Below are 57,671 nucleotides of genomic sequence, written 5' to 3' on the forward strand. Positions count from 1 at the left end.
TTTTTCATCAAGCAGATACGTTATGGAAAGAGTATTTAGCAAAACAGACGGTGGCCGATTTATTATTCCAAACTCTCGGTCGTGAAGCAACACCAATTCTGAACTGGAATGATTTAAGCCAACCTCACGAACGTTTATTTAAAAAAATATTGAAATCAAAATAACACAACACTTAAAAAACAATGTAATGAAGTCCATTACGTTGTTTTTTTTGATTCTTACTAAAAAAAAGAAAACGTTGACATTTAATGATTGATTTTGACCGTTTTTGATGTTAAACTACTTTTGAAGGAGGGATACAATGTTAACAGAAGAAAGACATGCCCTAATTTTAAAGCGCTTAGTTGATCATGGCGTCATCAAATCTCAAGATTTAATGACTGAACTAAGCTGTTCGGAGTCAACGATTCGACGTGACTTAGCGTTATTAGAAGAAACTGGAGAACTCATTCGTATCCACGGTGGCGCTAAACGAAATTTTCATTTAGATGAAGAACAAGACATGAACGAAAAAACGTTCAAAAACGTTCAAGAGAAAAATTTAATTGCTCAATTAGCGGCGAGTCTTGTCAAAGAAAAAGACACCATCTACATTGATGCTGGTTCCACTACTTTAGCCATGATTCCCTTTTTAACACAAAAAGGAATTACTGTTGTTACAAATGGTGTTCAACATGCCTCCCTTCTTGCCGATCATAAAATCAACACCATTCTAATTGGCGGAAATCTAAAAAACTCCACTAAAGCGATTGTCGGTTCAACAAGCTTAGCAGAAATTGAACGCTATCAATTTAGTAAAACATTCTTAGGAATGAATGGAGTTCATCCAGATTTTGGCTTTACTACTCCTGATCCAGAGGAAGCTGCGTTGAAAGCAGCAGCATTAAAAAAAGGGTTTGATATTTATGTATTACTTGATGAAACCAAATTTGATAAAGTCAATTTTACAAAGGTTGCTGAGATTGATCAAGCAACTATCGTGACGCAAAAACTGGATCAGCAGAAATACCCAACTTATTTTGAAAAAACAACTATTTTAGAGGTGAGAATATGATTTATACAGTAACACTTAATCCATCCATCGATTACATCGTTCACTTAAAAAATATTCAGTTAGGTGAACTGAACCGAATGGACAGTGATTTAAAATTACCCGGTGGAAAAGGCATCAATGTTAGTCGTGTTTTAAAACAGTTAGACTATCCTTCTACGACGCTAGGATTTTTAGGCGGTTTTACAGGAAATTTTATTAGCGAATGGTTAAACAAAGAAGGCGTTATGACTGATTTTACAAATGTAAATGATGATACTCGTATTAATATTAAATTAAAATCCGTTTCAGAAACTGAAGTAAATGGTTTAGGTCCAGCAATCACAACTTCAGAAGCAGAAGAATTATTAACAAAATTGCAGGCTTTAACATCTGATGATGTTGTTATTTTATCAGGAAGCAAACCACCAAGTTTGCCTCATTATTATTATCAAACAATGATTGATTTGATTACTAAATCAGGCGCCGAATTTGTTATTGACACGACTGGTTCTGATTTAATGGATGCACTTAAGCATCGTCCACTACTAGTCAAACCAAATCATCATGAATTAGCCGATTTATTCGATGTTTCCTTTGATTCAATCGAAGCTATGTTGCCTTACGGACAAAAATTATTAGACATGGGCGCAAAACATGCGTTAATTTCAATGGCTGGTGATGGTGCTCTTTTCTTTACTGGTGATCACATTTACACAAGTAATGTCCCTGTTGGAACGGTTAAAAATTCAGTTGGTGCTGGTGACTCCATGATTGCAGGCTTCATCGGAACCTACCAAGCAACAAAAGACCCTCTTTTAGCTTTCCAAATGGGTGTTGCTACTGGAAGTGCAACGGCGTTTTCAGATGACTTAGCAACCAAAGAAGCAATTCTTGCTTTAGTTGATGATGTTCACGTTAAACAAACAAAATAAAACATAAAAATGGAGGAAATAGTATGAAAATCAACGACTTATTAGTCAAAGATGTCATGATTATGGATTTAAAAGCAACCACAAAAGAAGCTGCAATTGATGAAATGATCCAAAGTTTAAGCGAACATGGGCGAATTAATGATCCTGTAGTCTTTAAAGAAGGCATTATGAAGCGTGAAGCGCAAACGTCCACTGGTCTTGGAGATGGCATCGCTATGCCACACGCAAAAAATAAAGCCGTAAATGAAGCAACGGTACTTTTTGCAAAAAGTACTACCGGAGTTGACTATGCCTCACTAGACGGACAACCGGCTTTCCTATTCTTTATGATCGCTGCTCCTGAAGGCGCAAATGATACTCACTTACAAGCACTTGCTGGTCTTTCACGTTTATTAATTAATCCTGATTTTGTCGCTTCTTTAAAACAAGCAACCACTCCAGAGGAAGTTCAACAACTCTTTGCTGCTGCTGAAAAAGAACATGAAGATGCTGAAGCTAAAGAAGAAGCTGCACGTAATGAAGCGCCTGTTCAAAGTGACAAGCCTTTCGTCGTAGCAGTAACTGCTTGTCCTACAGGAATTGCTCACACTTATATGGCAGAAGACGCATTAAAGAAAAAGGCAGCTGAAATGGGTGTTGACATTCGCGTTGAAACTAATGGCTCTGAAGGCGTTAAAAATCGCTTAACTGATGAAGAAATCGCACGTGCAAGTGGCGTTATTGTCGCTGCGGATAAAAATGTCGAAATGAATCGTTTTGATGGCAAGCATGTATTGGAGCGTCCTGTTAGCGATGGAATTCGTAAAACAGAAGAATTGATTACGAAAGCCATACACAGCGAAGCGCCAATTTTCCATGCAAGTGGTGAAAAATCTGATGCTTCAGAAAATGAAAAATCAGGTTCGGTTTGGAGCAAAATCTATAAAGACTTAATGAATGGTGTTTCTCACATGTTGCCATTCGTGGTTGGTGGCGGAATTCTAATGGCCATCTCCTTCTTAGTTGAAAATACAATGGGCGATAAAAGTGAAGCTTTCTTATTCTTAAATTCAATTGGTGGAAATGCTTTTAACTTCTTGATTCCAATCTTAGCCGGATTTATTGCTATGAGTATTGGGGATCGACCTGGATTAATGCCTGGTATGGTCGGTGGTTTAATGGCAGTCAATAGTGGCGCTGGTTTCCTAGGCGGTTTAGCAGCTGGTTTTATCGCAGGTTATATTATTGTTGGTTTGAAAAAATTATTCAGTAAATTGCCTAAAACGCTTGAAGGAATTAAACCCATTTTACTTTATCCAGTGATTGGTTTACTTTTAATCGGAATCGTAATGTACTTTATTATTGACCCAATTTTTGGTTCAATTAACAAAGCAATGCTTGATTTCTTAGAAAATTTAGGTACTGGTAACGCTGTTTTACTTGGTGCTTTACTTGGTGGTATGATGGCATTTGATATGGGTGGTCCCTTTAACAAAGCTGCCTATACCTTCTCAATCGGTGTCTTCACTGATACAGGAGATGGAAAATTAATGGCGGCTGTTATGGCTGGTGGGATGGTTCCTCCTCTTGCAATCGCTCTTGCTTCAACTATTTTCAAAAATAAATTTACTGCAGATGAAAGAAAATCTGGTTTAACCAATTATATTTTAGGGTTATCCTTTATCACAGAAGGTGCGATTCCATTTGCTGCTGCAGATCCATTACGTGTCATTGGTTCTTCTGTTGTCGGCGCTGTGATTGCCGGTGGATTAACGCAATTCTGGGGTATTAGCATTCCTGCTCCCCATGGTGGTATTTTCGTCATCACCTTAGCAAATCATGCCCTACTCTTCTTATTCGCTCTTGCAATAGGAACTGTCATTTCAGCAATGATTTTAGGGGTTTGGAGAAAACCTGTTATCGAAAAATAAAAAAAGGGCCAACAAGAATTTAATCTTGTTGGCTCTTTTTTTATCCTTTAAAATCTTTTTTTTCATAAAAGAAATAACTTAAACCACTAAATGCAATAATCCCTATCACACAAATGAGCAGATGAATGCCCTTCATATTTTCATTTAAAGTTGTTGAGGGGACGGCATAGTGAAGTGGCGATACATCCTTCAGCCACTCTACTTTGCTATTAATTTCAGAAAGAACCCCTAAGATATAGGTACCAAAAACAAATCCTAAAGCCACTCCAGTTGTTTGTTTACTAGACTTTAAGATTGGTAAAAAACAGAAACCAATTGCTAATAAAAGAAGCAACACTAGGCCTTCATTTAAAAAAACGCGATTGATTTGTGAAAAAATCGTTGACCAATTGGATCCTTTTTCTTTAAAAACATAAATGATTCCAAATGAAAAAAGCCAGGTAAGCAGCCAAAATAATGCCAACAACAACGTATTTGCAATTTGCTTATAAAAAACGATGTCTCTTCTCGAGAGAGGTTGTGCGTATAAAAAATCAATCGTGCCATCTGTTTCTTCTTTGACTAACGCAGTTGCCCCTAATAGAACTGCATATATTCCTGCTGCCAAAAAGAGATATTGGAAAACATAGGCAAAGTAACCTGTCACTTCTAATAAACTTGTTCCACCTTGTAAATTAAACATCTTCAAAAGTTCACTAGGCATCGCGTCTAACTTCGTATTGACAATATCCTTCATCCCAGAACTTTGCATAGTTGGAAAGACTGCCATAAATAGTCCTAAAATCACCATCACCGCAGCTGACCATAAGATTAAGCTCTTTATTCCATTACGCCATTCAATTTTAATTAAGGTCATTGCAATGCCCCCTTTTCGTACATTGTCATAAATTTATCTTCCAGTTCTTGATTTTTAATTAAAACATCTTTAATTTCAGAATTTATCAATAATGGCAAAAGTATTTGCATGTCGCCGTTGTAAAAGAATTTCAACTGTCTATCAGACTGCTGGATTAACTTCGCTCCAATTGCAATGAATTTTTCTTTTGGCAAATTATTCCCAACTAACTCCACCACTTTTCCAGCTATTCGATCAGCTGTAATGTCTTCAATCGATATGATTTTCCCCTCTTTAATAAATGCAGCCTTCGAACAATAACGCTGTACTTCAGTTAAATCATGACTAGATAAAAAAAGGGTCATTCCTTTTTGATTTTTTTCTTTTAGTACCTCAAATAAACGATGCTGCATTAAGGGATCAAGACCATTTGTTGGTTCATCCAAAATCATCATTCGAGGATTGGCGATTAATCCTGAAACAACCGCCACTTTCTTTTTATTTCCAAGAGACATCTCTCCTAACTTTTTCTTTGGATCAATTTCAAAATAATCAAAATAATGGTTAATAATGGGTTTAGCATTTTTCAGATTGTGAAAATCAGCGACATATTTCATAATTTGCATGGCATTCATTGCTGGGTAAAAGCGGACGTCACTGGATACATAACTCACTTGTTTCTTAATGGATTGTGACTCTTTGACGCAATCCAATCCTAAGATTGAAGCTGAACCACTTGTTGGATAAATAAAGTTCAATAGCGTTTTAATTGTTGTCGACTTCCCCGCTCCATTGGGGCCAATAAAACCATAAATCTCCCCTTCTTCAACAATTAAGTCAATGTGATCAACTGCTGCTTTTTTATGATACATTTTGGTTAATCCCAGTGCTTCAATCGCTTTCATAGTGATTCCCCCTTTTTCTTTAATCAAATGTAGCGTACTCTTTCAACTAATGAATTGTCAACTTTAATGAACCTAATTTTAACGCTTGACCTGATACGCGTTTCATAAATTATACTAATTCTATCAAACTGTGAAAGGATGATTTTTATGTATGGCATCATCTCCGTAACTGATTTATTAGGCTTAGAATATCACTATGTTAAGGTTACCTTTAAAGAAAATCAATTGATTTTTGAAAGACATTTTTTACTAAATCAACCCACGCTCACTTCTATACCCGTTAACGAATTTAACAATCTTTCTTTTAAAAAAAATAAAGAAGGTTTAAAAATTTTGTTTAGCTATCAAAACCACCACTATCAAATCAAAGAAAATGCTTCTTTGAATATTAAAACTATTGCTGCCTTCATTCAAACAGCTACTTTTGCTTATTATGGAAACTATATTGAATTGCCAATTTTTTTTAACAATTAAGCCTAATTGTACTACCTTTAATGTTTTTTTTCAGTTAAACTAATAAGGGAGAATAAACCTTTAGAAGTGAGGGAATAAAATGAATATTGCGCCTTTTGGTGTAGAAGAATGGTTAAATGAGTGGGAAAAAGAAGCGGTTTATGATATTGCGGGAAGTTCCATCGCCTCGCTTACCTTAGAAGAATTAATTGGTCTTGATGGATCTACAATCGAAACTTTTTTCCAAGAACAGTCAAAAACAACGTTAAATTATGGGTGGATTGAAGGGTCCCCTGACTTTAAAAAAGAAGTTAGTCAGCTATATACCACCGTATCACCCGAAGCTGTTCTTCAAACAAATGGTGCTACTGGGGCTAATCTATTAGCTTTGTATGCACTGGTTGAAGCTGGTGACCATGTAATTGCACTACACCCAAGCTACCAACAATTATACGATATCCCAAAATCATTAGGTGCCACTGTTGACTATTGGTCCATCTATGAATCAAATCAATGGTTGCCAAGAATAGAAGAATTAAAAGAACTTATCCAACCAAACACAAAGCTTATTTGTCTAAACAATGCGAACAATCCAACTGGAACCTTATTAGATGAATCTCTTTTAAAAGAAATTGTAGCCTTAGCTAGGAAAGTCGACGCGTACATTCTCGTTGATGAGGTGTATCAATCCTTGGATCCTGCTCAAAAAATTCCTTCTATTGTTGATTTATATGAAAAAGGGATTTCTACTAACAGTTTATCAAAAACATATTCTTTACCCGGTCTAAGAGTTGGATGGACAGCTTCATCAAATGAAATTGCTGCTTTGTTTAGAAAATACCGAGATTATACGATGATTTGTGCTGGAGTTCTTGACGATGCTTTAGCAGTTCATGCCTTGAAAAATAAAGCGTTGATTTTAGAACGCAATCGAACTATTGTTGCAACAAATTTGGCTATTTTAAACGATTGGGTTCAAAAAGAACCTCGTGTATCTCTTATTTTACCTAAATCCGTTTCAACCTCATTTATAAAACTAGATATCCCAATCGATGTAGAAGAATTTTGTTTGCGTTTATTGAAAGAAAAAGGGGTCTTACTTGTTCCCGGCAATCGTTTTGAAACACCTCTTCATGCGCGTTTAGGTTTTTGCGCACCAACAGATACTTTAGTTGCTGGCTTAAGAGAGTTGTCATTATTTTTAAAAAACTTTGATTGATATTGATTATGTAGCCTACTAAGTCTTTTTTACTTAGTAGGTTCTTTATTTTACTCTAAGCTCAGCTGAAACCAAAATCGATATTTCTAGACTTAATTTTTAGGCATCCTTGATTCTTGTTTTAGCACTGATTTAACTATGAAATTCAGATAATTTTTTAAGCCAATTTGATTGAATTTGTTTGATTTTACTTCTAAAATTGAGTAAACTATTTCTATTGTTGTAAAAATTGGGAGTGGATAAAATGGGACTTATGATGGAGGAACGTTATCAAGAATTAAAGATTGCGGAACGTGGGGCAATCGTTAGTATTGTAGCTTATTTAGCTCTTTCAGTTGCTAAATTATTTATTGGAAACTTAGCCGGTTCTGCTGCGTTACGAGCAGATGGTTTAAATAATACGACAGATATCATTGCTTCAATTGCTGTTTTAATTGGACTTCGACTTGCTCGTCGCCCAGCTGATGATGACCACCCTTATGGTCATTGGAAAGCTGAAACTGTTGCAAGTATGGTTACTTCCTTTATTATGTTAGCAGTGGGGCTTGAAGTGCTGTATTCTGCTATTACGAAGTTAATCGAAGGCGAAAGTGTTGCTCCTGATCCCATTGCTGGTTATACTGCGATTGCCAGCACATTTGTTATGGTTGCTGTTTACATTTACAATCGAAATTTAGCTAAAAAAATAAAAAGTGGTGCGTTGATGGCTGCTGCTAAAGATAATTTAAGCGATGCTTGGACGAGTATCGGAGCGGCGATTGCAATTTTTGGTTCGGCTTTTGGAATGCCTTGGTTAGATGGCTTAACTGCTGTCATTGTTGCTCTTTTGATTTTAAAAACAGCAATTGAGATTTTTCGAGAAAGTGCTTTTTCTTTATCTGACGGATTTAATGAAGAGAAACTAGAGGAATACAAACAAGCGGTTCTTTCAATCAATGGTGTTGAGAGTGTTCGAACAATTAAAGCACGAAATTATGGTGCAAATACTTTTGTGGATGTGGTCATTTGGACTGCTCCTGAAATGACGGTTAAACACAGTCATGAAATTACAGAAGAAGTTGAAGAAATGTTATTAGAAAATTTCAATGTTTTTGATACAAAAGTTCACGTTGAACCCAGTGATATTATCCTACCTGAATAAAATTAAAAATGGCTTAGTATTGGATTAAACCGATACTAAGCCATTTTTTTATAATACTTTTGCTAAAAAATCTTGTGCACGTTCTGTTTGAGGATTTTCAAATAATTCTATCGGCGTTCCATCCTCTACGATATAGCCACCGTCCATAAATAAAACACGATCCGCGACTTCTTTGGCAAAGCCCATTTCATGGGTCACGACCACCATCGTCATCCCTGATTCAGCTAGGTCCTTCATTACCTTTAATACTTCCCCTACCATCTCAGGGTCAAGCGCAGACGTTGGTTCATCAAAGAGCATTACATCTGGATCCATCGCTAGAGCACGAGCAATCGCAACCCGTTGTTGTTGTCCTCCTGATAAACTAGCCGGATAAACAGCTGCTTTATCTTCTAAGCCAACTTTTTTTAATAAATCTAACCCTTTATCTGTCGCTTCTTTTTCAGATAATCCTTTGACTTTCATTGGAGCAATTTTTAAATTTTCAAGAACCGTCATATGTGGAAATAAATTGAAATTTTGAAAAACCATTCCCATTTTTTCTCGTAATTGGTTTAATTTTTTTTGGTCTACCTTTGTAATCGTTGTTTCTTCAAAAATAATATCACCTGCAGTTGGTTCTTCTAAGAGATTCAAACAGCGTAGAAATGTGCTTTTACCGGAACCCGATGGTCCAATAATCACGACTACCTCTCCTTTGTTTATTTCTTCATTGATATCTTTTAAAACGACATTCTCGCCGTATGTTTTTTTTAAGTGCTGAACATTAATCATGATTCATCTTCCCTTCATAGTAGTTTAGCAATTTAGTTAAACTATAAGTTAAAATAAAGTAAATCACCATTGTAATCGCTAATGGTGCTACAGCACGGTATGTTACAGCCGTTACAACGTTGGTTTGATAAATCAAATCGCCAACGCCAATAATGGATACAATTGAACTTTCCTTAATTACTGTAATAAATTCATTGCCTAACGCAGGCCAAATATTTTTCAATGCTTGCGGGAAAATAATGTAACGCATCGCGTCTCTTTTGCCTAATCCTAAACTTCTTGCTGCTTCCATTTGGCCTTTTGAAACAGAGTTTAAACCCGAACGAATAATTTCACAAATATAAGCGCCGCTGTTTAATGAAACTGCAATAATTCCTGCTAATAATGCGGGTATATTTACAATGACTCCTAAAGCAAAGTAGATAAACATCACTTGAATCATCATCGGGGTACCCCGAACAAATTCGACATATGCTGTTGCAATAATGCGAATCAATTTATTTTGCGATAGTCTCATTAAAGCTAATGAAGCACCAATGATAATTCCTAAAATCACACTAATAAAGGCAATAAAAACCGTATAACCTGTTCCTTTGGCAAAATATTCCCAAAAAGAAAAAATAGATTTTTTCCCACCGTCTTCGTTTCCACCCTGTCCTTCAACAAGTTGTTTTCCAGCTATTTTAATGTATGAAGGAATTTTATCCTGTTCTTTGATTTCAGAAATCGACCCATTTACAGCATTTACTAAACTGGTTGAACCTTTTTTAAAGGCAATTGCTGAACCCTGTTGATTTTCCTCAAGATCAAATTTCCCGTCGATATAAGCTAAACTATCATCATTTGAAACATATGCTAACGCACTTGGTTCTTCTAAAACAATTCCATCAATTTTTTTTGTTTTTAAATCTAAGATCAAGTTAGGGATCTTAGCTAAACCTGTTACTTTAACGTTTTTAATTTGATTTTTGGTTACATCTTCTTGCATCGTGCCTTTTTGAACGCCTAATTTAGTCCCTTCAAAATCACTTCTTTGTTTGAATTTATCCTTATCCTCTTTACGAATAATAATAAATTGACCACCTTGATAGTAAATATCCGAAAAATCAACGCTTTGACGTCTTTCGTCAGTTGGGTTCATCCCCGCAATAATCATATCCGCTTTGCCAGCTTCTAAAGCTGAAAGCAATCCATCATAGTTTAAATCACGAATTTCAAGTTTAACGCCTAAATCTTTGGCAATTTTATCTGCAATTTGAATATCCATGCCTACTATTTGATCTTTTCCATCTAATTTTGCATGAAATTCGTAGGGAGGGTAATCTGCACTTGTTCCGATCACCAATGTTCCTTTTTCTTTGATATCGGTTAACGAGGTATCTTCTGCTTGTGCAGTTGAACTGATAAGTAACGTGCTAGTAAGCATTGTCAGTAAAAATATTATTGGAATTAATTTCTTTTTAATCATCGCGTTTCTCCTCTTATCCTTTTTTATCTATCTTTTTTCATTTAGTAACTTGTTTTAAAGTGTAACAGAAAACGAATTTTTATACAATAAAAATTCGTTATTTCGTCTTTTTTTATTATTTATATACACAATTAACGTTTTCATACATTTAAAATTGCATAAAAAAAGAGCAAACCATTTGTCTGCTCTTTTTATTTAAGGACACTTGACTCATAACCTGCTAAAGTAACAATGTCACTTAATTTTTCAGAAGTTTGCAATAAGTGATCAAAAATTACTTTAGCTTCGCCTTTTTTTAAATGAACTTTTACTTTTTCAACACCATCTTGTTCAGATAAACAATCTGTAACGGTTTTTACGCAATGCTCACAGGACATGCCCTTTATTTTTAAAATCGTTTTTGCCATAATGCTATTCCTCTTTTCATTTAATGTTCTTGACACTCGCATTGACCTGGAATGCAATTGCATTCAATTGATTCCACACCTTCTGCTTTCTTTTTTTGAATTAGCGCTTCTAGCAGTGCGATATCGTCGAATGTTAAGGTTGCTTCTGAAATAAGCGTTCCAATTGTGCTCCCTATTTTTTTGCTACAAACATGCGCAAACAAATTCTCTGTTGCACTAATCATGCTATCTGCTTCACTGACACTTGGAAAATAAATATAACGATTTCCTTCTGCTTTCGTTAACAGCAATCCTTTTTTCACCAATCTTCCTATCAGCGTTTTGATTGTTGCTGGTTTCCAATCCATTTTATCTTTTAAAACGGCGACAATTTCTTGGCTGTTGACTTCTTTTTTTGACCATGCCACACGCATTACTTCCCATTCAGCATCGCTGATTTTTGGTTGCTCTACTTGCTTCACCCTAATCCCTCCATTCCATTTACAATTGTAATCAATATCTACATCTAGTTTACGACTGTAATCGTTAGTTGTCAATTGAATTTATCCGGATAACTGGATTTTTTTATGTAAATCCGCTAAAATAAAGATACGAAGTTTAGTAAAGGAGGTCTTTTCTATGGGACTTACACATAAAACAGAAACAAGTTTAGATGATTTATTCAGCAAATTTGCCGTTGAACCTAAAGAAAAAAAACGTGAAGAAGATGATGACGAAAAAGAAAAAGACGACAAAGATAAAAAAGAAGAGTAATAGATAGAATAAAAAGAAGCCCAGTTAACTGGACTTCTTTTTTTGTAGTGAATTAGGATTCTTCGCGATTTAAACTAGCCTCTTTTGAAAAACCATCTGGATATCGACGTTGCAATTTTTCAATATTTTGTTTGGCAACCTCTTCAAAAGGAATATCGGCCCATTCAGCTATTTGAGAAAGATACCACAAAACATCTCCCATTTCTTTTACCAGCTCTTCTTTATTTAAATCATGACCGTGAAAGGTGTATTTTTTAATCGAGTCAATTAATTCCCCTGTTTCCCCTGCTAAACCTAAGGCACAATTTGTTAAAACTTGTTCGTTTCCATATAATGTACGATTTGCAAGCTTTTGGTAATCATTAAAATCCATTGAATTATCTCCTTTTAAGCACTCTTATGCTTCATTTTTTAACGCTTGAAAACTGGACTCCATTGCATCTAATGTTTGTTCAATATCTGCTAAAGAATGCGCTGTTGATAAAAAGATGCCTTCGAATTGAGATGGCGGTAAAAAAATACCACGATTTGCCATTTCTCGGTAATAATTAGAGAAAAAGACCGTATCACTCGCTTTACTTTGTTGGTAGTTTGTCACTGGACCTTCATTAAAGAACATTCCAATCATACTTCCTGCCCGATTAACAGTAATCGGAATATTATGTGATTTACTTAAAGAACGAATCCCTTTTTCTAATGTATCCCCTAACGATTCAAAATGAAGATAGGCTTCTTTTGTTAAGTTAGAGAGTGTGGCAAAACCTGCAGCCATTGCGATTGGATTACCTGATAACGTGCCTGCTTGATACACACTACCACTTGGCGCCATCATTTCCATAATTTCTCGCTTCCCTCCATATGCACCAACAGGGACGCCTCCACCAATTACTTTTCCAAGACAAGTTAAATCTGGAATAACGTTATAATATCCTTGCGCGCTATGGTAACCGACACGAAAACCTGACATAACTTCATCAAAAATTAATAAGGCGCCATCTTGTTGAGTCACTGCTCGTAGACCTTCTAAAAAGCCTTTTACTGGTGGAATAACACCCATATTTCCAGCTACCGGTTCAACAATTACGGCTGCAATTTCGCCAGCGTATTGGTTAAAAATTTCAATCACTGCATTTAAATCATTGTAGGGTGCGACCAATGTATTTTCTGTTGTCTTTTTAGGGACACCTGGTGAATCTGGTAACCCTAAAGTTGCAACACCTGATCCTACTTTTACTAATAACGCATCGTCATGACCATGGTAACTGCCTTCTAACTTTAAAATTTTATCCCGTTTTGTGTATCCTCTAGCAAGTCGTAAGGCACTCATGGTCGCTTCGGTTCCTGAATTGACAAACCGTACCATTTCAATTGAAGGGACGCGTTCAATTACTAACTCGGCTAACTTATTTTCCATTAAAGTGGGTGTGCCAAAACTTGTACCAGAAACGGCTGCCTGTTGAATAGCCTCCACAACACGAGGTTCTGCATGTCCTAAAATAAGTGGCCCCCATGATAAAACATAATCAATGTACTCATTTCCATCAATATCAACGATATGACTTCCTTGCCCTTTTTTCATAAAAATTGGGGGAACATCAACTGATTTAAACGCACGAACCGGGCTGTTTACCCCTCCTGGCATTAAGTTAACTGCTTCTTTAAAAGCCTTTTCTGAAAGTTCTGTTTTTCTCATAAGTCTCCCTCACTTTCCATGATTTTTACGCCTTCAACTGGTACAACAATTTTTTCCTCTTCTTTTAACAGTCCCAAACTTCGCACAAAGCTTTCTAATCCATCATTCGCATCAATGTTGGGGTTGGTTTTGGCTAGCTCTTTCATCGACTGAATAGGCGCTTTAGATAATTGATTCATCACACTTTGAAAATGCTTGTCAATCATTCGTAATTCTCGTTCATTCAAATCAGGTAATTTTTGATGCAAACTTTTCATCGTACGTTCTCTTAATTCAATTGTTTTAGTCCGTAATTGATACATATAAGGAACAGCACGTCTTTCTTGGTACCAGCTATTAAAGCGAAGCACGGCTTCATCTAATTGGAAATGAATATTTTTTATGATTTTTTCTCGCTCAATTTTAAAATCATCAATCTTCGTTCCTATTTGATCCATATCATAAACATGAATTCCTTCTACTAATTGAATTTCTGGATCAACGTTACGTGGTACGGCTAAATCAACTAATGTTAGCTCTTTTTTTCCTCGACGAATCTGTTGCATTTGTTGAATCACTAATGAGTGAATGATATATTCAGAAGACTTAGTTGCAACAATTACACCATCCGTACTTGCTAGCGCCATTGCTAAATTGGCGTAATTTCCTGAATAAAAATAACGCTTCAACTGGTGGGGATGTTTCATGGATTGGACCCACTCGTTTAATTCATCGGCCAGTGCTTCTGCCTTGTCATCATGGCGATTTAGGATGGTGATGTGAGTAGCACCATGTTGAATCAATGATTTCGCTGCTAATCGAATCATTTTTCCAGCCCCAACTAATAAAAATCGTTTTTCTTCTATTGTTGTCCATTCTTCTTTAAAAAACTTAACTGCAGCGGTACTTGGATTGAAAGATAGTTGATCCAGTAAGGTTTCTGTATGGGCTTTTTTAGAAAAGGAAACAGCTTTATTAAATAACGAACTCAAGATAGGACCTGCAGTATGAGCATCTTGTGCGATTTTTAATGCCCCTTTTACTTGGCTTAAAATTTGTGTTTCTCCCACCATTAAAGAGTCCAAACCAGTTGCTACTGAAAAAAGATGAGTCGCTACGTCACTATTGGATTTTCCATAACTTGTTGAGATGACATCTGAAACGTCAAACCCTGTATGCTCTCCAATATACCGCAACATTTCGCCATGCATAAATTCGGTCTGATCAATGTACAAATAGTATTCAGTACGATTACAGGTCGTTAAAATAACAGCTTCTTCGACTCCAGTAAACTCTTTTATTTTTGATAAATGGTGAGGAACATCTGCTTCTTCGATTGTGTATCGCTCTCTTATCTCAATCGGCGTCGTCTGGTGGCTAACACCGTATAATAGTATTTTCAACTAAATCCGTCCTTTTTTATACTAACTTAAATCATGTAGTCTATTTTAATTCATTTAAAAAAACAACTAAGAAAAATCTTAATTGTTTCAGGTTTTAAACTAACAAGTGCTTACAAATCTAAATATTTTTCAATGACGTTCCAGGCTTCTTCTTTGCCTTCTCCGGTTTCTGATGAGAACATAATAAATTCATCATTTTCGTCAAAATTCAATGTATCTTTTACAATTTTGATATGTTTGTTCCATTTGCCACGAGGGATTTTATCGGCTTTCGTTGCTACCACGATTACTGGCAATTCATAATATTTTAAAAACTCATACATTTGAACGTCTTCACTACTTGGTGCATGACGCAAGTCAACAACTGACAAAACGGCTTTTAAAGTATCTCGTTGTGTCAAATAAGTTTCAAGCATTTGACCCCATTTAGCACGTTCTGTTTTTGAGACCTTTGCGTAACCATAGCCAGGTACATCAACAAAGTAAAATTGTTCTTCAATAATATAAAAGTTTAGCGTTTGTGTTTTTCCTGGTTTGCCAGAAGTTCTAGCTAACCCTTTACGATTAATCATCCGATTAATAAAAGATGATTTCCCAACATTTGAACGCCCCGCTAAAGCAATTTCAGGCAGTCCTGTGCTTGGGTATTGGGCAGGTGAAACTGCACTTATAACGATATCTGCTTTATGCACATCCATTTTTTCAATCTCCATCTCTTTTTAAATTCTTTCATTATTTTAACATAGATACGCGAGATATGATATTCTTTCTAAGGATTTTGTTAAATTCGTTAGAGGTTTCTTGACTTATGTATAAACTAGAAGGACTCTTTTTAAAGAATCCTTCCGTTGTCTCTAGTCATAATGTAACACTTGTCCTGCATAGATTAAATCTGGATTAGCAATATTATTTTTTTGAATTAAATGCTCCATTGAAATACCTAATTTTATAGCAATTAATGACAAGGCATCGCCTGATTGAACAGTGTATGTTTTATTTATAGTAGAATTTAATTGAAGAACTTGTCCTGGATAAATCAAATTAGGGTTTGAAATATGATTGATTCTTACTAACTCCTCTGTTGTTGTTTGAAATTTTTTTGCAATCAAACTTAAATTGTCACCTAATTGAACGGTATAACTTGTTTGCTTTTCTTCAATCGTTTCTGCTTGTCCTGATAAAGCTAGTCGATCCCAACTCGTTAACCCATTGGCTTCAATCGTTGCAATTAATTTGTCTGCGTATAGTGGATCCGTCGCATAACCAGCTGCTTTAATTCCTCTAGCTTGAGCCACAAAATCAGTTAGGCCAATAATACCTGAATAACGTGAATTTTCGTGAAAAAAGGAACCGTGATCTTCAACAGAAACTGACCAGCTTGGATATTTTCTAAAGGTTGCATTTACGGTCACATTTTGTCCATTGATGACTTCCCATGTTGGAAATTGAACTGATTGCCCTTGGTAACTTCCTTTAATACCAAATAAATTGTGGTTTGGAGCTAATGATAATTGGCTAGTTCCCCAAGCACTTTCTAGTGCAGCTTGTGCCGCTGTGACACTTGGTAAAATACCATATTTGTGCCAGCCCGCAATTGCACCTGCTTTGATTTCATTTAAAAAAAATTCGACTTTACTCATCTTTTCCCTCCTCATCCGATTCGACCTGATCTTGCAAAACGCCTAAATATTTTTTTAAAAATCCAACGTTGACGCCCATTTCACTGATGTTTTCCAAAATGCTGCCTAATTCATAGAGTGTGATAATAATGGTCCACCAAAAAGCGATATTGATTGGAATGCTAATGTTCATTAATGGAGCTAAATCATCGATAATTCCTGCTGAAATAATCGTAAAGAAGGTGACGAACTTAATCAATAAACCTTCTACATTAATAGCTGATCGCCAATTGTGCTGCTTTAGAGCTTTTAAATAACCTGTAATTAAATCGATGGCCAGGGCAGACATGTATAAAGATAATACTGGACTGCCTCCACCGAATAGTGATTCTAATAGATGGTTAATTAGCTGCATAGGTTCCCTCCTTTTTTTATAAATTACTAAGTTTAATCCAAGCACCAACTCACACTATCAAAGCTATAATCAGCTGTTGCACTATCATTTCCAATTACATAAATCCCTCCATCCCCATTAAATTGCAATCTGGCGGTGTTTTGTCCAGCATTCTCATGTAAAGTAATAAATAAATTATTATCTGGAATATACTTATCCGGCAATGTAAACACCTGAACTGGCGCATGAACAGAAGCTTTTGGAAGTTTAACAAGACCTTTTAAATAGCAAATTGAATTTTTAATACGATAATACATTCCTTTATTGTATATCCAACCTGTATCATTTTTAACTTCAATTTCATTCGATTTATACATTAACCTTCCATTTCCTGTAGTTTGAAAATTAATGTCACTTCCTGCTTCATTAGAAATTGTTAAAGTATCATTCGTAGATTCTCCGAAACCAAACCAACCTTTTCTAATCGAATTTTTATAAAAACTCATAAAAGTATTTGAAAAATTGGATTCATTTGTTGAGCGTATTGTCAATAGCGAACCGATTGCTTTACTTTTTATTTCAACATTTCCCTCAATAACTCCGCCTTGTTTACTGTACTTTTCATTTTTTATCTTTTCAATTTCTAATGCCAAATTAGCCGCCGCATCATCTCCAACGGTACCTTTAATTTCAGTCAACCATTCATTCCAATCAGTCTCAAACTGAGTCCACAAAGTGGTTGGATCGATATCAATTAATGAACTCACAAAACCACAAACATTCCCGTCTCCTCTGGTATCTTGAATCATTCCTTGCGTAATTGGTTTGCCATTACCTGGAATTAAAATACGTGCGAGCATCAATTCATAGACAGTGGCATTTCGGGTTAAGTCATCCGTCCCCTTCGCTTCAACAGTCATCTTACGCTCCGTCAAATCCATTCGCAATACAACAGAACCTTTTTTAGCCGTTCCAGAAACATCCGCAATGTTAAATACCACCGTCTTTGGCTCTGATAATTGGTACAGGTAACCATTGATATTTCCGTAACCCGCTTCAACGATTAATGACAATCCATTTGTTGCTGAAGCAATAACTTGTAAGTTTTTGCTGTTATTACTAAAAACTCCATTTGAAAATAGTTTTGAAAAATAACCAGTAAAATCACTTGCTTTGTATTTACGATCCCCATTTTTTGAAGGGAAAAATAATCCTTGTTCCATTTAGTTCATCACTTGCCTTTCCTCTTAATTTTATCCACTAATGTTGGAATTTTATTTCCAAAGGTCAATCGTACTTCAAGTCCACTTTCTTCATAAACTTCTTCTACACATTCAATTCGTGTTTCTAATTTGAAATCTAATTCATTGACTAAAACTGTAATTTTATCTCCTAAATCAAAATCTTGTTGATAACGTAAATTACCATTTGTTACCACATCTGCTTCCATTGATTGAATAAAGCTATATTGTAAAAGCGTTTCATTACCTTTTTGTTTCACAAGCGCTTGTTGTTCTTCAATAGAAATTGGATTTTCAGCAGAAGGCTTGCCTATTGTTTTTGCGTCAACGTAGATTTCTCTTCTTGAAATATCTGACGTTCCATCAGTGACCTCTAACATATAGTTTTTTTCTTCCCGCTCATATTCCAAAATCGCTGTCGTTTTTGCATCTATCCCATTTAGTACAATCGTTTGTTGTAATATATTCTCAAAAGATTGAGAAAAAATGGCCGGGCTATTCGTTTGTTGTTCACTTCCGCGATCTTTTCCAGTATAGGATATAAAAATTAGTTCACGATTGATTAAATCTAATTGAACCTCAAATCCCAATTGAAATTCTTTGCAAACTAGGCTGATTAATTCCAGTAAATTTTGGTAATTCGTTTCAATGTTTATAGAATTATTTGTTTCTGGTATCGAACCTATTTTAAATTGTTTCATTTTACGTACAGGATCTACTGGATTAATAATTGATTCATCTAACCATTTTCTGATTAAATTTTGTGGTGTATCTTTGTAATGTTGATTTCCTAATAAGATTCTTCGTTCTAAATAAGCCCGTAAATCACGACCCTTAATGACAATTTCACTAGCTTCTCGTTGGAAATTGGGACTGATTTCTTCAATTAAATAACCCGTTTTTTCACCCGATTTCACTAAAATATTCCCTAAAATAAGCTCATTATTTTGGATCAATTTTAAGTGTTCCTTTGTCATTGGCAAATGCAATTCAAACTCGCTCACTTCTGAGTAGCGTTTTGTAATCACTAGACTGTTAAAATTTTCAATTGCGTTAATGCGATTAAGTTGTTGGTCTATTAACCATAAAATCATTTTAATCAGACCCCCACATAACGAAGTCGATAATGAACTTTAATTTCTAATTGATCCGCATGACTTTCCGTTTGATAACGCAGATAATTTTCTCCAATGTCCAATTGGATAAACTGACTATCTAATGAAAGTGTATTAAAAATATTTTCCCAAAATTGTTGGGTGTCATTCCACTTTTCAATGCGTTTGTTTCCAACAGATGTTGTAATGCGAATGAGGTCTCCTGCGTGTATAGTTGTGAGTAATTTCATTTTTTGAGTCATCGTACCATCTGCCATCACTCGAATAATTCCAGGATTTTTAACATCTCCACTGGCTGTTAGATAAAGTTCCATTCCTGTGGCTTCATCGCCATCATTGACCAAGGTCACCAGCTGATCACCATTAAAGCGTTCCAATTCAATTCCTAACTCACTCGCTCCCGTCATCGGAAATTCTAACTCCCATTCCAGATTTGGTTCCCAATTTGATAAATAATGAATCTCATCTTCAACAGCATACCAAAATGGATCTGAGGCAATTAAATCAAGCGTGACACGTTGTGCTTTTTTACTTAAATAACCATCTGTTGTAAAAGTAGGCACGTGTGCACTTTGAACATCAATTCGATAGCTTCGTTCGTCTTCTTTGTAACGAAGTTCTAATGTTCCTGATTTTGGATTTAGCATTTTACTCATTTCCCGACGCAGCTCTTCCATTGATTTAAACTCGTCGGCAATCATAATCAATTCAATTTGGATATCACGTTCTGCTAGTGTACTTTCAATAAAAATCGTTCCATCTCGATTTGAATCCATCGTATGACGATCAGCTTCGACTTCACCAAGTCCATCCAATTTGATAAAAAAGTAATTTCCCTTCGGCTGTCCTTCTGTTTGATACATTTCCGTAACGTAATCGTTAATCATTAATTTTGATTGCATTGCTTTATTGTATATTTCGCACTCCATTACATGCTCCACCCCATTTCTTGATTCGCTTGACGCATTTTGCGTAGCACCTCTGAAGGTCTTGCAATCGGTTGATTGAATTGAATAGTTTGATTGTTTGAAATTGACCCAGCAGAATTAGTTGCTTCCATTCTATTGGGATCAATCATATTTGAAAATGAAAATGGTGTTGAAATACTCCGCATATCGGATAAGCTAGCTTTTAAATCATCTGGATCGATTTTTGCTGCATTCGCTAGGTGATCCGTTGCCCGTTTCACTTTATCCGTTTCGCTTTCAATCCCTTTAGCAAGACCAATTGACATATAAGCACCTAAGCTTTTCATTACACGAGAAGGCGATTTTATTTTAAATAAGCCTTTGATTCCTCCTAAAATACTGTTCCCAATTTCCTTCACTTTTTCAACAACCGCATCTTTCATTTTAGCAATTCCGTCAATTAAACCTTGAATAATATTTTGACCAATTGTTAACATATCTGCTATTTTACCTGTTAGACCTTCTTTAACTTTGTCTAACATTTCAGAGCCTTTACTTTTTAATTGTCCTATCAACTCTCCAATTCCAGAAATAATATTTCGAATAAAATCAGCTCCAATTACAATTAATTTTGCAATAACTGTCACAATTCCTCCAATCAAAGCCATTAAAATTGAGACTCCTGCTGAAATCAATTGAGGCAATGCGGACAATATTGCTGCAATAAAAGAGACCATTAGTGTAATTATTGTGGCTAATACAGTCGGGATAATCGTCATTAATCCATTAATAAAATTTATTAGTAACGTTACTCCTGCACTAAGCAACCCAGGTACTGCTGCTAAAATTGTGCCAATAAAACTAACAAGCATATTTAATCCTGTTGCGATAACCTCGGGTATTTTCTCAGCAATCCCTTGAATAAACGAAACAATTAAATTTTTCCCATTTTCAATAATTTGCGGGATGGCTTCAACAATACCTGATACAAAGCCAAATAATTTATCTTTTAAAGTTACAAAAAATTCTCCCAAACTCATGTCACCACTAAATACTTTACTAATATCGGAGAAAATTCCTAGATGGTTCATTAATAAGGCGATACCTGCAACAACTGCGATGATTGGTAAGGCGATTGCTAAAAATGGTGAAATTAACGCCCACACACTCGTCGCTGCTCCCATCACAGCTGTTCCCAATGCAGAAAACAGCGGCATTATTGCTGAAAAATTAGGCGTGGGAATGCTCTTTAATTTCGATCCAAGGTCCATAAAGTCTGAACCCGTTACTCCTGCCATGTCTTTCAATCCAACAAGATTATCTTTCATTGTTAAAAATCCATCCGCAGATTGTCCAATATTTTGGGCACTAGTTGAAATACCATCGATTGCTTGAGATAACCCATCAACAATTCCCACATTTCCACTGAAAATATCACCAATGGAACTAGCAAATCCTGCAACTTCTCCTAAAGCTGTTTTCACTTGAGAAAAAGGGGTTACAATTTCTGTTGCAACACTTGCCATGGATGAAAAATCATTCGTTACTAATTTAGTATTTTGTAAAATTTCTGTTAAATTTCCTGATAATTCGTTTAAATTTAAAGTCATATCCTTCCTCCTTTCTATACTTTATTTTCCTCATCTTCAACCGTAAATTTCACTTGATAATCACTTAAAGCTTTATTCGCTTGCTGTAACATCTGTTTATTCGGTGTTTTTTGATTTCCATGATGATTCAAACTTCTTAAAGCTTTGTTTTTATCAAAAATTTTTCGCTCATTTGCATGTTTTGCATGGTGGGCATAGCGATTGGCCATCGCTGATTTTGCCATAAATTCATATTGATCAATGGTCCTTAACTGCATCCCTCGTAACGCGGCTTCGTACTCGACTAGCGTTAATTCCAACATTGGTTCAATATCTGTAATACCTTGCTGAAAACAGGCTTCTATGATTGGGAGAGTAGAGAAATGGCCTTCTTGCGTTTTTGTTCCATTTGCTTGGCTAATTCCTTGTTGTTGGGATCGTTTTTCAAGTTTTCCATCAGCATTTTTTTCATTTTTGCGAAAAAACCGCTTGTTTCAAGTACCCCAATTGCTTTTAAGAATAAGTTTTCTAGTGCGTCTTCATCTTTTGCTAGCATTTCATCTAAAGAGTCTTCAATAATATCCATGCTTGGTCGCTCGCTTGCCTTAATTCCGTAATAAAGAAAATTTAGTAGCGCGTTGATTGAGTCGCTTTGCAACCCCATGTAAAGCAACGCCATCCCATTTAATTGGTTGATTCCGTCTTGTTGTGTTGATAAATTTGTTTCAATATCGCGAGCAAAACGTAAACTTCCCTTCACTTCATAAGATTTCTTTTTTAAATCGATTGTAAACATATCTTTTCCTCTTTTCTCTTTTTATGAAATGTACGAATTGAAATGTAGATGCTCTATTTAAAGAGCATCTGATAGATTTATTCTGGTTGCGTAGCTCCTAGTTCACCTGTTTTTTCACCTGGTTTTTCAAAGCCATATAAAGCTAAATTTAATAGTTCTTCCGGAATATCTGCTAGCGTGCCTGGTTGCGTTATGCCAATTACTGGTAAGGTAACCGTTAATTCTGCAAAGCTATCCGCATCTGAAATGGCGACACTTTGAATAATGGAATAGCCAAAGCGAGCTGGATAAGAACCATCTGAATTCTCAGATAATTCGACACGCCATACTTTAACTTGCCCTTCGTTGTCATAAGCATCTGTGATTACTTCTTGACCACCATCACCTGGTGCAGAATATAAGGTCAATTCAAAGGTTTCTGTTTTAGCTCCATAGCCTAAAATACGACCTGATTTTGTTTGTTCGTCCAGTGCTTCGTGCTCACGAGTCCAAGTTCCTTCTGTTTGAAATCCTGGTAATAATGCTTTAGTTCCTTTTGCTGCATTTGTTGCTTGTACTAAATAGACGACTTTTTTTCCTTCAATTGGTTGAACTGTCATAATTTATTCCTTCTTTCGTTTATAGTTAGTTGTTCGTCTCGAGAACGATATTGTTAGGCTTCATTTCTCCTGCCCTTCAACAACCTAAGTATAGACTGAAAACGAACGTTCGTTCTGTCGTATTTCTTTTTCTTTTCTGTTGGTTTTCTTTTTTCTCTTTCACAATTCTTTTAACCGCAAAAAATAAAAAGAAAGCTGATTCTAGTCCAGAGAATCAACTTTCTTTTTATATCCTTTATTTCATTTAATTATAATCCCCATAAAAATGCTAGTATCTCAAATGCTTCTTTCTTCATGCGGTAATAATAAGATTCACTCATATTTAAATCCATGTAAACTTGAATATCCGTTTCGTAATTATTTTGAATCAAATAGCGTTTGGTAATAATTTCTTTTTGATCCTCATCAGGAATGGAAGCAATAACTGCTTTGATACTATCAAGCTCGTCTTTTGCACTTTGTAACCGGCTATTTAATAGCGTATCTCCTGATATTTGTTCGGCTAGCCTTGCCATGGCTGTTAGCTTTGGTATTTTTTTTAATAGTTGATCCACTCGCTTTCTCGTTTCTTTGTCTACAATGATTTCTCCCATTTTATCACCACTTAGTATTATTGAGGGTATGTTGTCGAACCGCGTTTCCATTTCTATTGTACCGAACGTTTGTTCTTTTCGCAACTAAAATATCATCAAATTTGAATTTTTTTATTTTCGATAGACTTATTTTTTTATATGCATATATTATTTATTTAATCAAAAAAAAGAAGAAGTCGACGATTGTCAACTTCTTCTTTGGTTTACGAACCTACAACGACACCTTCAACATTATAAAGTTCAGGTTTTCCTGAACCAGAAACGGTATCTTCAGTGATAACGCATTTGTTGATTTCAGGACGACTTGGTAAATCGAACATGATTTCAAGCATAATACTTTCAATGATAGAACGTAGCCCACGTGCTCCGGTATTGCGTTCTATTGCTTTTTTAGCAATGGCTTTTAAAGCTTCAGGTTTAAATTCTAATTCAACTTCATCTAATGCAAATAATTTCTTATATTGCTTCACTAGTGAATTTTTAGGTTCCGTTAAAATGTGAACTAAATCGTCTTCCGTTAATTTTTCAAGAGCTGCCATAACTGGCAATCGTCCGATAAATTCTGGGATTAAGCCAAATTTTTGTAAATCTTCGGGAACAATTTGTTGCATCACGCTTTGAGTTTCGTCTAATTTTTTAGAACTTGAACCAAAACCAATGACTTTTTCTCCCATACGATTTTTAACGATTTCTTCGATTCCGTCAAATGCTCCACCTACAATAAATAAAATATTGCTTGTATCTAATTGGACAAATTCTTGATGAGGATGCTTACGTCCGCCTTGTGGTGGAACATTTGCAACCGTACCTTCTAAGATTTTTAACAAGGCTTGTTGAACCCCTTCACCACTTACATCTCTGGTAATCGATACATTTTCACTTTTACGAGCAATTTTATCGATTTCATCAATGTATATAATGCCTTTTTCAGCTCGTTCTACATCGTAATCTGCCGCTTGCATTAGTTTCAATAGGATATTTTCAACATCTTCTCCTACGTAACCTGCTTCGGTTAAACTCGTTGCATCTGCAATGGCAAATGGTACATTTAAAATACGTGCTAAACTTTGTGCTAAAAAGGTTTTACCTGAACCTGTTGGTCCAATTAGTGAGATATTGCTTTTTTGCAGTTCAACATCGCTATCTTCTGTATTCAATTGGTTGACACGTTTATAATGATTGTACACCGCCACAGATAAAGCTTTCTTAGCTTGATCTTGACCAATAACATAATCATTTAAAATCGCTCTAATTTCTTGTGGTTTAGGTACATCTAAAAATTCGCCTAAACTTGTTTCATTGAATTCTTCATCAATGATTTCTTTGCATAATTCAATACACTCATTACATATAAATACTCCTGGACCAGCAACAATTTTCTTGACTTGATCTTGTGATTTCCCACAAAAAGAACAATTGACTGGGCCTTTTGTTTCTTCATCGTTAAACATCGCTTCATCCACCTCAATTCTCATTTACATCTATTTAATAGTAACAGACTTTTTTGCTATTAATCCAATGAGATTCTTTAAATATCCTCTATCTTAGCACAAATCTTTAAAAATGAGAACTATTTTTGTTTGGTTTTTTAACTTTAGTCAGAATTCATCAATTTTTAATAACTTATCTAATTAAACTACTTTTGTTTGAAACTATCAAACTTACTTTAACCTTAATTTTACATTATTATCAGTGAGTTTGCTATGCTTTTTTCGTTTATTTTTACTAGTTTGGATGGTAATTAAGAAAAAAATGACTTTCTGGAAAGCGAACTATTCCAAAAGGTCATTCTTCTTATTTTTATAAATAATCTTTTAATTGTTTTGAACGACTTGGGTGACGTAATTTACGAAGTGCTTTTGATTCGATTTGGCGAATACGTTCTCTCGTCACACCAAATACTTTACCAACTTCTTCTAGTGTACGAATGCGGCCATCTTCTAAACCAAAACGAAGACGTAACACATTTTCCTCACGATCTGTCAATGTATCAAGTGCTTCTTCAATTTGAGTTTTTAATAATTCATAGGAAGCTTGCTCTTCTGGACTTGCAGCCCCTTGATCTTCAATAAAATCACCTAATTGAGAATCATCTTCTTCACCGATTGGCGTATCTAAAGAAACAGGTTCTTGAGAAATTTTCAAAATTTCATGCACTTTTTCAACAGTTAAATCCATTTCAGCCCCAAGTTCTTCTGGCGTTGCTTCACGACCTAAGTCTTGTAATAACTGTCTTTGAATACGAATCAATTTGTTGATTGTTTCAATCATATGAACAGGAATACGAATCGTTCTAGCTTGGTCAGCGATTGCGCGGGTAATGGCTTGACGAATCCACCAAGTTGCATAGGTTGAAAATTTAAAGCCTTTTGTATAATCAAATTTTTCAACAGCTTTCATTAAACCGATATTACCTTCTTGAATTAAGTCAAGAAATTGCATTCCACGTCCTACATAACGTTTTGCAATACTTACAACTAAACGTAAGTTTGCTTCCGCTAAAGCTTGTTTTGCTTCAGGATCGCCATCTTGGATTCGTTTTGCTAATGAAACTTCTTCATCTGCTGTCAGTAGTTTTACGCGTCCAATTTCTTTTAAATACATACGAACGGGATCATCAACATTGACACCAATCGGTGCAGCTAATTCTTCTTCTTTTTCTTTATCTTTTTTGCGTTTCTTTTCAGTTGCAAGGATTTGACGATCTGTTGGGCCGCCATCGTCTCCAACAACACTTACACCAGCATCCTCTACTTTTTGAATCAAATTATCGATTTCTTCAGCATCTAAAGTAAATGGGATTGCCACTTCATTTGTTAAAATATCAATGTGCACCATTGCTTTTAGTTTGTTTTCTTTAATAATCTTTTGTGTTGCCGTTTCGATTAATTTTTTTGTCTCTTTATCTGTTTTAGCCAACGAAAAGCCCCCTTCGATTATTCATTCATTTTATAGTTACTTATTGCACCTTAAAACGAATTTCAAATGACTACATCTATATAGTATACGTCATTCTCTCAGCAACGCAACAATTTTAACTAGAAAATTATAAATAATTTAAAATTCACCTAAAAAAGCCCTGCTACTAACAAGTAGTAGCAAGGGCAACGAACAGTCAGCTTATTTTTCTACTGCTGTTTCAGTAATAGTGTCAATTGCTTTTTTCATTGAGATATCATGTTTTAACATGTCAACACTTAGAGCAGCACGGACAGCTTTTTCTTCCATGTTGTATTGTTCAGCTAATTCTTTGATTTCTTTTTCAACTTCTTCTTCAGTTGGTTCGAAACCTTCAGCTGCAACAATCGCTTCAAGAACAAGGTTTGTACGAGTTCTAATATCAGCATCTGCTTCCATTTGTTTGTGTAAATCTTCTTCTGTTGTACCTGTTAATTGGTAGTACATTTCTGGAGATACACCTTGACGTTGCATATCATTTAAGAATTGGTCCATTTGACGGTGAACTTCATCATGCACCATTACATGTGGTAATTCAACGATTTCAGCATTGTCAACTGCTTGACGGATAGCTGCTTCTTGAACGGCTTCTTCAGCTGCGTTTAATTTAGCATCTGTTAATTCTTTTTTGATTTTTTCTTTTAATTCAGCTAATGTTTCAACTTCTTCGTCGATGTCTTTAGCAAATTCATCATCTAATTCTGGTAATTCTTTTGCTTTAACTTCATGAACTTTAACATTGAAGACTGCTTCAGCGCCTTTAAGGTCTTCTGAATGATATTCTTCAGGGAAAGTTACTTTAACTTCAACTTCGTCGCCAGCTTTTGCGCCAATTAATTGTTCTTCAAAGCCTGGGATGAATGAGTTTGAACCTAATTCTAGAGAAGTATTTTCTCCTTTTCCACCGTCAAACGCAACACCGTCTTTAAAGCCTTCAAAGTCAATGACAACTGTGTCGCCGTTTACTGCAGCTTCTTCTTTTAAAACAAGTTCAGCTTGTGCTGCTTGTTTTTGTTTGATGTTTTCTTCAACGTCAGCATCTGTCACTTCACGGTCTTGTTTTTCAACTGTTAAGTTTTTGTATTCGCCTAATTTAACTTCAGGTTTTACAGTAACATCAGCAGTGATTACCCATGCTTGACCTTTTTCCATGCTTAATACATCGATTTTTGGTTGGTCAACAGGATCAATACCTGATTCTTCTAAAGCGGCAGCATAAGCTTCTGGTAATACAACGTTCAATGCATCTTCATAAAGAGCTTCTTCGCCGTACATTTTGTTAAATACTTGACGTGATACTTTCCCTTTACGGAAACCTGGAACATCAAGATTTTTTTTCACTTTGTTGAAGGCTTTCTCGATTCCTTCTTTAATTTTTTCTTCTGTAATTTCAAATGTTAAGACACCATTGTTAGCGCCTTTTTTTTCCCATTTTGCAGTCATGTATATTCCCTCCGAAACACTATAGTTTTCATATTTTTTTAGCTATTGCATACTCATTAATAGTACACTATCAGCAAAACTTTGTAAATACATTGATAGCAATCCATCAAAATAAATTTCCAATTGTAAGTTATTTTATCAAATATAGGGATCTGAAATAAATTCAATTGCTTTCCTATTATAAATCCATTAGCTTTTTACTTTTTAAAATAGTTCTGATAATTGCTGATTTAATCGATTCATCCATTCAACCATTTTTTTTTGTTCGACTGATTCTTCTATTATAATAGTCTTTTCCATATCATATTTTTGTTGATAGAGTTTCACCCAAATTGAAGGGATTGTAATGACTTCTTCTATAAATGGATACAATAAAATAACGTGCAAATTAACTTCTTCATTTATTAGTTGAAAAAGCGATGGATTGTGAATCGCTACTTGTTCTTCTATTATTTTCTTGACTGTTTCGACTGTTTGATTTTCTTCTAAAGGTTTTAAATGAGTTGGGATAATCTGACGCTCTTCATCGAACCAAGTGATTTTAATTATTTCCGAACACTCTTTAGCGATTAACCCTTCAATTAAAGTGGCTTTAATAAGTCCATTCACAAAGGGATTTGACAACATTATTTTAGCAGCTTGTATATAGATATCTTTTGGAACCAACTTTAACTCCTGCATCAGGGCTGCTTGTTCTGAATATGCTTTGTCTCCAATCGAAAAAGATTGTTTTAAAATAAGTTTATGTTTTTTTTCTTCTTGTAAACGTTTATTTTCTCCTTCTTCTAGACAGTTCTTTGCCAGTGTTTCCCAAACCTCAAGATTTTTAGGTTTTCCGATTTTATGTTGCTCTTTTGTAATGATATTAGTAGCTTCTTCAAAATAGTGGGCTTTGATTAAAATGGAGGTATAAAAGGCATACAGTTTCTCTTCAGTTTGATAAAAGGTTAATTTTTCTTCTGCTATTTCTTTTGCTTCTTGATAAGAACCAATTTGATAAAGGGCTGTTGTATAAAAAGTATTAATTTTATCTTCTTTTTTTAGCTGATAGGCTTTAGCAAAGTATGGGATCGCTTCTTCCATATTGCCAATTTTAAAATAGCTCATCGCTTTTTTTAAATACAAATCATAATTCTTTGGGAAATCAATTTTTTCTCCCATCTTATTCACAACCATTCTTATTAAAATTCAACTTGTTCTATCTTACCTTAACATACGCATTTTTTAAAGGAATACTTGTTTTTTTGTTTCACAGTTATTTACAAATTTTGAATTTGTGATATGATGAGCTAAATGGTAATGAGAATCACTATCAATTAATTAGTGTATTTTCCACTTAAAATTTAGATAAATGAGGTTTTAACTATGAATGTTCATTCAATTCAATTAAACCAACCGATTCCAATTTATGATTTATCAAAATTAGATGCCTTAACGAAACGACGCCTAAAAGAAGTTGGAATTTATGAAGGTTCAGTGATTTTCGTTAAACGACGCTATCCATTTCATGGCCCTTGTACGATTGAAAGTGAGGGTCAACATGTTGGCATTCGCAGACGCACCTTAGAACTGCTCTTAGGAGATGGCAAACAATGAAAATTGCCCTTTTCGGAAATCCAAATACTGGTAAAACCACAGTTTTTAATCATTTAACTGACTCCTACGCTTATGTGGGCAACTGGAGCGGGGTTACGGTTGAAAAAAAAATTGGGAAAATCAATCATTCTTTCGTATCGATTATTGACTTGCCTGGTGTTTATTCTTTAAATCCTTTAACGAAAGACGAAGCAGTTGCTACTCATTTTTTATTACATGAATCTTTTGATCAAACGCTGAATATTTTAAATGCAGCACAGTTAAAACGCAACCTCTTGCTCACTATCGAACTTTTAGAATATGGAAAACCAACGGTACTTGTTTTAAACATGATGGATATTGTTAAAAAACAAGATATGGAATTAAATCCAACCGTTTTAGCTAATGAACTACATGCTACTATTTTTCAAACCGATGCTCGAACAAATAAAGGGATGGCTGAATTAAAATCATTTCTTATTGGTGAACCTTCATCTACTACTTCTCCATCATTTTATTTAGATTATGGAGAACCCGTTGAAGCAATCATTCGTAAAGGTCAAGATTTATTAACTACTATTTATCAACATGAAGTGATTTTTGCACGATGGCTGATGATTCAATTCCTAGCTGGCAATAATATGATTGAAAAATTTATTGCTACGAATCACTACGAAGGTTTATTGTCTTTGAAAAAAGATCCTCAGGCGTTGGAAGATGCTGTCTACGCTGTTCGTTTAAAATTCATAGAAGAATTACTAAAAAAAGCAACTTTAAAAGAGGCAAATCAAAAAACAACTGCGTTGACTAAAAAAATCGATCACCTAACTACCCATCCAATTTGGGGAATGCCGTTATTTTTAATGATTTTTTATTTCATGTTTAAGTTAACCTTTGATTGGATTGGTGGTCCGCTTTCTGACTTATTCGATGCTTTTTTAAGTGGCCCATTTTCTTCAAATGTTAGTCTTTTTCTAACATGGATTGGAGCAAATGAGTTAATCCATTCTTTAATAATTGATGGATTAATTGCAGGGGTTGGTGGTGTTTTAGTCTTTATGCCTCAAATATTTGTTTTATTTGCTTGCATTTCCTTTTTAGAAGATTCTGGTTATATGGCTAGAGCTGCTTTAGTAATGGATCGTTTGATGGAATCTGTGGGACTAAATGGAAAAGCTTTTATCCCTTTATTGATTGGTTTTGGCTGTAATGTTCCTGGAATTATGGCCGCTCGAACAATTGAACAACCTAAAGAACGTTTAATCACAACTTTGATTTCTCCTTTTATGAGCTGTTCGGCTCGATTGCCGATTTATAGTTTATTTATTGCAGCATTTTTTGAAAAAAATCAGGCTTTAATTGTTTTATCGCTCTATGTATTAGGTATACTAGTTGCAATTATTTTAGCAAAATTCTATTCCCTAATTTTTAAGACCACTGATTCGTCAATTTTCATTGTCGATTTACCAGAATACAATTTGCCAAAGTTATCAATTCTATGGCGTGGGACTTGGGATAAAGGAAAAGGCTTTGTAAAAAAAGCCGGAACCGTTATTTTTGGTGGAACTGTTTTAATTTGGTCCCTTAGTTACTTTAACTTCAGTGGAGTAGCTTCTTCTATCGAAACTAGCTTTATGGCAGCTATAGGCTCCTTTTTAGCTCCCTTCTTTGCTCCACTCGGTTTTTACAGTTGGCAAGCTGTCAGCGCAATTATTACCGGTATTTTAGCAAAAGAAGTAGTTGGCTCGACAATGTTGATTCTCTTTCATGTTGGTGGCGAAACTGCTTTAATCGGTCAACTTTCAAGTGTTTTTACACCTCTTCAAGCCTATAGCTTTTTGGTTTTTGTCTTACTTTACATCCCTTGTTTTGCTGTATTAGGGGCTATTAGGGCTGAAACAGGTTCTTGGTTTTGGTCATTTTACTCTGCACTATCAAGCTTTATAATTGCCTATGGTGTTTCTTTTATGATTTACCAAACAGGAATGCTCTTCCGTTTTTAAATAAAGGAGTGAACCTCATGACTATTTATTCATTTTTATTAAATTGGACGATTGGTATTCTTATTTTTGGTTGGGCTATCTATCAACTTACTAAACTCTTTAAGAATTCTAAAAAGGGAAAATGTGGTGGCTGTGATTCTATCTGTGAAGCAAAAGCATTAATGGAAGCCGCTAAAAAAAGAAATGGTTAATTTATTCCATTTTTTGGGTTTTTTTTAACAAAATAGATTTTTTTTATCTACTATCATTCCGCTATCTTTGATGGTAAAATTAATTAGCTACGTCTTATTTTATTAAGTTGCTTTAGGGGGATAAGGATGAATCAAGGAAATGTGAATGAATTAACTGAAGCTGAAGAAAAAGAACTACAAAGTATCTCAAATTTAATTTTTGTAGAAACCATTGCTTGTGGATTTTATGAGTTGAAAAAAATTGAGATTACCTTACCTCATGATATTCCAAGAGGACGAATTTATACAAGAGAAAAAATTGGAGAATTGCTTTTAAGTAAAAATAGATTCTCGATCTTAATTGAAACCAATGATGGAAAATACTTATACCAATCTTCTACGGTTGTAATTCCAGAAGTTACACCTCATCACTAAAAAAGTTGTCGCAATGAATTGCGACAACTTTTTTTAGTATTTTCTAAAGCGTTTGTAGCGATCTTCAACTAATTCTTCTGGCGTAAGTTTCCCTAATTGTTGGAGAGCAAGTATTAATTCATTTTTCAGATTTTGCATAATGGTTTCTTGAGCTAATAGAACTTTTTGATCTGTTTCTTCAATCATTTTATCAATCACATCAAGTCCTAATAAATCACGAGCTGTTAGTTTCATCAGTTCTGCTGCTTCCTTAGAACGTGAGGCATCTTTCCACAAAATGGATGAAAAACCTTCTGGAGATAAAATGGAATACATGGTATGTTCCATCATCCAAACCTGATTTCCCATTGCAAGTGCTAATGCGCCACCACTACCACCTTCACCAATAATAATGGCAATAATAGGGACCTTTAATTGGCTCATTTCCATCAAGTTTCGTGCGATGGCTTCACCTTGACCGCGCTCTTCTGCTTCAACGCCGCAATAAGCACCAGCTGTATTAATAAAGGTTACCACCGGGCGACCAAATTTTTCAGCTTGTTTCATTAAGCGTAATGCTTTTCGGTAACCTTCTGGATGAGGGGAACCAAAATTACGCATCATATTTTCTTCTAAATTATGCCCTTTTTGAATTCCAATAACTGTAATTGGTTGATTTTGCAAGGTAGCAATTCCACCAACAACTGCTTTATCGTCTCGATAAGAACGATCACCATGGAATTCAATAAAGTCATTAAACAAGAAATTCATGTATTCTAACGCTGTTAAACGCGTTGTTTTTCTAGCTAAGGCTACGATTTCGCTTGCAGTCATCAATTGTTTCCACCTGCCTTCGCGGGTTTTGGGGCATGAAGAGTTAAAATCAATCCTAGCGTCGTCTTTAATTCAGGACGTGGCACAATTTTATCAATAAAGCCATGTTCTAATAATGACTCTGCTCGTTGGAAATCTTCTGGCAACTCTTCGTTAATGGTTTGTTCAATGACTCTTCTTCCAGCAAATCCAATCAATGCTTGTGGCTCAGCTAAGATAATATCTCCTTGCATGGCAAAACTTGCTGAAACTCCTCCTGTTGTAGGATCTGTTAGTACTGCGACGTACAACAAGCCTGCTTCACTATGTTTTGCAACTGCTGCACTAATTTTCGCCATTTGCATTAAGGAGAGAATCCCTTCTTGCATTCTAGCACCGCCTGAAGCAGTGAAAATAACTACTGGCAATTGAAGTTCTGTTGCTTTTTCAAAAGCACGAGTGATTTTTTCGCCAACAACTGTTCCCATACTGCCCATAATAAACCGAGCGTCCATTACAGCCAATACACATGCTTGCTTGTTGATAGTAGCTCTTCCAGTGACAACAGCTTCATCTAAACCTGTTTCTTCCTGTAAACGTTCAATTTTTTCTGAATAGGCTGGAAATTCCATTGGATTGGTATTCGCTAATCCTTTGTCCCACTCTTCAAAACTATTTTCGTCCACAATCAATCCAATGCGCTCAAAAGCATCAATTCTAAAATTATAACCGCAATTTGGGCAAATTTGTTCTTTCCCTAAATCTTTGTTATAAATGGCTTTTTTACAGCTTGGACATTGTGCCCACATTCCATCTGGCACCATCGGTTCATCCAACTGAGTTTGTTTTTGAGGTTTGATATCGATTGGAATAAAAGGTCTTTTTTTAAACAGTTTCATTTTTTCACCTCTTTAGATTCCAGTACATAGAATTAATTCGTTTGTTGCTGCTCCCACTCATCAAGAAAAATATCTTGTAGGAAACTTGTATCATACGCGCCTTCAACGAATCGTTGATCCGCTAGTAAATCTTCTTGGAAATATTGATTCGTAATAATGCCATCAATCACTAATTCGCCTAATGCACGTTTCATTTTCGCAATTGCTTCTGCTCGATTTTCACCTTTTGTAATAATTTTAGCAATCATTGCATCGTAATAAGGTGGAATTTCGTAACCAGCAAAAACAGCACTGTCTACACGTAAACCTAGTCCACCACTTGGTAAAAATAAATAATCAATTTTCCCTGGAGATGGTGCAAAATGAAAGGCTGGATTTTCAGCATTGATTCGGCATTCAATCGTGTGTCCAGTTATTGTGACTTCCTCTTGTTGAATTTCTAGAGGTAAACCACTGGCAATTTTTAATTGTTCTTTAACAATATCAATTCCGGTTGCCATTTCAGTAACAGGATGCTCTACTTGAATTCGTGTATTCATTTCCATAAAATAGAATTTTCCATCTTGATCCAGTAGAAATTCAATAGTCCCAGCATTTTGGTAATTCACGTATTTTGCAGCTCTTACAGCTGTTTCTCCAAGTAATTGTCGCTGTTCTTCACTGATTGCAACAGATGGAGATTCTTCGATTACTTTTTGATTGTTACGCTGCAAAGAACAATCACGTTCACCAAGATGAATCACATGACCAAAATGATCGCCAAGAATTTGAACCTCGATGTGTCTGGCATGTTCGATAATTTTTTCAAGATACATTCGATCATCACCAAATGCGGCTTTCGCTTCACTGCTTGCACTGTTAAATGCAGGTGAAAGCTCATCAGCATTTGCCACTTTTCGAATCCCTTTTCCGCCTCCGCCAGCTGCAGCCTTTAACATAACTGGATAACCTAACTTTTCAGCCAATTCTTCAGCATCTTTGGCATCTGTGATAAAACCATCACTACCTGGAATTACTGGAACATTCGCTGCTTGCATTAAGGTTCTTGCATTGGCTTTATTTCCCATTTGATCAATGGTCTCGGCTTTTGGACCGATAAAGGTAATGTTGCATTCTTGACACATAGTAGCGAAAATACTATTTTCTGACAAAAAGCCAAACCCAGGATGAATTGCCTGGGCTTTTGTAACAACAGCAGCACTTAATATACTTTGCATATTTAAATAAGAGTCTGTTGCTTTAGCGGGACCGATACAAATGGCTTCATCCGCTAGTTGCATATGAAGGGCATCTTTATCTGCTTCTGAGTAAACCGCAACGGTTGCAATACCTAATTCTCGGCAGGCGCGAATGATACGTACCGCAATCTCGCCACGATTTGCTACTAAAATTTTATTAAACATAGGCTTATCTACCAATGATAAAGGTTAATTCAGCTTCACAAACTTTTTTACCGTCTACATATGCGACTGCTTTTCCAATACCTGCGTATTCTTTTAATTTAATGATGTCTACATGTAATTTTAAAACGTCACCAGGAACCACTTTTTTACGGAATTTTACTTTGTTCATTCCACCTAAGTAGGCTGTTTCTCCCTTAAAACGATCTAGTTTCAATAATGGAATTGAACCTGCTTGTGCTAATGCTTCTAAAATTAAAACACCTGGCATTGTTGGGTTTCCAGGGAAGTGTCCTTGGAAAAATTCTTCGTTGATTGTAACGTTTTTAGTTGCAACAACGTGCTCTCCTGGGATTAACTCATCCACATAGTCGATAAAATAAATTGGGTAACGGTTTGGGATTAACTCCATAATTTCAGTTGCGTTTAAAATGCTCATTTAATTGCCTCCTAAGATTTTCTTATACGATTCTAAATAAGGGTTGGTTGTATTCAACGACTTGTTCGTTTTCAATTAGAACTTCTGCAATGGTACCTGCAGTATCGCTAGTAATTTCATTCATTAGTTTCATTGCTTCTACAATACATAAGGTTTCTCCAACAGCTACCGTATCCCCAACTTTTTTAAAGGCTGGTTGATCAGGTGAAGGTGTCAAATAAACAACGCCAACAATTGGTGAAGGAATCAGTGTTCCACCTAGTTCTACTGCTTCTGGTTTGGATTCAATCGTTGTTGTATTAGACTGTGTCGCTTCTTTAGCTATTTCATTAATTTTTGCTTCTACAACAGGACTCGCTGTTAATGATTCAACATGGTTTGGTTTTGGCGTATCGTTTTTACTCATATGCAAAACGGTATTATCAATTTGCAAATCAAATTCCGTTAAATCTGATTCGTTGACAAGAGCCAATAGTTCTTTTACTTCAGAAATATTCATTTAAGCTTCCTCCCACTTTTTAAAGCAGACAACAGCGTTATGTCCGCCAAAACCTAGCGAGTTGCTTAACGCATATTTAGCTGACTCCACCTTGCGTCCTACATTTGGAATGTAGTCTAAGTCGCAGGCTTCATCCGCTTCTTTAAAGCCAATTGTTGGCGGTAAAAAGTCATTTTCCAATGCTTTCACACAGGCGATTCCTTCAACAGCTCCTGCTGCGCCTAATAAATGTCCAATCATACTTTTCGTACTTGAAATTGGAACGTTGTGGGCTTCTTCACCCATTGCGTATTTGATGGCTGTTGTTTCAGCGCTGTCATTTGCTGGTGTACTTGTTCCATGAGCATTGATGTAATCCACGTCTTTTGGTTCAATTCCAGCTTCTTTCATCGCTTGAATCATTGCTTTACCAGCTCCGCTTCCATCAACAGATGGGCTTGTCATATGACCAGCGTCACATGTTGATCCATAGCCGACGACTTCGCCATAAATTTTTGCTCCACGATCTAACGCATGTTGTAATTCTTCTAATACAAGAACGCCCGCGCCTTCTCCCATTACAAAACCGTTACGCTCTTTATCGAATGGAATCGAACCGCGTTCAGGATCTGTTGATTTACTTAAAGCTGTTAAAGCGCCAAATCCAGCAATTCCAATTTCACAAATCGTCGCTTCTGTTCCGCCGGCTAAAATCACATCAGAGTATCCGTGTTTAATTGAACGAAAAGCTTCGCCAATTGAATTGGTTCCTGATGCACAAGCTGTTACGATTGATGTACATAGACCTTTTGCCCCGACGCGTATTGCAATATTTCCTGCTGCCATATTTCCAATCACCATTGGGACAAAGAACGGAGCAACTCGTTGTGGACCACGATCGTGCATTTTGATCACTTGTTCTTGAATGGTATTCATCCCACCAATTCCTGAGCTAACGATAACGCCAAAACGATCGACATCTATTTTTTCTGTATCTAAGCCACTATTTTCCATTGCTTGGACTGCTGCTGCTATTCCGTATTGTGAAAATAGATCTGTACGTTTAGTTTCTTTTTTTGGCATATAAACCGTCGCATCAAAATCTTTTAATTCTGCTGCTAACGTTACGCCAGTTTCTGAAGCATCAAATCTCGTAATTTCGGTAACACCGTTTTTTCCAGCTTTTAAACTTTCCCAAAATGCATCCACTGAATTTCCAATAGGGGTGACTGCACCCATTCCTGTAATCACTACACGATTCATCTTCTTTATGCCCCTTTCATTAACCGTTCATCACCATGCCACCATCGATATTGATGACTTGTCCTGTGATATATTTATTTTCACTTAGGAAAACGGCTGCTTTTGCAACATCTTCAACAGTTCCAAAACGATTTAATGGAATTTGTTGTTTTGATAATTCTTTTACTTTATCGGATAGTTCATCTGTCATATCCGTTTCAATAAAACCTGGAGCAATCGCATTGACTGTAATTCCTCTAGCCGCTAATTCTCTGGCAGCTGATTTTGTTAAACCAATAACACCAGCTTTACTTGCTGCATAATTGGCTTGACCTGCGTTTCCAATTTGACCAATGACACTTGATAGGTTAATAATTGTTCCGCTTCGTTGTTTTAGCATCACGCTTGAAGCATGACGAATTGTATTAAACGTTCCTTTTAAATTGACGTTTAAAATTGAATCAAAATCATCTTCTGACATCCGCATTAATAATTTATCATTTGTAATTCCTGCATTATTGACCAGAATATCTACACTGCCAAAAACTTCCTTCGTTTCATCAATCAATTGTTTAGCACAATCAAAATCACTAACGTCTCCGATGAAGCAATGACATCTCACGCCTTCTGCTTCAATTTCTTGAACTACTGTGTCAGCAATTGGTTTGCGTCCATTTAATACAATATTGCAGTCTTTTTTTGCAAATTCAAGTGCAATTGCTTTTCCAATTCCTCTTGAACTTCCTGTTACAATCACTGCTTTGTCTTTTAAAGTCATGTACTCATTCCTTTCAATGTTTCAATCGTTTTGTCTAGCGTTTTTTGATTTTCAACATTTAAAATTGTTACATTTCGATTAATTTTTTTAATAAAGCTGCTTAAGGCTTTTCCAGGTCCAACTTCGATAAAAGTGTCCACGCCCATGTCAATCATTGTATTAACGCTATCTTCCCATAAAACTGGCGACATCACTTGTCTTGTCAGGAGTGGTTTTACATCTGCTTTATCAGTAATTATTTTTGCTGTCGTATTGCTGATAACCGGTAAGTTTAATTCATGAAATTCAATTGCTTCCAGTTCATTTGCTAATTCCATCGCTGCTGGTTTTAATAGAGCTGTATGAAATGGTCCACTTACTTGCAGAGGGATGATTCGTTTCGCTCCTTTTTCTTCTAGCAATAGAGTCGCTTTAGCAACAGCTTCTTTTAATCCTGCAATGACGATTTGGCCAGGCATATTGTAATTCGCTGGAGAGACGACACCGATATCACTGGCTGCTATACATGCTTCTTCTATGGTGTTTCGATCTAATCCCATTACAGCACTCATAGCTCCATCTCCTGCTGGAACGGCTTCAGTCATAAATTGTCCACGCTTTTTCACTAATTGAACAGCTGTTGTAAAATCTAAAACACCTGCTTTTACTAAAGCGCTGTACTCTCCTAAGCTCAAACCAGCCACTACTTCAGGTACTACGCCATGCTCTTTAAGAAGGGCATCAATTGCCATGCTCACTGTTAAAATTGCAGGTTGTGTATAAGTTGTTTGATTTAATTGTTCATTTTCATCAAAACACAGAGAAGTCATATCCATTTTTAGCGCATCACTTGCATGCTGAAAAACATCTCTTACAACTTGATTATTTTCATAGAGTTCTTGGCCCATCCCTTGATACTGTGCTCCTTGACCACTATATACAAAAGCGATTTTCATGTTGTTTGACTCCTTTTATCTAGTGCCGTTATTTTTTCTTAAAAGTTGTCCCTATTAGTAAAACAAGCCTTTAAATAAAGGCTCATTTTAAGAATAATTGATTCACTAAAATGAATTTAAATAAAGGCTTTTTTTTGTTGTTCGATCACTGTTTGAGATTCAGACATTAGTTCTTGAATGATTTCTTCACAGCTCTGTTCAGTTTTTACAAGTCCAGCAATTTGACCTGACATCATTGACCCCGCATCCATATCTCCATCGATAACAGCACGTCTTAAGGCACCTTTACCAATCGCTTCTAAACGCTCAAAATCGGGTTGATCTTTACTGGTCTCTTCTTTTTCAGCTTTATCATATAGACGCGTTAGTTTATTACGGATTGTACGGACAGGATGTCCAGTAATTTGACCCGTAACCGTGGTGTCGATATCTCTAGCTTTTAAAACGGCATTTTTAAAGTTTTGGTGGATCGTGCATTCATGGGCAACGAGGAATCTTGTTCCAAGCTGAACAGCTGAGGCTCCTAACATAAAGGCTGCTGCCATTCCACGACCATCTCCGATTCCACCTGCTGCAATCACAGGAATTGAAACAGCATCCACTACTTGAGGAACCATGACCATCGTTGTTAATTTTCCAATATGTCCACCGGCTTCCATTCCCTCAACAATAATTGCATCCGCACCGTCTTTTTCCATTCGTCTAGCTAATGCTACCGAAGCAACGACAGGAATAACAATAATGCCATGTTCACGGAACTTTTTCATGTATTTCCCTGGACTTCCAGCGCCTGTGGTAACCACTTTAACGCCTTCCTCACAGACAGCATTCACCACTGCCTCCACATGTGGAGAAAGCAACATAATATTTACTCCAAAAGGTTGATCTGTTTTTTCTTTCGCCTGCCTGATCTGTTCACGAACAACTTCTTCAGGTGCATGTCCTGAGGCAATAATCCCCAATCCACCAGCGTTAGAAACAGCACTTGCAAGTTCTGCATTTGCTACCCACGCCATTGCTCCTTGAATGATTGGATACTTGATTCCAAGTTTTTCGCATAATTCTGATTGCATGCAGGTTTCCTACTTTCTATTCTCTAGTTTATTTATTTTTTAATTCAGCTTCTACAAAGTTAACGATATCTTGAACTGTGTTTAAGCCTTCTTCTGATTCGATTTTGATGTCAAATTCGTCTTCGATGTCGTTGATGATTTGGAATAAGTCTAAACTATCTGCTTCTAAATCTTCACGGAAGTTTGTTGTTAATTGTACCTCTTCTTCTTCTTTACCTAATTGGTCTACAATAATTGCTTGAATTTTTTCGAATGTCATAATAATTTCCTCCAGTATGTTTGGTTTAATTTTTTGTACTTATTTTTTATTTATTTATAACTCGATTAAGATCGAAGCCCATGTCAAGCCTCCGCCAAAACCGGTCAATACAATTTTTTGTCCACTGCCTAATTTCAATTCTCCTGCTGAAACAACTTCATCTAATAGAATTGGAATACTGGCAGCAGAGGTGTTTCCGTAGCGTTGCATATTCGTTTTGAATTTGCTCATCGGAAGTTTTAGTTTTTTTGCAATTGCTTCAACGATTCGATAGTTTGCTTGATGAAGTAAATAATAATCCACTTCCGCAAGCTGAGTCTCTCCAATTTCAGCAAGTTGACGAATACTAGCCGGCACATTTCGGATTGAAAAATCAAAAATTGCTCGCCCATCCATTTTTAAATAATCACTTTGCTGTATCTCGTCTGTTGTTTTTGAAAAAGGATCTTGCGTCGTTAAATGCCTTGCTGTTAATGAAAGTCCGCGACTACCATCAGCATGAATATCTTCAGCGAGAAATGATTTTTTTTCATTTACTCCTTTTAATAACACGCCTCCTGCGCCATCTCCAAAAAGAACCGCTGTACTTCTATCTTCCCAATCAATTACTTTCGACATCACTTCTCCGCCTAGAACAAGTGCATAACGAAAATTTCCACTTTGCACCATTTTCTCAGCAATTGAAAGCGCGTAGACAAAACCTGAACACGCTGCATTGATATCAAAGGCCATTACTTGCCTAGCACCAATATATTCTTGAACTAAACAAGCTGTTGAGGGGGTCTGATAATCTGGGGTCATGGTTGCCACAATAATTAAATCGACTTCTAAAGCGGATACGTTTGCTTTATCAAGCATTTTGATTGCTGCTTTTCCACAAAGTACTGAGGTATTTTCAGTTTCGCTTAAGTGCCTCGCTTCAATTCCTGTTCTGGATTTTATCCATTCATCATTGGTATCCATTAGCGTTTCTAATTGTTGATTAGGAACTCTAGTTGATGGGAGGTAACTTCCAGTGCTAATTATTTTTGCTTCCATTCATTTCAGCCCTGTTCTTTCAATTTATTTTGGGTTTTATCTAAGAAACCATGTAAATTCCCTAAACCTTTGATTAGAATTTCAATCTCTTCTTGGTTCATTCCTTCTACGGTTTCTTTTACCATCTCTTTATGGAATTTGTCATGAAGACGATACAATAATCGTCCTCTCTTAGTAAGTCCAAGCTTTACTACTCGTCGATCATTTTCACTTCTAATTCGCTCAACATAGCCTTTTTTCACTAAATTGTTGACCGCAACAGTTAAAGTTCCAACAGTGATCGATAATTTTCTAGCGACTTCAGAAGTTGTTCGTTTACGATACATACCAATAGCTTCAACGGTATGCATTTCCTTGATTGATACATCTTGGAAACTGCTATTTTGCAATGCTGTCTCTTCAATAATCAATATTTCGTTAAACACTTCAACTAAGTAATCATTAATCAGTTCAAATGAGTCTGCCACATCAACTCCTCCATTTCTTATATTTCGTCATTCATTGTAATCAATTGCTTTGATGTTCAAATTGTTTGACTATCAAACTATATTATTTTTTACTAAAAGTGTCAAGTTTATTTTAAAAAAATTTTTTATACAAACAAAAAAAGACCTTTATATAGGCATTTCAAGTACTTAATTTTATTTTGAATATCAAACTATTTATCCTAGAATTTGTCTTTTTATATACGAAAATACAAAAAAAACGAACCTTATTTTCGATAAGTTTCGCTTCAATAGGTTGTTTATTTTATTAAATGTTTAAACTGCTAGTTATGAAGTAGCCTCTGCATTTGTAATTTCAATTATGTCTTTAAAGTTCACAATCGTTTTTGTTTCACAAATATCTTTCATTGTTGGAGACGATTGTTCCCAAAAAATTTCAACGACAGCACTGTTGGTTAATAGTTTTTTAATAACGCCAGCCATCTTTTCATCTCTAAAAGTAAATTTAATCTCATCACCTAGATCTGGTCTAAATGATTCTTTAACTGCATCAATAATTGCATTTGCTTCTTCATAGGGTACGCCCAAAAGCGTTGCAATTCTTGACTTACTTGCACCTTTACGAAGCTCGGTTTCAACAACTGATTGAATTTCGTTAGTGATTTTATTTCCCATGTAAATCCCTCATTTCTTTATTTCGTGATTACATAAACAAAATATCATAACACTTAATATCTCATTATACCACATTTTCACTTCTATTTGTTAGAATTTGTTCATTATTTATTAATTTATCTCGATACCGAATCTTTTTTACCTTCTTTTCTAGAAAACAAAAGACAATTATAGTCTACATTTCTTTAAAAGTTTGTTAAACTAGATTCACCTAGGTTATAGGAAAAATTTTACGATTAAAGGACGTATGATCATGAAAACAATTTTAATTGCCGATGATGATTCAAATATTAATAAAATGGTTCAGCGTTTTCTTGAATCATTGTCTTATCGGGTAGTGACTGCAACAGATGGAGCTGAGGCTATTGATGCTATCGAAACCCATTCGATTGATTTAGCGATTTTAGATATTATGATGCCTCTAAAGAACGGATATGAAGTTTGTCAGGAAATTCGACAACAGTACAGCATTCCGATTATTTTATTGACTGCAAAAGGAGAAATTGTAGATAAAGAAAAAGGGTTCCAAGCAGGGACTGATGATTACATGACCAAACCTTTTGAATTAAAAGAACTTGAATTTAGAATGAATGCACTGTTTAGACGGTATCAAATTCCGAACAACCCGTTAATTACCATTGGAAAACTAACGATTGATCAAAAGAATTATCTTGTGACCCTAGGAAGTAAAGAGCTTTTTCTTCCATTAAAGGAATTTGAATTGCTAACGAAACTTGCCAGCTATCCTAAAAAAATTTTTACTCGTGATGAATTGATTGAATCTATTTGGGGTATGGATTACGAAGGAAATGACAGAACTGTAGACGTTCATATCAAACGATTACGAGAGCATCTGACCAAGGATTCTGGTGTTGCGATTACTACTATTCGCGGGCTTGGCTATCGATTGGAGGAGCAGGTATGAAGACCCTCTATCAACGGATCGTAGCCATTACCTTTTTAGTGATGATTGTAAGTATTGGCGTGGCTTTTTTGATTTCAAATGTGTATTATCAATACCACCTAAAGCCTATCAACGATCAAAAATTAACTTATGTAGCAAAGGATATTCAACAATTTTATAACGAAAATCCGACCTTAAATCAAGAAAGCTACTTCAACCACATTAGTCAGCTTGGCTATGAAATTTATCAAGTCAAACCTGATGGCACCGATATCGAATACGGTGATTCGTTCAGAAAGAAAACGTTAGAAAAAGAAGTCATTCAGTCTGTTTTAGACGGAACCATTTATCATGGGATTGCGAATTTTCCAAAGAGCATTTTTATTACAGGTTTTTTTGACAATGATTTACGAAATACTATTGGATTTCCGATAGAAAACAGCGAACAAACCAGCGCTGTTTTTATTCGATCAGACCCTACCAAGCAATTTGGTGAGTTGCGAATTTTCTTAGTGATGTTGCTTGTATTTAGTGTTTTAATTGGCTTTATTCTTATTTTTTTAAGTAGCTATTTTATTGTTTCTCCTATTAAAAGGTTAACAACTGTTACAAAAGAAATTACAGACGGCCAATCCGTTGAAATCCATCCCACTAAAAGAAAAGATGAAATTGGTCAATTAACCAATTCCTTTGCAACAATGACAACAGAATTGAATAAAGCCGAAAAGGCGCGACAAGAGTTCGTTGCCAATGTCTCCCATGAAATTCAGACTCCTTTGACTTCTATTCAAGGTTTTACTTCGATTTTAAAAGATGAGAAACTATCTTTAGAACAACGAGAAAATTATTTAACAATAATCGAAACGGAAACTTCACGACTTTCTAGCTTGACGAAACAACTTTTGACACTAGCTTATTTAGACAATGAAAATCAATTAATACAAAAGCAGTCAGTTGCCATTCATCAACAAATCAAACATTATTTAAAACTCATGCAATGGAAGTGGCAAGAAAAGGATCTTTACATCGTAACAGAATTGCCCCCTACCTTCGTATTAGGAAATGAGAATTTTTTATATCAAATCTGGCAAAATTTAATAACAAATGCCATTCGTTATGCTCCACAAGGCGGCGAAATCACTATTACACTTTCAGATGAAGCTGATCAAACACTTCTAACTATCTACAATAATGGACCAGGAATTGATCCAGAAAAGTTACCTTATTTATTTGACCGTTTTTACCGCGTAGATGAAAATCGCAGCAATGCTGATGGTGGTAGTGGTCTGGGGTTAGCTATTACAAAAAAAATCATTCAGTTGCATGGTGGTACCATTTCAGTTTCTAGTTCCGAAAAAACTGGAACAACCTTTACGATTACTTTTCCAAAATAATAATAGGAGGTAGAATCAGAATAGATTCTACCTCCTATTATTATTATCTAATATTTCTAATTCTAAAGAAAAATTAACTTATTGTTTTATTACTTTGCTATAAGCTTAATCTTTATTGCTTGAATAGCTAGTTTCTGTCCAGTTGTTCCTGCTACAGCTCCATTTTCCACCCATGCCATCCAACCCTTTTCTGCTACATGAACTTGATATGAAATATTGTATTGTTTCTCTAATCCATTTTTTAAAGAAATTTTTACCGCTTGTAATGATAATTGTTTTCCAACTGTTCCTCCAACGTTTTCAATCCAACCTTTTTCAGCTACATGGGCATCAATTTTAACATTTTCTTTTTTACCATCCACATATACTTCGATACACTGCCCTTCAATACTTAAGCCCGTTGTACCCGCCATTTGATTATTTGTAACATATCCTAACCATCCTTCTTTAGCTAAATGCATCCGATAAGCTAGACCTTTTGCTACAGGTTTAGATGTTCCTTGAACAATTGGCTTACGAACTAACTTCATTTTAATTGCTTGAAGACTTTTTTTCTGACCTGTTGTCCCTGCTGTTTGCCCATCTTTCACCCAGCTTAACCATCCATTTTCAGCAACATGGGCTTGATATTCTAAGTTATAATAATTTACCGCATCTCCTGTTAATCTAGCTTGAATGGCTTCTACTGCCTTAGATTGTCCCGTCGTTCCTGCTACCTGACCACTCTTAACCCAAGGCATCCAACCGATGGTTGAAACATGAGCCCGATATTCTACTGATCCATTACTAAGTCTCCCAATAATTCTAATGGCTTCTACTGGCAATTTGTACCCTGTTGATCCTGAAAGCGCACCATCTTTTACATTGTTCATCCATCCCACTTTACTCACGTGTGTTTCATAATTAATTCCTTTTGAAATAGCTTGAGCTGGATTTTTTGGCGGTAATTTTGGCGCTTCTGGTACATTTGGTAAATCTTTAAAGTGAATGTATCCATCAACAGCACCTGCATTGATCCATCTGTTATTATAATTTCCTGAATAGGCTGGGTTATTATACTCTTCAATTAAAACCAATCCATTTTTCACATCCGCTACCCACGCAACGTGAAAACCAGCATTCCACCATGCAACTGAACCAATTGTTGGATTTTTATCTACTTGATATCCTAAATTTTGTGCATTTTGTCCCCATACATTTGCATTCCAATTACTAGGTGGTCTAGTAATATTAAATTTATTTACTACACTCAAACGATTTGCAACAAATGATGTACACTCCCTTGTATACATCCCCCAAGAATCTACTGCTGCATCCAGGGGTAAATTTTTCCACTTCACCGGGTAATCATCACCAATTAATACCATAAAAAAACCTTCTCTCTTCTTTTTTCCTAATAATTATTAATGAGATCTCAATTTAAAATAATTTTTTATTAGGTACAATTATTGTATTACATAAAAATAACATCTATCTTTTTATATCCAATCAAAATCCAGTCACGATTCTTTCAAAAATCTTTACCAAAGAAAGTGTTAGTTGTTTCTTTTGTAATTTCCCGTTCATCTCCAGTTCATATAGCTAGGCTATGATAGAACTATCAACAAGAAGGAGTGAGGAAAAATGTTTTTAGCATGGCGTGAAATAAAACATACAAAATTAAGATATAGCTTAATCGCTTTGATTATGATCATGATTATCTGGTTAGTACTATTCGTAACAGGTTTAGCTAATGGATTAGCAAGTGACAACGCTTCAGCGATTAAGGAAAGTGCAGCTTCTTATTTTTTAATTGAAAAAGATTCAGATAATCGTTTCGCACGTTCGACTGTTACTGAAAAACAAGTGAGTGACGTTGAAAAAGATCTTGGAAAAAAAGCTACTGGACTTCGTGTTCAAATGAGTACCGTTAGTACGAAAAAAGATACAAATAAGACGGACGTCTCTTATTTTTCATTTGATTCAACTAGTTTCTTAAAGCCTGAATTAACAGACGGTCATTTGGGAAAAAGTGGAAGTAACGAAGTCGTTGCAGATCAAAAATTGAAAAATCAAGGCTACTCTCTTGGATCTACGATTAAAGACGCGGCAACAAATCAGACCTTTAAAATTACAGGATTTACTAAAAAACAAACTTACAGTCATACTGGTGTAGTTTTCCTAACTCCTGTTCAATGGAAAGAAGTTCAAGTACCTCAAAAAGCAGCTGACAACACGTATAATGCAATTGCATTAGATATCACTGAGGATAAAGCAACGACTTTAAATTATTCGGATTTAGTCACAGCCAGTAAAAACGACATCGTAACGAATATTCCTGGTTATTCAGAGGAACAAGGTTCGTTAACCATGATGATCACTTTCTTATATATCATTGCAGCCTTTGTCCTAACTGTTTTCTTCTATGTTATTACAATTCAAAAAGTTGATCAATTTGGAATGTTGAAAGCCATTGGTGCTAAAACAAGTTACTTGGCTAAAAGTTTGCTCTCACAAATTGCTACGCTTTCCGTTATAAGCCTTTTAATTGGAAATCTTTTAACTTATGGTGTTGCCGCATTACTACCTGAAAGTATGCCTTTTAATTTAACACCTATTACAGCACTGGCTTCTTCATTACTATTTTTAGCAGTCGCATTAATTGGCTCGTTATTGTCACTGTACCGCGTTGCTAAAGTAGATGCCATTGAAGCGATTGGAGGGAATAACTAATGACAGATAAATTAGTCTTAAATCAAATTTCAAAATATTATCAAGATGGTTTAGAACAAATTGAAGTGTTAAAAAACCTTTCGTTAACGGTAAAAGAAGGAGAATTTGTCGCGATTGTCGGTCCTAGTGGCGCTGGTAAAAGTACGTTCCTTTCTATTGCTGGAGCATTACTATCTCCTAGTGAAGGAGAAGTAAGAATCGGCAATGTTTCCTTGAATAGTTTAAACCAAAAACAATGGACCAACTTACGTCTTAATTCAATCGGCTTTATTTTTCAAGGTGGCAATTTGATTCCATATTTAACCGTTTTGGATCAATTATTATTGCTTCCAAAATTAAGTGGATCAAAGGATGAACATAAACAACGTGCACTCGATTTATTAACCGATTTAGGTCTAAAACATCGCCTAAATCAATATCCAGATAAACTATCTGGTGGCGAAAAACAACGTGTAGCAATTGCTCGCGCTTTAATGAATGATCCAGATATTATTTTAGCAGATGAACCAACTGCAAGTTTAGACTCTCAAAGAGGCTATCAAGTAGTGGAAATGATTGCTAAAGAGGTTCATAAAAATAATAAAGCCGCTGTGATGGTGACCCATGATGAACGTGTTTTAGAATTAGTCGATCGCGTTCTGCGCATTGAAGATGGACAACTGTATCCTGTTTAAACGAAGTAAAAAAAGCAAGCTCTATAAAAGAGCTTGCTTTTTTTCATGTTATTCACTCAGTGACATTTTTGTCGTTTCTACTAACCAAGCATCATCGGTTGGATCTGCTCCACCACGTTGATTTTTATCAATCGATGCCATTTTTACAAGATCCTCCTTTGATAAATGAAAATCAAAAATTTCACGATTTTCTTGGATGCGCGTTTCATGAATTGATTTAGGAATTGCAATCACTTGGCGATCCAAATGCCAACGTAAAATAATTTGGGCAGGTGTTTTTTGATATTTTTCAGCCAATTCTTGAATAACGTTATCTTCTAAAACATTTCCTTTCCCTTGACCTAAAGGTCCCCATGCTTCATGTTGAATTCCTTGTTTCACTAAATAATCATGTAGCTCCGTTTGTTGAAAATAGGGATTTGTTTCCACTTGATTGATCATCGGCTTAATTTTTGCCTCTTGCATTAATTGTTCTAAATGATTGATTTCAAAATTTGAAACGCCAATGGCACGAATTTTTCCTTCTTCATACAAAGCTTCTAATGCACGCCATTTTTCAAGGTAACCTTCACTAGGCCAATGGATTAAATATAAATCTAAATAATCGGTTTTTAATTTTTTTAAGGTTGTTTCAAAAGCTGCTATCGTGTCCTCATAAGTGATGGCGTCATTCCAAACTTTTGACGTAAGAAATAATTCACTGCGAGGAATCCCGCTTGTTTGTAGTGCCTCTCCTACTAGTGCTTCATTATGATAGATTGCTGCTGTGTCAATATGACGATAACCGTGTTTGATAGCTGCTAAAACAGACTGTGTTAATTCTTGTTCATCTTCTACAAGAAAAACCCCTAGACCTAATTGTGGGACTTCGATTGTATTTTCTAATTTAAATGAGGGTATTTTTGTATTCATTCTTATTGCTCCTTTTCTTTTTTAAACTATAGTGGGAACCATTCCGCCGTCAATTCTTAGTGCTTCGCCAGAAAAACTACTTGCTAACGGACTGGCAATAAAGGCAATAAACCGACCAATTTCTGAAGGTTCAATTAAACGTTGAATTTGAGACATTGGACGATGTTCCCTCATAAATGCTTGTTGCTGTTCTTCACGAGATAGTGAACTGCCTTTGTACATCTCTTCAATCATTTTTTCAACCCCTTCAGTTAAAGTTGGGCCTGGCATAACGGTATTGATAGTAACCTGACTTCCAATTGTTAATTTTGATAAACTTTTAGCCAGTGACAAATTCATGGTTTTCGTCATACTGTATTGCGGCATCTCACCAGATGGCATAATCGCCTCTTCACTAGCGATAAAAATAATGCGACCAAAATTTTGCTCAAGCATTTTAGGTAAATAAAATTTAGCTAATTCATTTCCAGCTAGAACATTGGTTTTAAAAAAAGTTGTCCAGTCGTTTTCTTCAATCTCAAAATAGTTCATTGGTTGAAAAATACCTAAATTGTTCACTAATACATCGATCTTTGGAAAATTTTCTTTTAACTGTTGAATCCCAAAGTCGGTTGATAAATCATAAGGTGCTTCATAAAATGAGACTGTAGGAAATTCATCTTTTAATGAAGCTACCAATGTGTTAATCCCTTCCTTATCTCGACCATTAATAATCACATCGCTGCCTTCTCTAGCAACTTCCTTAACAATTCCAAGGCCAATTCCCTTTGTTGATCCTGTTACTAATACAAGTTTTCCTCTTAGTTGTATTTCCATATTCATTGCCTCCCTGATCGGTTTATATGCTTATTATAGAGTAGGTATTCTTTTTTACAAGTACGCACTTTTTTGTGTTATAGGTACTTTTTTGTACCTTACTCCCCTTAATATGCTATAATGAAAAATCAATACAGCAGTGGAGGTTTATATGAAAACAACGTATACTTATAATATTGGTGTTGAAGCAACGATGGAAGTAATTGGAGGAAAATGGAAACCAATTATTCTCTGTAACCTACGTCATCAAAAAATGCGTACAAATGAATTAAAAAAAGCCATTCCAGGAATCACTCAAAAAATGCTGACGCAACAATTGCGTGAGTTAGAAAGGGATCAAATAGTAAATCGCATCGTCTACTCACAAGTTCCACCTAAAGTCGAATATGAATTAAGTGCATATGGCCTTACTCTTAGCACTATTCTGGATCAGCTTTGTTCATGGGGAGAAATCAGAGTCCAAAAACTTGCCGAAGAAGGCAATGATGTCACACTATTATCAAAATCTGATTGTCCTGAAATTGACTAAAAATAGCAGAAAACCAGTTGTCCCCCAATAAGCAGGACAATTGGTTTTTTATTGCTGTTTCTTGATTTCTTTATGAATTCTTTTTAACGCTTTTTTTGACCCACGTTGAATGTCATGCTCTTCTTTTCGTTCCTTATAACTGACAAAGAGGCTTGCTAAATCGTAGTCCATTGGGTACAATTCTGTCGCTGGAATTTCTAATTTTAAACGCTTTGAAAGAACTTCTAGCAGCTCACCTTCAATATAAACAGTCGCTTTTTCTTGTTTTTCATCATAAGAATAGATAAGCCCAGCTTTTTGTTTTTCGGTTAGTAAAACACGGTCTCCTTTTTTGAAGTCCACGGTTTCCTTTGTAATGATTGTATCTTCTTCCTTGCTCTTTTTATTTATTGAAAATGATTTTTTTTCGACGTTATATGCTTTTGACGTTTGATATAAATGTGCTTGCTCAATAACACTTAACTTCAATTTCATTTTTTTAGCAATCCACAAGGCGTTACTCTCACCAGATTCCCCAATAATTAACTGATACAAAGGCGTAATCGTATCTTGATTAAAAGCCATAGCTGCATTCATAAAATCAGGATGCTCTTCTGAATAACGTTTAATTTCGCCGTAATGGGTCGTCGCGACAACAATACAGCCTCTTTGGTAAAACTCTTCTAAAATAGCGATTGCCAATGCTGCTCCTTCATTTGGTTCTGTCCCACTACCAATTTCATCAAATAAAAGCAAGCTATTTGGTTTTGCTAATTCCATCATTTCAGCAATACTTTTAATATGGGCTGAAAAGGTACTCAGCGCATTTTCTAAGCTTTGACTGTCACCGATTTCCACAAATATTTGGTCAAATAGGGCAATTTCTGTGCCCGCTTTTGCATCTATCTGTAACCCATATGCTGTCGCAAGTGAAAGTAGCCCGACTGTTTTTAAAACCACTGTTTTCCCGCCAGCGTTCGGACCGGTAATAACTAATCCTCGGTACTCTTTTCCTACTTTAAAATTAAGCGGGATAGCTGCTTCACCCAACAGCGGATGCTTGGCATCGATTAAATGGATATACCCTTCTGTGTTGAGCTTTGGCGTGATGCCATTTATTTCACGACTGTATTTCGCTCGAGCAAAAATCAAGTCATATTCTGCAATGAGTTCTAAATTAATGTTGATTGATTGCAGATTTTCTAAAATTAAGCCTGATAAAGTTGCTAAAATTTGATACGTTTCAGTTGCTTCTGCCATTTTTAATTCAAAAATTTCATCATTCAACTTGCTCACACTGGTAGGTTCTATGAAAACCGTCGTACCTTTGCTACTCGTTTCTATGATTGTTCCAGTTACCTGATTTTTATAAGATGCTTTAATTGGAATTGTAAACCGTTCATTTTTTTTGCTAACAAAAAATTCTTGAATATACGGCTGATTCGTTTTATTTTTTAAAAATTTGTTCAATCGTTCGTCAATTTTGCTTTCTCTTTCAGCAATTAAACGGCGAATTTTTTTCAATTCTTTACTTGCTTCTGAATCTATCTGACCATTTTTGATTGAAAAATAAATATCTTCTTCAATCAATAAAAAAGTTTCCATTGATTGGCTGTAAGTTGCTAGTAAAGGTGCCAATGAGTCATTTTTCTCCATAAATTGCTTGATTAGACGACAGCTTCTTAAAAAATCAGCGCATTCTATCAATTCTCCAGCATCTAATACAAGGCCTTTTTCTAATTGCGTAACTAGGTGATCAATCATTCCTAAGCCCATAAACGGCATGTGTAACTTTGCATCTAGTAGTGTTCTTCCTTCTGCTGTTTCGTTTAAACGACGCTTGACGACTGTTAAATTAGCCGTTGGCTCCAACGTATCTAATCTTTTTTTACCAAGTGAGCTGACGGTATAGCTTTTTACTTTTTCTAATAGTGTGGTTAATTGGATTTTTTCATTTGTTTGTTGATTCATTTTTTATACTCCTTGTAAGTTTTTTACAAAGATAACTGACTTTTTTATTTCTTCTGAATGAAACAAAAATCTTTTTAATAGATAGTAGGTACAAAAAAAGCTACAGGAAACCCGTAGCTTTAAAAAATTACAATGAGCATCACTAGGATAAAGTGATGTTAGATTGAGTTTTTTATGAAAAGTCAGGTATCTTTTTAGGTAAACTAAATAAACGATTCCCCTATAGGAATTTTAATTGTTTAATTAGTTTATTTAATTGGCCTAGTTAGATACAGACTCCACTCACAAAAAGCACCTCTTATTTTTTTATTGTTCATTCAGAATACTTACTAATTGATTTTATTTTACTTGTTAGTTAGTTAAAAGTCAATAAAATCATAGAATACTATTTTTTTCGTTTTGCCCTTGTATTTTTTAGCGATTCAACGTATGATTATTCATGAAGTTAAATTAAAACTTATAAAAAATAGAGGTGCAACAATTATCAGTAATTAGTTGGAGGTTTGACAAAACCTGTGAAGACTAGTGAAAGGAATTTTTGCCGAAACAAAAAACTGTCATCTTTTTGTTGGGTCTTAGGTTGAATAAGCCGAGAACTGTCGCTTATCTTTAAGCGTTGCGCTATCTTACTGCATGGAAGCCTCAGTCTTCCTACCACTGGATGGTAGGGGGACTTTTTTTATGGTTTAAAAAGGAGAATTTTAGTCATGATTGACGCAAGAAAAGAAGAAACAAAAAGCGCTGGGGCGAGTTCAGAGAATACAATGAATCGCGCTTTAAAAACACGCCATCTTTCAATGATTGCGATTGGAGGAAGTATTGGAACTGGTTTATTCGTTGCCAGTGGATCTGCTATTTCAACTGCCGGTCCTGGTGGGGCTTTGCTAGCTTACGCCGCAATTGGATTAATGGTATTTTTCTTAATGACCTCATTAGGTGAAATGGCCACTTTCTTACCCGTTTCTGGTTCGTTCAGTACGTATGCAACTCGTTTTGTTGATCCTGCGATGGGATTTGCGATGGGATGGAATTATTGGTTTAATTGGGCAATTACGCTAGCCGTTGATATCAGTACCTCTGCCTTAATTATGAATTTTTGGTTTCCTGATGTACCAGGTTGGATTTTTAGTTCAGTTTTTATGGTTATTTTATTTTTACTAAACGCTTTATCTGTCAAATCTTTTGGCGAAGCAGAATATTGGTTTTCAATTATTAAAGTCATCACTGTTTTGGTGTTTCTAGTGGTTGGTATTTTAACTATTGTTGGCATTATCGGCGGTCACCATGATGGATTAACGAATTTTACAATTGGGGACGCACCTTTTGTTGGCGGGATTCCTTCAATTTTAGCTGTCTTCGTAGTGGCTGGTTTTTCTTTTCAAGGAACGGAATTGATTGGAATTACTGCTGGGGAATCTGAAACTCCGGAAGAAAGTATTCCAAAAGCTATTAAACAAGTCTTCTGGCGTATATTATTATTCTACATTTTAGCCATTTTTGTTATCTCTGCTATTATTCCTTATACAAGTCCTAATTTGTTAGGTAGCGGAGCTGGAGATGTCGCCATTAGTCCTTTCACACTTGTCTTTAAACGTGCTGGCTTAGCTGCTGCTGCTGGTGTGATGAACGCAGTCATTTTAACATCTGTGTTATCAGCTGGAAATTCTGGTATGTATGCTGGAACAAGAATGCTTTGGGCAATGGCTAAAAATGGTCAAGCACCTAAGATTTTTGGATTGATTAATGATCGCGGAATTCCTATTTTCGCTTTGATGTTAACTACTTTTGTTGGTACACTTGCTTTTGCTTCAAGTATTTTCGGAACACATATTTATTTATTCCTTGTTGCTGCTAGTGGTTTAACTGGGTTTATCGCTTGGATTGGAATTGCTTTAACTCATTATCGCTTCCGTCGTGCCTTCATTAAACAAGGTCATGATTTAAGCGAACTTAAATACAAAGCAAAATGGTTCCCATTTGGTCCCCTACTCGCTTTATTCTTATGTATTTTAGTTATTGTTGGACAAGATATTCAAGCCTTTAAAGATTTTAATTGGCAAGCAATCGGAATTACCTATATGAGTGTTCCACTGTTTATTATTTTGTTTAGTTACTACAAAATTAAATTTAAAACGAAGCTTATCCCCCTTGAAGAAGTTGATTTATCTCGACATAAAGAATAACCAAAAGCCATTAGACTATTCTAATGGCTTTTTCATTACTAAAAACTATCATTTTCCCAAGAAAAGTGTACACTATAAATGAGAAAATAAATAGCAACACGCTTTTTAGGAGGAATTTTTTTGGAAGAACGCAAAGTTAGTTGGTTAGAATTATTTTATGATTTGGTTTTTGTTGTAGCTATTTCTTCAACCAACCATTTATTAACAACTGTTAATAACCAGCCACAAGATTTTTTTACGATTATTGGTGAATACCTATTAATGATTATCCCCATGTGGTGGGCTTGGGCAGGTCAAACAATGTTTTTCAATCGTTACGGTCTTAGTTTGAAAAAGCCTCACTATTACATGTTTATGCAAATGTTTTTTGTGATGCTAATGACTGCAAGCTTTAATTTAAACTTTAATGAAACCTATCTCACCTTTTTAATTGGATTTATCGGCATTCGTTTTATGACGATTTTACAGTATCATTCGGTGAAGCGTTGCATTGACAATAAAGCCGATCAAAAAGTCATTTTATTATTAACGAATTTCTTTACACTTTCACTTATTTTATCCAGTACTTCTTTATTTTTCAATGGATTTACTCGTTATTTCGTCTTGTTCCTAGGAATCTTTTTAGACATCGCTATCCCATTGATAAATCACAAAAAATTAACAGCTGCTCCTGTTGATGTCGGTCATTTAGCTGAACGGTTAGGCTTATTTACATTAATTTGCTTTGGAGAAACGGTGGTTGCTTTGATTGCTATTTTAAATGGACAAACAACGATTGTCTCCACACTATTTTATGTAGGCATTGCTTTTATCGTCATTGTCTTGCTTTGGAAATCTTATTATGATCGGTTAGACTTGGTGATTGATAAAGAGCAGACAACGAATGGACAATTATTACTCTATAGCAATTTGTTTATGCTAATTGCCATCACTCTTTTTGCAGCAGCACTACACTTAGGTGCTCATCAGGTATTGCCATTGCAATTAATCGATCTTTTACTCGCATTTTCTTTTTTCTTATTCTATAGCGCGAAACATTTTATTTTTATTTATCATCCTAAAAAGAAATTTTCAAGAGCAACTTTCAGAAAAATTATTGGATTAGGTCTTTCAATCTTTCTATTAACTGGATTCCTTTTGTATTTAGTCGTGCCTCCTATTTGGATGCTTCTCTTAATTGGGATTGCTTCTTTGATAGACAATTTAATCCAATATGAAGAAGAAACTTCCGTTTAGTTTTTTCTTCATCAAAAAAACCACAGGATTCTCATCATGTGGTTTTTTAATATTTATGCAGTTTTTTCATTTACGTCTCAAGAGAGATTCGAACTCCCGACCGTCCGCTTAGAAGGCGGATGCTCTATCCAGCTGAGCTATTGAGACAAGTCAATATTCTTTCAACGACAAGATTTATTATATGCAATATTGTATAAAAAGTCAATAGAAAATCCATTAAAAGTTAATTTTTATTTAAAAAAAAAGAAATCCTACTCAAAGGATTCCTTTTTTATGCATTTATTTTAGTATAACTCTAAATATTGTTCTCTTTCCCATTCTGAAACTTGTTGACGGAACGCCGCCCACTCTAAACGTTTGGCTTCAACAAAATTATTGTAGATATGAGAACCTAAACCAGCTTTCACAACTTCATCTTGTCGCAAGTATTTAATCGCATTGTGGAGCGTTGATGGAAGATCATTAATGCCACGTTCGTGACGTTCTTCTTCGGTCATCACATAAATATTCCGATCAACGGGAGCTGGTGCTACCATTTCATTTCTAATTCCATCTAATCCAGATTTTAATAAAACAGCCATAGCTAAATATGGATTTGCTGTTGGGTCAACACTGCGTAGCTCGATTCTTGTTGATAAGCCACGAGATTCTGGAACACGAATTAACGGTGAACGATTACGTCCACTCCATGCCACATAAACTGGCGCTTCATAGCCAGGTACTAAACGTTTGTATGAATTCACTGTCGGGTTACAAATAGCAGTGTAGGCTCTTGCATGACTTAAAACACCTGCTAAGAACTGACGAGCTGTTTCACTTAATTGCATATCGCCTTCTTCATCATAAAAGGCATTGCCGTCTTCTGTAAATAAAGACATATTGAAATGCATCCCTGATCCATTTACACCAAATAACGGTTTTGGCATAAAGGTTGCGTGAAGTCCATGTTGACGAGCTACTGTTTTGACAACAAGTTTAAAGGTTTGGATATAATCACATGCTTCAATTGCATTTGCATATTTCCAATCGATTTCATGTTGACCTGGCGCTACTTCATGGTGGCTAGCTTCAATTTCAAAGCCCATTCCTTCTAATTGTAAGACAATTTCACGACGACAATTTTCACCTAAGTCTGTTGGTGCAAAGTCGAAATAGCCTCCTTTATCATTTAACTCAAGAGTTGGTTCACCTTTTTCATCTAGTTTGAATAAGAAAAATTCAGGCTCTGGTCCTAAGTTGAAAGAGGTAAAGCCAAATTCTTCCATTTCTTTTAATACTCGTTTTAAATTGCTACGAGGATCGCCAGCAAATGGAGTCCCATCAGGATTGTAGATATCACAGATTAAACGCGCAATTTTGCCTTTTCCAGTTCCCCAAGGAAAAATCAACCAAGAAGTTAAATCTGGGCGTAAATACATATCACTTTCTTCAATTCGTACAAAACCTTCAATTGAAGATCCGTCAAACATCATTTTGTTGTCTAATACTTTTTCCAGCTGACTGATTGGAACTTCAACATTTTTAATAATTCCCATAATATCTGTAAACATTAAACGTAAAAAAC

At 35.5% G+C, this 57,671-nt stretch carries 61 protein-coding genes, 1 tRNA gene and 1 riboswitch (2 of these 63 only partly in view); of the genes, 19 read left to right on the plus strand and 43 right to left on the minus strand.

Annotation, left to right across the window (positions count from 1 at the left end; all coding sequences use genetic code 11):
- The 4 genes from BR52_RS05620 to BR52_RS05635 form a co-directional block, all read left to right on the plus strand.
- Positions 1 to 164, plus strand: partial view of an Rrf2 family transcriptional regulator gene (locus BR52_RS05620; RefSeq protein WP_034570134.1) — the 3' end only. Its footprint begins 349 nt before the window's first position; the window shows 164 of its 513 coding nt (coding positions 350-513); its start codon lies beyond the left edge, outside the window; its stop codon occupies positions 162 to 164.
- A gap of 137 nt (positions 165 to 301) precedes the next feature.
- Entirely contained in the window at positions 302 to 1,054 is a 753-nt protein-coding gene (locus tag BR52_RS05625; protein WP_034570136.1) for a DeoR/GlpR family DNA-binding transcription regulator, read from the plus strand.
- The gene (gene pfkB / locus BR52_RS05630; protein ID WP_034570139.1) at positions 1,051 to 1,965 is read left to right on the plus strand and encodes a 1-phosphofructokinase; all 915 of its coding nucleotides are present in this window, start codon (positions 1,051 to 1,053) and stop codon (positions 1,963 to 1,965) included. The genes BR52_RS05625 and pfkB overlap by 4 nt, the downstream gene beginning before the upstream one ends.
- Positions 1,966 to 1,988: 23 nt before the next feature.
- On the plus strand, positions 1,989 to 3,875 hold the full coding sequence (locus BR52_RS05635) for a PTS fructose transporter subunit IIABC (protein WP_034570142.1): 1,887 nt from the start codon (positions 1,989 to 1,991) through the stop codon (positions 3,873 to 3,875).
- Positions 3,876 to 3,915: 40 nt separating this feature from the next.
- On the opposite strand, the gene BR52_RS05640 is transcribed toward BR52_RS05635, so the two are convergent.
- Positions 3,916 to 4,731, minus strand: a complete 816-nt coding sequence (locus BR52_RS05640; RefSeq protein WP_034570144.1) for a DUF2705 family protein — start codon at positions 4,729 to 4,731, stop codon at positions 3,916 to 3,918.
- Complete coding sequence (locus BR52_RS05645; protein ID WP_034570147.1) at positions 4,728 to 5,615, minus strand: ABC transporter ATP-binding protein; 888 nt, start codon at positions 5,613 to 5,615, stop codon at positions 4,728 to 4,730. Before BR52_RS05645 ends, BR52_RS05640 begins: the two co-directional genes overlap by 4 nt.
- A 147-nt stretch (positions 5,616 to 5,762) precedes the next feature.
- Here BR52_RS05645 and BR52_RS05650 point away from each other — a divergent pair, with 147 nt between their 5' ends.
- The 3 genes from BR52_RS05650 (at position 5,763) to BR52_RS05660 (ending at position 8,428) form a co-directional block, all read left to right on the plus strand.
- The gene (locus BR52_RS05650) at positions 5,763 to 6,089 is read left to right on the plus strand and encodes a hypothetical protein (protein WP_034570149.1); all 327 of its coding nucleotides are present in this window, start codon (positions 5,763 to 5,765) and stop codon (positions 6,087 to 6,089) included.
- A gap of 79 nt (positions 6,090 to 6,168) precedes the next feature.
- Entirely contained in the window at positions 6,169 to 7,287 is a 1,119-nt protein-coding gene (locus BR52_RS05655; protein ID WP_034570151.1) for an aminotransferase, read from the plus strand.
- Positions 7,288 to 7,540: 253 nt separating this feature from the next.
- Positions 7,541 to 8,428, plus strand: a complete 888-nt coding sequence (locus tag BR52_RS05660) for a cation diffusion facilitator family transporter (RefSeq protein ID WP_034573548.1) — start codon at positions 7,541 to 7,543, stop codon at positions 8,426 to 8,428.
- Positions 8,429 to 8,476: 48 nt separating this feature from the next.
- Here the strand turns inward: BR52_RS05660 and BR52_RS05665 are convergent, their stop codons facing one another.
- From BR52_RS05665 to BR52_RS05680, 4 genes are all read right to left on the minus strand, one after another.
- Positions 8,477 to 9,202: an amino acid ABC transporter ATP-binding protein gene (locus BR52_RS05665; RefSeq protein WP_034570153.1), complete on the minus strand. Its 726-nt coding sequence runs from the start codon at positions 9,200 to 9,202 to the stop codon at positions 8,477 to 8,479.
- Positions 9,195 to 10,670, minus strand: a complete 1,476-nt coding sequence (locus tag BR52_RS05670) for an ABC transporter substrate-binding protein/permease (RefSeq protein WP_034570156.1) — start codon at positions 10,668 to 10,670, stop codon at positions 9,195 to 9,197. The genes BR52_RS05665 and BR52_RS05670 overlap by 8 nt, the downstream gene beginning before the upstream one ends.
- Before the next feature lie 191 nt (positions 10,671 to 10,861).
- The gene (locus BR52_RS05675) at positions 10,862 to 11,077 is read right to left on the minus strand and encodes a cation transporter (protein WP_034570159.1); all 216 of its coding nucleotides are present in this window, start codon (positions 11,075 to 11,077) and stop codon (positions 10,862 to 10,864) included.
- Positions 11,078 to 11,097: 20 nt separating this feature from the next.
- Positions 11,098 to 11,538, minus strand: coding sequence for a CopY/TcrY family copper transport repressor (locus BR52_RS05680; protein WP_034570161.1), 441 nt, complete (start codon positions 11,536 to 11,538; stop codon positions 11,098 to 11,100).
- Between the two features lie 157 nt (positions 11,539 to 11,695).
- Here BR52_RS05680 and BR52_RS13135 point away from each other — a divergent pair, with 157 nt between their 5' ends.
- Positions 11,696 to 11,830, plus strand: coding sequence for an SPJ_0845 family protein (locus BR52_RS13135; RefSeq protein WP_252850148.1), 135 nt, complete (start codon positions 11,696 to 11,698; stop codon positions 11,828 to 11,830).
- A 52-nt stretch (positions 11,831 to 11,882) separates the two neighbouring features.
- Here the strand turns inward: BR52_RS13135 and BR52_RS05685 are convergent, their stop codons facing one another.
- The 18 genes from BR52_RS05685 to BR52_RS05775 all read right to left on the minus strand — a co-directional run bounded on the left by BR52_RS05685 (position 11,883) and on the right by BR52_RS05775 (position 29,321).
- The gene (locus tag BR52_RS05685; protein ID WP_034570164.1) at positions 11,883 to 12,203 is read right to left on the minus strand and encodes a nucleoside triphosphate pyrophosphohydrolase family protein; all 321 of its coding nucleotides are present in this window, start codon (positions 12,201 to 12,203) and stop codon (positions 11,883 to 11,885) included.
- Positions 12,204 to 12,227: 24 nt separating this feature from the next.
- Positions 12,228 to 13,523 (minus strand): glutamate-1-semialdehyde 2,1-aminomutase, encoded by a 1,296-nt coding sequence (gene hemL, locus BR52_RS05690; RefSeq protein WP_034570165.1) that lies wholly within the window; start codon positions 13,521 to 13,523, stop codon positions 12,228 to 12,230.
- On the minus strand, positions 13,520 to 14,905 hold the full coding sequence (gene hemA / locus BR52_RS05695) for a glutamyl-tRNA reductase (protein WP_034570167.1): 1,386 nt from the start codon (positions 14,903 to 14,905) through the stop codon (positions 13,520 to 13,522). The genes hemL and hemA overlap by 4 nt, the downstream gene beginning before the upstream one ends.
- Positions 14,906 to 15,015: 110 nt before the next feature.
- Entirely contained in the window at positions 15,016 to 15,603 is a 588-nt protein-coding gene (gene yihA / locus BR52_RS05700) for a ribosome biogenesis GTP-binding protein YihA/YsxC (protein ID WP_034570168.1), read from the minus strand.
- Between the two features lie 156 nt (positions 15,604 to 15,759).
- Entirely contained in the window at positions 15,760 to 16,545 is a 786-nt protein-coding gene (locus BR52_RS05710; RefSeq protein ID WP_051915645.1) for a glucosaminidase domain-containing protein, read from the minus strand.
- Positions 16,538 to 16,939 (minus strand): phage holin family protein, encoded by a 402-nt coding sequence (locus tag BR52_RS05715; protein WP_034570171.1) that lies wholly within the window; start codon positions 16,937 to 16,939, stop codon positions 16,538 to 16,540. Before BR52_RS05715 ends, BR52_RS05710 begins: the two co-directional genes overlap by 8 nt.
- Before the next feature lie 32 nt (positions 16,940 to 16,971).
- On the minus strand, positions 16,972 to 18,141 hold the full coding sequence (locus BR52_RS05720) for a hypothetical protein (RefSeq protein WP_034570174.1): 1,170 nt from the start codon (positions 18,139 to 18,141) through the stop codon (positions 16,972 to 16,974).
- 8 nt (positions 18,142 to 18,149) lie between these two features.
- Entirely contained in the window at positions 18,150 to 19,253 is a 1,104-nt protein-coding gene (locus tag BR52_RS05725) for a siphovirus ReqiPepy6 Gp37-like family protein (protein ID WP_034570176.1), read from the minus strand.
- A gap of 5 nt (positions 19,254 to 19,258) precedes the next feature.
- On the minus strand, positions 19,259 to 20,203 hold the full coding sequence (locus BR52_RS05730) for a phage tail domain-containing protein (protein ID WP_034570177.1): 945 nt from the start codon (positions 20,201 to 20,203) through the stop codon (positions 19,259 to 19,261).
- Positions 20,203 to 21,792 carry a phage tail protein gene (locus BR52_RS05735; protein WP_034570179.1) on the minus strand — a complete coding sequence of 530 codons (1,590 nt, stop codon included), beginning with the start codon at positions 21,790 to 21,792 and terminating at the stop codon, positions 20,203 to 20,205. Before BR52_RS05735 ends, BR52_RS05730 begins: the two co-directional genes overlap by 1 nt.
- A gap of 14 nt (positions 21,793 to 21,806) precedes the next feature.
- Complete coding sequence (locus tag BR52_RS12535) at positions 21,807 to 22,094, minus strand: hypothetical protein (protein ID WP_236707189.1); 288 nt, start codon at positions 22,092 to 22,094, stop codon at positions 21,807 to 21,809.
- A 38-nt stretch (positions 22,095 to 22,132) separates the two neighbouring features.
- On the minus strand, positions 22,133 to 22,567 hold the full coding sequence (locus BR52_RS05745) for a tail assembly chaperone (protein ID WP_034570182.1): 435 nt from the start codon (positions 22,565 to 22,567) through the stop codon (positions 22,133 to 22,135).
- Between the two features lie 77 nt (positions 22,568 to 22,644).
- Positions 22,645 to 23,166 carry a phage major tail protein, TP901-1 family gene (locus BR52_RS05750; RefSeq protein WP_034570185.1) on the minus strand — a complete coding sequence of 174 codons (522 nt, stop codon included), beginning with the start codon at positions 23,164 to 23,166 and terminating at the stop codon, positions 22,645 to 22,647.
- A gap of 248 nt (positions 23,167 to 23,414) precedes the next feature.
- Positions 23,415 to 23,759 (minus strand): ArpU family phage packaging/lysis transcriptional regulator, encoded by a 345-nt coding sequence (locus BR52_RS05755; RefSeq protein WP_034570188.1) that lies wholly within the window; start codon positions 23,757 to 23,759, stop codon positions 23,415 to 23,417.
- Between the two features lie 203 nt (positions 23,760 to 23,962).
- Entirely contained in the window at positions 23,963 to 25,210 is a 1,248-nt protein-coding gene (gene clpX, locus BR52_RS05760; protein ID WP_034570191.1) for an ATP-dependent Clp protease ATP-binding subunit ClpX, read from the minus strand.
- A gap of 349 nt (positions 25,211 to 25,559) precedes the next feature.
- Positions 25,560 to 26,678, minus strand: a complete 1,119-nt coding sequence (gene rpoD / locus BR52_RS05765; protein WP_051915646.1) for an RNA polymerase sigma factor RpoD — start codon at positions 26,676 to 26,678, stop codon at positions 25,560 to 25,562.
- 201 nt (positions 26,679 to 26,879) lie between these two features.
- A complete protein-coding gene (gene tig, locus BR52_RS05770) occupies positions 26,880 to 28,160 on the minus strand; it encodes a trigger factor (protein ID WP_034570193.1) in 1,281 nt (426 codons plus the stop codon).
- 204 nt (positions 28,161 to 28,364) lie between these two features.
- Entirely contained in the window at positions 28,365 to 29,321 is a 957-nt protein-coding gene (locus BR52_RS05775; RefSeq protein WP_034570196.1) for a tetratricopeptide repeat protein, read from the minus strand.
- A 204-nt stretch (positions 29,322 to 29,525) separates the two neighbouring features.
- Between BR52_RS05775 and BR52_RS05780 the strand changes: the two genes are divergently transcribed.
- From BR52_RS05780 to BR52_RS05790, 4 genes are all read left to right on the plus strand, one after another.
- A complete protein-coding gene (locus tag BR52_RS05780; RefSeq protein ID WP_034570199.1) occupies positions 29,526 to 29,756 on the plus strand; it encodes a FeoA family protein in 231 nt (76 codons plus the stop codon).
- On the plus strand, positions 29,753 to 31,738 hold the full coding sequence (gene feoB, locus BR52_RS05785) for a ferrous iron transport protein B (RefSeq protein ID WP_034570202.1): 1,986 nt from the start codon (positions 29,753 to 29,755) through the stop codon (positions 31,736 to 31,738). The genes BR52_RS05780 and feoB overlap by 4 nt, the downstream gene beginning before the upstream one ends.
- 17 nt (positions 31,739 to 31,755) lie before the next feature.
- On the plus strand, positions 31,756 to 31,929 hold the full coding sequence (locus tag BR52_RS12700; protein ID WP_081890705.1) for a FeoB-associated Cys-rich membrane protein: 174 nt from the start codon (positions 31,756 to 31,758) through the stop codon (positions 31,927 to 31,929).
- A gap of 126 nt (positions 31,930 to 32,055) precedes the next feature.
- Positions 32,056 to 32,343, plus strand: a complete 288-nt coding sequence (locus BR52_RS05790) for a hypothetical protein (RefSeq protein ID WP_034570205.1) — start codon at positions 32,056 to 32,058, stop codon at positions 32,341 to 32,343.
- Positions 32,344 to 32,376: 33 nt separating this feature from the next.
- Here the strand turns inward: BR52_RS05790 and BR52_RS05795 are convergent, their stop codons facing one another.
- From BR52_RS05795 to BR52_RS05855, 13 genes are all read right to left on the minus strand, one after another.
- Positions 32,377 to 33,159 (minus strand): acetyl-CoA carboxylase carboxyl transferase subunit alpha, encoded by a 783-nt coding sequence (locus BR52_RS05795; protein ID WP_115588668.1) that lies wholly within the window; start codon positions 33,157 to 33,159, stop codon positions 32,377 to 32,379.
- On the minus strand, positions 33,156 to 34,034 hold the full coding sequence (gene accD / locus BR52_RS05800; RefSeq protein ID WP_034570212.1) for an acetyl-CoA carboxylase, carboxyltransferase subunit beta: 879 nt from the start codon (positions 34,032 to 34,034) through the stop codon (positions 33,156 to 33,158). The genes BR52_RS05795 and accD overlap by 4 nt, the downstream gene beginning before the upstream one ends.
- A gap of 32 nt (positions 34,035 to 34,066) precedes the next feature.
- On the minus strand, positions 34,067 to 35,437 hold the full coding sequence (locus BR52_RS05805; RefSeq protein WP_034570215.1) for an acetyl-CoA carboxylase biotin carboxylase subunit: 1,371 nt from the start codon (positions 35,435 to 35,437) through the stop codon (positions 34,067 to 34,069).
- Positions 35,438 to 35,441: 4 nt separating this feature from the next.
- On the minus strand, positions 35,442 to 35,873 hold the full coding sequence (gene fabZ, locus BR52_RS05810; protein WP_034570218.1) for a 3-hydroxyacyl-ACP dehydratase FabZ: 432 nt from the start codon (positions 35,871 to 35,873) through the stop codon (positions 35,442 to 35,444).
- 22 nt (positions 35,874 to 35,895) lie between these two features.
- Positions 35,896 to 36,372 (minus strand): acetyl-CoA carboxylase biotin carboxyl carrier protein, encoded by a 477-nt coding sequence (gene accB, locus BR52_RS05815; protein ID WP_034570221.1) that lies wholly within the window; start codon positions 36,370 to 36,372, stop codon positions 35,896 to 35,898.
- Entirely contained in the window at positions 36,373 to 37,614 is a 1,242-nt protein-coding gene (fabF, locus tag BR52_RS05820) for a beta-ketoacyl-ACP synthase II (protein WP_034570223.1), read from the minus strand.
- A 19-nt stretch (positions 37,615 to 37,633) separates the two neighbouring features.
- On the minus strand, positions 37,634 to 38,371 hold the full coding sequence (fabG, locus tag BR52_RS05825; RefSeq protein WP_034570225.1) for a 3-oxoacyl-[acyl-carrier-protein] reductase: 738 nt from the start codon (positions 38,369 to 38,371) through the stop codon (positions 37,634 to 37,636).
- The gene (gene fabD, locus BR52_RS05830; RefSeq protein WP_034570228.1) at positions 38,368 to 39,306 is read right to left on the minus strand and encodes an ACP S-malonyltransferase; all 939 of its coding nucleotides are present in this window, start codon (positions 39,304 to 39,306) and stop codon (positions 38,368 to 38,370) included. The genes fabG and fabD overlap by 4 nt, the downstream gene beginning before the upstream one ends.
- Positions 39,307 to 39,422: 116 nt before the next feature.
- On the minus strand, positions 39,423 to 40,379 hold the full coding sequence (gene fabK, locus BR52_RS05835; protein ID WP_034570230.1) for an enoyl-[acyl-carrier-protein] reductase FabK: 957 nt from the start codon (positions 40,377 to 40,379) through the stop codon (positions 39,423 to 39,425).
- Between the two features lie 28 nt (positions 40,380 to 40,407).
- Positions 40,408 to 40,638 carry an acyl carrier protein gene (locus tag BR52_RS05840; RefSeq protein WP_034570233.1) on the minus strand — a complete coding sequence of 77 codons (231 nt, stop codon included), beginning with the start codon at positions 40,636 to 40,638 and terminating at the stop codon, positions 40,408 to 40,410.
- Between the two features lie 54 nt (positions 40,639 to 40,692).
- Positions 40,693 to 41,676: a beta-ketoacyl-ACP synthase III gene (locus tag BR52_RS05845; protein WP_034570236.1), complete on the minus strand. Its 984-nt coding sequence runs from the start codon at positions 41,674 to 41,676 to the stop codon at positions 40,693 to 40,695.
- Positions 41,677 to 41,681: 5 nt separating this feature from the next.
- On the minus strand, positions 41,682 to 42,143 hold the full coding sequence (gene fabT, locus BR52_RS05850) for a fatty acid biosynthesis transcriptional regulator FabT (protein ID WP_034570239.1): 462 nt from the start codon (positions 42,141 to 42,143) through the stop codon (positions 41,682 to 41,684).
- A 306-nt stretch (positions 42,144 to 42,449) separates the two neighbouring features.
- A complete protein-coding gene (locus BR52_RS05855; RefSeq protein ID WP_034570242.1) occupies positions 42,450 to 42,797 on the minus strand; it encodes a hypothetical protein in 348 nt (115 codons plus the stop codon).
- A gap of 253 nt (positions 42,798 to 43,050) precedes the next feature.
- Between BR52_RS05855 and BR52_RS05860 the strand changes: the two genes are divergently transcribed.
- Positions 43,051 to 43,722 (plus strand): response regulator transcription factor, encoded by a 672-nt coding sequence (locus BR52_RS05860; RefSeq protein WP_034570244.1) that lies wholly within the window; start codon positions 43,051 to 43,053, stop codon positions 43,720 to 43,722.
- Complete coding sequence (locus BR52_RS05865; RefSeq protein ID WP_034570245.1) at positions 43,719 to 45,095, plus strand: sensor histidine kinase; 1,377 nt, start codon at positions 43,719 to 43,721, stop codon at positions 45,093 to 45,095. The genes BR52_RS05860 and BR52_RS05865 overlap by 4 nt, the downstream gene beginning before the upstream one ends.
- An 89-nt stretch (positions 45,096 to 45,184) precedes the next feature.
- Here the strand turns inward: BR52_RS05865 and BR52_RS05870 are convergent, their stop codons facing one another.
- Positions 45,185 to 46,462, minus strand: a complete 1,278-nt coding sequence (locus BR52_RS05870) for a CHAP domain-containing protein (protein ID WP_034570248.1) — start codon at positions 46,460 to 46,462, stop codon at positions 45,185 to 45,187.
- 256 nt (positions 46,463 to 46,718) lie between these two features.
- Here BR52_RS05870 and BR52_RS05875 point away from each other — a divergent pair, with 256 nt between their 5' ends.
- Positions 46,719 to 47,807, plus strand: a complete 1,089-nt coding sequence (locus BR52_RS05875) for an ABC transporter permease (RefSeq protein ID WP_034570251.1) — start codon at positions 46,719 to 46,721, stop codon at positions 47,805 to 47,807.
- Complete coding sequence (locus BR52_RS05880; protein WP_034570253.1) at positions 47,807 to 48,481, plus strand: ABC transporter ATP-binding protein; 675 nt, start codon at positions 47,807 to 47,809, stop codon at positions 48,479 to 48,481. The genes BR52_RS05875 and BR52_RS05880 overlap by 1 nt, the downstream gene beginning before the upstream one ends.
- Positions 48,482 to 48,529: 48 nt before the next feature.
- Here BR52_RS05880 and BR52_RS05885 read toward each other — a convergent pair whose 3' ends face one another.
- Together BR52_RS05885 and BR52_RS05890 are read right to left on the minus strand one after the other, a co-directional pair.
- Positions 48,530 to 49,393, minus strand: coding sequence for an aldo/keto reductase (locus BR52_RS05885; RefSeq protein ID WP_034570256.1), 864 nt, complete (start codon positions 49,391 to 49,393; stop codon positions 48,530 to 48,532).
- Positions 49,394 to 49,414: 21 nt separating this feature from the next.
- Positions 49,415 to 50,209 carry an SDR family NAD(P)-dependent oxidoreductase gene (locus tag BR52_RS05890; RefSeq protein ID WP_034570259.1) on the minus strand — a complete coding sequence of 265 codons (795 nt, stop codon included), beginning with the start codon at positions 50,207 to 50,209 and terminating at the stop codon, positions 49,415 to 49,417.
- A 151-nt stretch (positions 50,210 to 50,360) separates the two neighbouring features.
- On the opposite strand from BR52_RS05890, the gene BR52_RS05895 reads away from it, so the two are divergent.
- On the plus strand, positions 50,361 to 50,738 hold the full coding sequence (locus BR52_RS05895; RefSeq protein ID WP_034570262.1) for a winged helix-turn-helix transcriptional regulator: 378 nt from the start codon (positions 50,361 to 50,363) through the stop codon (positions 50,736 to 50,738).
- A gap of 48 nt (positions 50,739 to 50,786) precedes the next feature.
- Here BR52_RS05895 and BR52_RS05900 read toward each other — a convergent pair whose 3' ends face one another.
- Positions 50,787 to 52,688: an endonuclease MutS2 gene (locus BR52_RS05900; protein WP_034570265.1), complete on the minus strand. Its 1,902-nt coding sequence runs from the start codon at positions 52,686 to 52,688 to the stop codon at positions 50,787 to 50,789.
- 459 nt (positions 52,689 to 53,147) lie between these two features.
- Positions 53,148 to 53,320: riboswitch (Lysine riboswitch) on the plus strand.
- Between the two features lie 75 nt (positions 53,321 to 53,395).
- Between BR52_RS05900 and BR52_RS05905 the strand changes: the two genes are divergently transcribed.
- Complete coding sequence (locus BR52_RS05905; protein ID WP_051915647.1) at positions 53,396 to 54,871, plus strand: amino acid permease; 1,476 nt, start codon at positions 53,396 to 53,398, stop codon at positions 54,869 to 54,871.
- Between the two features lie 120 nt (positions 54,872 to 54,991).
- Positions 54,992 to 56,107: a low temperature requirement protein A gene (locus BR52_RS05910; RefSeq protein ID WP_034570268.1), complete on the plus strand. Its 1,116-nt coding sequence runs from the start codon at positions 54,992 to 54,994 to the stop codon at positions 56,105 to 56,107.
- A 73-nt stretch (positions 56,108 to 56,180) separates the two neighbouring features.
- On the opposite strand, the gene BR52_RS05915 is transcribed toward BR52_RS05910, so the two are convergent.
- Positions 56,181 to 56,254, minus strand: a tRNA-Arg gene (locus BR52_RS05915).
- 137 nt (positions 56,255 to 56,391) lie between these two features.
- Positions 56,392 to 57,671, minus strand: the 3' portion of a protein-coding gene (glnA, locus tag BR52_RS05920; protein WP_034570271.1) for a type I glutamate--ammonia ligase. It continues 55 nt past the right edge of the window; the window shows 1,280 of its 1,335 coding nt (coding positions 56-1,335); its start codon lies off the right edge, out of view; its stop codon occupies positions 56,392 to 56,394.

The organism is Carnobacterium divergens DSM 20623 (assembly GCF_000744255.1).
Lineage (GTDB): Bacteria > Bacillota > Bacilli > Lactobacillales > Carnobacteriaceae > Carnobacterium > Carnobacterium divergens.

Excerpts from the sequence above, each read along its gene's own strand:
- BR52_RS05625 (WP_034570136.1), top strand. The coding sequence starts at position 302 with ATGTTAACAGAAGAAAGACATGCCCTAATTTTAAAGCGCTTAGTTGAT.
- pfkB (WP_034570139.1), top strand. The coding sequence starts at position 1,051 with ATGATTTATACAGTAACACTTAATCCATCCATCGATTACATCGTTCAC.
- BR52_RS05635 (WP_034570142.1), top strand. The coding sequence starts at position 1,989 with ATGAAAATCAACGACTTATTAGTCAAAGATGTCATGATTATGGATTTA.
- BR52_RS05640 (WP_034570144.1), bottom strand. The coding sequence starts at position 4,731 with ATGACCTTAATTAAAATTGAATGGCGTAATGGAATAAAGAGCTTAATC.
- BR52_RS05645 (WP_034570147.1), bottom strand. The coding sequence starts at position 5,615 with ATGAAAGCGATTGAAGCACTGGGATTAACCAAAATGTATCATAAAAAA.
- BR52_RS05650 (WP_034570149.1), top strand. The coding sequence starts at position 5,763 with ATGTATGGCATCATCTCCGTAACTGATTTATTAGGCTTAGAATATCAC.
- BR52_RS05655 (WP_034570151.1), top strand. The coding sequence starts at position 6,169 with ATGAATATTGCGCCTTTTGGTGTAGAAGAATGGTTAAATGAGTGGGAA.
- BR52_RS05660 (WP_034573548.1), top strand. The coding sequence starts at position 7,541 with ATGATGGAGGAACGTTATCAAGAATTAAAGATTGCGGAACGTGGGGCA.
- BR52_RS05665 (WP_034570153.1), bottom strand. The coding sequence starts at position 9,202 with ATGATTAATGTTCAGCACTTAAAAAAAACATACGGCGAGAATGTCGTT.
- BR52_RS05670 (WP_034570156.1), bottom strand. The coding sequence starts at position 10,670 with ATGATTAAAAAGAAATTAATTCCAATAATATTTTTACTGACAATGCTT.
- BR52_RS05675 (WP_034570159.1), bottom strand. The coding sequence starts at position 11,077 with ATGGCAAAAACGATTTTAAAAATAAAGGGCATGTCCTGTGAGCATTGC.
- BR52_RS13135 (WP_252850148.1), top strand. The coding sequence starts at position 11,696 with ATGGGACTTACACATAAAACAGAAACAAGTTTAGATGATTTATTCAGC.
- BR52_RS05685 (WP_034570164.1), bottom strand. The coding sequence starts at position 12,203 with ATGGATTTTAATGATTACCAAAAGCTTGCAAATCGTACATTATATGGA.
- hemL (WP_034570165.1), bottom strand. The coding sequence starts at position 13,523 with ATGAGAAAAACAGAACTTTCAGAAAAGGCTTTTAAAGAAGCAGTTAAC.
- yihA (WP_034570168.1), bottom strand. The coding sequence starts at position 15,603 with ATGGATGTGCATAAAGCAGATATCGTTATAAGTGCAGTTTCACCTGCC.
- BR52_RS05710 (WP_051915645.1), bottom strand. The coding sequence starts at position 16,545 with ATGAGTAAAGTCGAATTTTTTTTAAATGAAATCAAAGCAGGTGCAATT.
- BR52_RS05715 (WP_034570171.1), bottom strand. The coding sequence starts at position 16,939 with ATGCAGCTAATTAACCATCTATTAGAATCACTATTCGGTGGAGGCAGT.
- BR52_RS05720 (WP_034570174.1), bottom strand. The coding sequence starts at position 18,141 with ATGGAACAAGGATTATTTTTCCCTTCAAAAAATGGGGATCGTAAATAC.
- BR52_RS05725 (WP_034570176.1), bottom strand. The coding sequence starts at position 19,253 with ATGATTTTATGGTTAATAGACCAACAACTTAATCGCATTAACGCAATT.
- BR52_RS05730 (WP_034570177.1), bottom strand. The coding sequence starts at position 20,203 with ATGGAGTGCGAAATATACAATAAAGCAATGCAATCAAAATTAATGATT.
- BR52_RS05735 (WP_034570179.1), bottom strand. The coding sequence starts at position 21,792 with ATGACTTTAAATTTAAACGAATTATCAGGAAATTTAACAGAAATTTTA.
- BR52_RS12535 (WP_236707189.1), bottom strand. The coding sequence starts at position 22,094 with ATGTTGGAATTAACGCTAGTCGAGTACGAAGCCGCGTTACGAGGGATG.
- BR52_RS05745 (WP_034570182.1), bottom strand. The coding sequence starts at position 22,567 with ATGTTTACAATCGATTTAAAAAAGAAATCTTATGAAGTGAAGGGAAGT.
- BR52_RS05750 (WP_034570185.1), bottom strand. The coding sequence starts at position 23,166 with ATGACAGTTCAACCAATTGAAGGAAAAAAAGTCGTCTATTTAGTACAA.
- BR52_RS05755 (WP_034570188.1), bottom strand. The coding sequence starts at position 23,759 with ATGGGAGAAATCATTGTAGACAAAGAAACGAGAAAGCGAGTGGATCAA.
- clpX (WP_034570191.1), bottom strand. The coding sequence starts at position 25,210 with ATGTTTAACGATGAAGAAACAAAAGGCCCAGTCAATTGTTCTTTTTGT.
- tig (WP_034570193.1), bottom strand. The coding sequence starts at position 28,160 with ATGACTGCAAAATGGGAAAAAAAAGGCGCTAACAATGGTGTCTTAACA.
- BR52_RS05775 (WP_034570196.1), bottom strand. The coding sequence starts at position 29,321 with ATGGGAGAAAAAATTGATTTCCCAAAGAATTATGATTTGTATTTAAAA.
- BR52_RS05780 (WP_034570199.1), top strand. The coding sequence starts at position 29,526 with ATGAATGTTCATTCAATTCAATTAAACCAACCGATTCCAATTTATGAT.
- feoB (WP_034570202.1), top strand. The coding sequence starts at position 29,753 with ATGAAAATTGCCCTTTTCGGAAATCCAAATACTGGTAAAACCACAGTT.
- BR52_RS12700 (WP_081890705.1), top strand. The coding sequence starts at position 31,756 with ATGACTATTTATTCATTTTTATTAAATTGGACGATTGGTATTCTTATT.
- BR52_RS05790 (WP_034570205.1), top strand. The coding sequence starts at position 32,056 with ATGAATCAAGGAAATGTGAATGAATTAACTGAAGCTGAAGAAAAAGAA.
- accD (WP_034570212.1), bottom strand. The coding sequence starts at position 34,034 with ATGAAACTGTTTAAAAAAAGACCTTTTATTCCAATCGATATCAAACCT.
- BR52_RS05805 (WP_034570215.1), bottom strand. The coding sequence starts at position 35,437 with ATGTTTAATAAAATTTTAGTAGCAAATCGTGGCGAGATTGCGGTACGT.
- fabZ (WP_034570218.1), bottom strand. The coding sequence starts at position 35,873 with ATGAGCATTTTAAACGCAACTGAAATTATGGAGTTAATCCCAAACCGT.
- accB (WP_034570221.1), bottom strand. The coding sequence starts at position 36,372 with ATGAATATTTCTGAAGTAAAAGAACTATTGGCTCTTGTCAACGAATCA.
- fabF (WP_034570223.1), bottom strand. The coding sequence starts at position 37,614 with ATGAATCGTGTAGTGATTACAGGAATGGGTGCAGTCACCCCTATTGGA.
- fabG (WP_034570225.1), bottom strand. The coding sequence starts at position 38,371 with ATGACTTTAAAAGACAAAGCAGTGATTGTAACAGGAAGTTCAAGAGGA.
- fabD (WP_034570228.1), bottom strand. The coding sequence starts at position 39,306 with ATGAAAATCGCTTTTGTATATAGTGGTCAAGGAGCACAGTATCAAGGG.
- fabK (WP_034570230.1), bottom strand. The coding sequence starts at position 40,379 with ATGCAATCAGAATTATGCGAAAAACTTGGAATCAAGTATCCAATCATT.
- BR52_RS05840 (WP_034570233.1), bottom strand. The coding sequence starts at position 40,638 with ATGACATTCGAAAAAATTCAAGCAATTATTGTAGACCAATTAGGTAAA.
- BR52_RS05845 (WP_034570236.1), bottom strand. The coding sequence starts at position 41,676 with ATGGAAGCAAAAATAATTAGCACTGGAAGTTACCTCCCATCAACTAGA.
- BR52_RS05855 (WP_034570242.1), bottom strand. The coding sequence starts at position 42,797 with ATGGGAAATAAAATCACTAACGAAATTCAATCAGTTGTTGAAACCGAG.
- BR52_RS05860 (WP_034570244.1), top strand. The coding sequence starts at position 43,051 with ATGAAAACAATTTTAATTGCCGATGATGATTCAAATATTAATAAAATG.
- BR52_RS05865 (WP_034570245.1), top strand. The coding sequence starts at position 43,719 with ATGAAGACCCTCTATCAACGGATCGTAGCCATTACCTTTTTAGTGATG.
- BR52_RS05870 (WP_034570248.1), bottom strand. The coding sequence starts at position 46,462 with ATGGTATTAATTGGTGATGATTACCCGGTGAAGTGGAAAAATTTACCC.
- BR52_RS05875 (WP_034570251.1), top strand. The coding sequence starts at position 46,719 with ATGTTTTTAGCATGGCGTGAAATAAAACATACAAAATTAAGATATAGC.
- BR52_RS05880 (WP_034570253.1), top strand. The coding sequence starts at position 47,807 with ATGACAGATAAATTAGTCTTAAATCAAATTTCAAAATATTATCAAGAT.
- BR52_RS05885 (WP_034570256.1), bottom strand. The coding sequence starts at position 49,393 with ATGAATACAAAAATACCCTCATTTAAATTAGAAAATACAATCGAAGTC.
- BR52_RS05890 (WP_034570259.1), bottom strand. The coding sequence starts at position 50,209 with ATGGAAATACAACTAAGAGGAAAACTTGTATTAGTAACAGGATCAACA.
- BR52_RS05895 (WP_034570262.1), top strand. The coding sequence starts at position 50,361 with ATGAAAACAACGTATACTTATAATATTGGTGTTGAAGCAACGATGGAA.
- BR52_RS05900 (WP_034570265.1), bottom strand. The coding sequence starts at position 52,688 with ATGAATCAACAAACAAATGAAAAAATCCAATTAACCACACTATTAGAA.
- BR52_RS05905 (WP_051915647.1), top strand. The coding sequence starts at position 53,396 with ATGATTGACGCAAGAAAAGAAGAAACAAAAAGCGCTGGGGCGAGTTCA.